The following is a 46,796-nucleotide window of genomic DNA, read 5'->3' on the forward strand; positions in this document are numbered from 1 at the left end:
CCTAGTCGGAAAATTTCAGAGACTTTCCCCAGAATTATTTGCTTAGACAGGATAAAAAAATGGATTTATCTGGAAACTTCCTCCCAACAGATGACTAATATTTAGCCAAACCTTAGAAAATTTTACTTACCCACAGGAATCATATTAAATGAAATACAAATTCTCTCACTATCTCCAGTAAATGGAATAGTAGAGTGCCAAAAATAAGAAGGAAAAATTACTAATAATCCTGCTTGTGGTTGAATTTTATATTTATCTGAATTTTCCATATCTAACTCTGAGATAAAAGAAGTTCCAAAATTTAAGTAACCTGCTCCAGAATTATTTTATTTTATAGTATTTGGAACTTGAATATAATAAACGCCACTGCAATAACTTTCAGGATGAATATGAGAATTTTGAAATCCTTCCGACTCTAAAACAACTGCCCAACCACTTAACTTCCAGTCTGAGGGTAAATTATGGAAAAATTGATAATTAGACTTATCAGTAAAACTACTAAAATAATCATGGAGAGAACTATTAATTTTTTTGCTCAGAGCAGCCATTACAGGATTATTATCTGTAAAAATTTCGTAGGTTTGACTACCTCTATTTATTGGTTTACCTGGTCGATCTTTTAAAAGAGTAGGATGTCGATAAATGTAATTTTTTAAGTCACTATTATAACTTGCCAAATTCTCCCATCCTTCTACATCCGTAAACTGGTATTTAGCTACTAATTCCGAACAATCAAAAATTAATTCAGCTTCAGACTTTTTACCTACATCTTGCAAAGCTAAACCTAAATGAGCATAAGCCTTAATATGTCTATGATTAATATTTATAGCTTTTTCAAATTGAGCGTTCGCGGAGCGTGGCGTTAGCCGTATCGCTTCTTCAGATTTATCTATTTCTCGCAAAGCTATTCCTAATTGTGAATAAGCATCAGCAGAATTAGAATTAAGTTTAATAATTTTCTGATATAGCTTAACTGCTTCTTCCCACTCAGACTTTTTTCCTAGAATTTCTGCTAAACCTGCCATAGCATTAATAGAATTTTTATCCTGCTCCAATGCTGCCTTATAATATTCAATTGCCTCCCCATGTTTTTCCTGTTGATTTAATAGAAAACCCAAATTTATATGAGCATCAGTAGAAGTAGGAATTAAATCAATAACAGCTTGATAACAAGCTTCCGCTACATCAACTCTTCCTTGCTCATAAAAAGTAGCAGCAATATTAGTCAAACATTCTTTGGAATGAGGATTAATTTCTAATGCTTGTTGATAAGCTTTTTGTGATTCTTTGAGGTTGCCACGGCGATAAAATGCCATACCTAAAGATGATAAAGCATCAAAATTATTGGGAACTATAAAAATAGCTTTTATATAAGAAGATATAGCTTTATCCAACTTTCCTTGAGTTTGAAATATATCCCCCAAAGTCATATTAACTCTCGGATGATTTGGATTAATACTTAAAGCTTTTTCTAAGGAAGCGATCGCCTCTTCAATGATTCCTTTTTCTGTCAAAGCAATACCTAAGTTTAGGTGAGAGTCAGTAGAATTTTGATTTAGTTTAATTGCTCGTTGATAAGAGTCAATAGCATTATCTAATTGTTGAGCAGCACGATAAGTATTGCCGAGATTATTCAGGTAGCCAAAATTATTTGGTTCTAGATTAACAGCTTTATTTATTAAACTTATGGCGCTGTTATTATCTCCCATTTGAGCTTTAAGTACGCCCAGATAATTTAAGACTTGAGAATTATTTGGTTCCGACTGAATAATTTTTTCATAGATAACTTTTGCCTCTTGTAGTTGCCCGCCTTTGTGAAAAGACAAAGCATAAGATAAGGCATTTTCTGGAAGATTATTGTTTGGTAGTTTTTGACTGTTATTTTTAGCTGCTTTTCTTCTTTGTTCTCGATTCATATTTTTATGATCTTGCCTTGCCTCAATCAATAACTTAAAACAATTACAGCTAATAACTTGTTTCTGATTATACCAATTTTATCTAAGGCTATAGCACTACGTTAATTAGTTAGGACACTTATAAATGCTTAAACGAGTGTCAGGAATTACTTCTGAATTCTGAATTCTAAATTCGCGTAGCGCTATACACAAAATCACACAATTGATTATAGCGTTTTTCACAAAGGTAGACTACAAACCTTCTTCCTTCTTCCTTCTTACTTCTTCCTTTAAACCCAAATCTCTGTAGTCTATATTAATGAAGACTGCTATAATTTATTTATCTTTAAATGTGCTGTAAATTCTACTTAATATATTATTCTATGTAGTTAAATTTTAATATTATAGCGATTTTCATTAACATAGAATACAACTCTCAAATCTATAACTTATCAAACCTCAAAATACTTATCTTGTTTCTGTAGTCTACTTTATGAAAACTGCTATAAATAAAATAATTAATTTTACTGCTGCCGCACAACTTATTGAAAAAAGGCAGAGCTAATTAATTGTTGCCAGATACTATATTATCACCCTATACTTTTCGTTAACTAACTTTAGCAATATAGATTTTCTGATAATAAAACTTTTATCTAGTGATAAGAAAATCAACCCTTCCCTAAAAAAGTAGAATATCTGTAGTAAATCTTCTAGTAAATATTCCGGTATTAGGAATTACCAATTATTTATCATCCCATAAATATCAAATGCTAGTTATTTCTTTATTTGTTCATTTTTTCCTTAATTACCTCAGCTTGATAAGCACGAGTTTCAAAAGTATCAGCTAACTCCCAAATAGAAGGATAGACTTGACTCATAATAATACCAATCATTTCTTTTTCTGGATCGACAAAATAATTAGTTCCAAATAAACCTCCTCCTCTAAAACTACCTACAGAACTAAGTGCAGTTGAAGTTTCATAATTCTCCTTAACTTCAAACCCATTAGTGTATTTATAACCAACACTTATCGGACGATCTTTGAAACGATCTTGAGGACGAATAGAGAGAAATTTTTCAATGGTTTCTTGATTAGCTATTTTCACAATTTGCTGCCCATCTTTACTCTTTAAATTCCCCCCATTAAGTAGCATTTGCAAAAAACGAGCAAAGTCATTAGGAGTAGAAACTAAACCAGCACCTCCTGAAAAATAAGTATCTCCTGTCAGATAAGGATAAGCTTCATCAATAAATAAACCAGGTTTTAATTCTCTAGTTTTCTCACCTATAGGTTCTAAATTTCCATTGGTATTTGGAGTATAAGTAACTGCCAAACGATTTAACTTATCTTTAGTGACAAAAAAACCCGTATCATCCATTTCTAAAGGAGCAAAAATTCGCTCTGCCAAAAACTGATTGAAAGGTTTTTGGGAAACAACTTCTATTAGATAACCCAAAACATCTGAGTTAAGACCATAAAGATAATTTGTACCTGGTTCAAAAGCTAGAGGAACTTTGCTTAAACGATTTACCATTTCGCCAATAGTTCCTGAAGTGGTGGAAAGACCATCAGAAATATTAGCAGCTTGTAATAAGGGAAATAAAATTGGTTGGTTCTGGAAATTATAGGAGATTCCCGAAGTATGATTTAGTAATTGTTCAATGGTAATCTGATTTTTTGCAGGGATGGTAGTATCATCATTTCCACTTCCCAAATTACCTCGTACTAGAACTTCCATATTAGCGAAAGAGGGAATATATTTAGAAACTGGATCAGTTAATTTAATTAATCCATCTTCAGCTAATAAATAAGTAGCAAAACCAGTGACAATTTTAGTTTGAGAAGCCATCCGAAAAATATTATTTTCTACCATTGGGATTTTATTTTCCAGATTGCTAAACCCAAAAGTTTGACGATAAGCTATCTCGCCATCTTTAACAATTAAACCCACTGCACCAGCAATTTTTCTACTGTCTACAAAGTTTTGAATATCTTCTGTTAAAGCATTAAGTGTGACTGAAGAAAGTCCTACTAATTCTGGGTTATCTACTGTAGTAAAACCCTGATTTTTTACTACCAGCCCCAGATTAACTAAAGCTGATATTATTACGATTAACAGGAATATTTTTAGCTTTTTAATCACTTTTTTTATGTCATATATATGTAACAAATATTTGGGAATTAGCAATTACTAATTATAGATAATCCCATAAATATCCAACGCCAGTTATTTGTTCAATTTTTTCTTAATTACCTCGGAAGTAAAGCTTCATAATTGTGAGATTCAAAAGTATTAATTAACTCTCCGTTAAAAGGAATTAGTCTCCAATGAGAATTAAAACTTATGAAAAAAAGGTCATCAGTTAACCTTACAGGAAAAACTGAATTCTGAATGCTTAATTCAAAATCCTAATAGCTGAATGCTTACCCTGTAAAAACTGAGCTAAAGATTTTCCAGATACTACTACAGTTGATAATTCTATCTTCATCTCAACATTAACCTATAAATATTATCTAAATACCCTATGATTTTGATATTTTAAATAGTATTAAGAATGAAAGTAAAGCAAAATTACTTAATCTATTAAATATTAAAAAAAGACAAAGATATAGGTAAAACTCCTCCAAAAAACTTATCTTAAACAAGACGAATTAAAAACTTTCCTAATCATGGCAAAAATAACTCACAAAGAAGTATTCGACCTCCTAATCAAAGAAGTTCTTGAAGCTTACCCACAGGTGGAAAATAAGTTGGATTTTGTATCTAAAGATATATTAAACCATCTTCTCTCTAATAGCGATCGCGTGAGAGAAAGATTGCGTAAAGGTTCTTTTACAAAAGATGATGGAGAAATTAGTCAAACCGAAGCTTTTTTACTCACTTGGGTCGATGAAGTATGGGATGTAGAAAATGGTAATCAAGAATTATATGAAAAATTTATCTCTGACTTAAATGGAACACCACAGGAGTTTGATTTATATGAAAAAGAAGTACCTCAAATTAATTAATAATTAATAATTAATAATTGATAATGAAAAATATAGTAATCCGCCCTTGTGTTCTCACAATTCAAAAACTATAAATCAACTCCAAAACCCTTAGCGAAAAATTATGGAGAAAAAAGCGGTTGTTTGCCGAGCATTCCGTTAGGATGGGATGGCGAGGTCTCCTCGCCATATCCAATCAACCAAGAGAAGAAAAAAAATCCTCTGAGCCAATCCTCTTCTTTATAAAAAGAGGTAATTAGTAATTATTGAACTATTGTCTATTACCTTAATATCTATTGCCAAATAGTAGTAGGATTTTTGACACGAATAGAATAGGATTGCTATATCTCTAATCATAAATTATTAATTACCCATTGGTAATGAGAGAGTTTAAACCGAATGGATTAATTATCAATTATTAATTATACATTATCCATTATTAATGATCCATTATCAATTATTCAAATGCGCTTAAAATCTCTCGACGTATTTCGTGGAATTACAATTGCTAGTATGATTCTTGTTAATAATCCTGGCAGTTGGAATCATGTTTATCCACCCTTACTTCATGCAAAATGGCATGGTTGTACACCCACAGATTTAATATTTCCTTTTTTCTTATTTATTATGGGTGTGGCAATGACTTTTTCCCTGTCAAAATACACCGATAAAAATCAACCTACTCCACAAATTTACCAAAGAATTTTCAGGCGATCACTCATACTTTTCTTATTAGGTTTACTCCTAAATGGGTTTCCTAATTATGACTTAACTACTATTAGAATAATGGGAGTATTACAACGTATTAGTTTAGCCTATCTTCTCGCAGCAATAGCCATTCTTAACCTTTCCCGAAAACAACTTTATTGGCTTTCCGCTACACTGCTAATTGGATACTCAATAGCCATGCAATTAATACCCGTTCCTGGTTATGGTATTGGCAACCTTTCCGCAGAAGGAAATCTTGGTGCTTATATCGATCGCCTCATTCTTACTCAACAACATTTGTGGGCAAACAAACCATACGATCCAGAAGGATTATTTAGCACATTACCTGCCATAGTAACTGTTTTGATTGGCTACTTTACAGGAGAATGGCTCAAAAATCAATCAATCAAAAGTCGCACCAGTTTAAACTTAGTAATTTCTGGTTTAATCTGTTTAATTGTAGGGTATTTGTGGGGACTATTTTTTCCTATTAATAAAGTTTTATGGACAAGTTCCTATGTAATATTTACCGCTGGATATGCTCTACTTTTATTAGCTGCTTGTTATGAGGTAATTGAAGTTAGAGGTTGGCAAAAATGGGGATATCCATTTGAAGTAATGGGATTAAATGCCATATTTATTTTTGTTGGCTCTGGATTTTTAGCCAGACTAATGATTTATAACAATATTAGTAGGGTCGAAAATGCTCCTAATATCAAAACTTGGATATATGAACAATTTTTCCAATCTTCGGCAGGTTCATTAAATGGTTCTTTGATTTTTGCTATTGTAAATGTGTTATTTTGGTGGGGAGTTTCCGATTTAATGTATCGTGGTAGTTGGTTTCTTAAAGTTTAATCGATCTTGGTAGTCAGACAATAGTAATTCAGGGTAACAAATCAAAATTTTAACGAAGAACAAACTACCTGAGCAACCATGAATTTTTGTTTTAGTTACTATAGCAATCTACGCTTATATTGTAATATTTTATCTAGGAGTTTGGTATCCAAACAAGCGCGAAAATGGGATTTAGAAACCAAACCCCTACAGTTTTTTTTCACAAATCATTTCATACTGCCATATAGCATTTACATATTGAATATGAATAATCAATAATCAACAATATATTAAGGATAAAAATTCAACGGTCAGCTATAAGTTTCATTAACTCTCTAGTTGAAAAATTAGTAGAAGAAGTTAAACCAATGCTTGCTTCATTGGTTAAAAAGTTGAAAGCTAATCGCTAATAGCTAAATGCTTACAATAAATGATATATTTTTATTTGGCGTTGCTGAAACACGGTATGAAATTAAACTTTGGGTAAATTTTAAGCCAAAACATATAATGCAAATTTTACCTATTTCTTCTATGACAAGTCACCGAAAAACTCCTTTCTACCTACTGACTCAGTCCTCCTGACTCCTGAATTCTATAAAATCATACATTTATTCAGCAACGCCTTTTATTTTTAGTTAAATATCAAAATATTTGAAAATGAACATGAACCAAGATAATTTTATAGTCCGTCCAATGACTTTAGCTGACTTACAGAAAAATACCTTCTTTTATTACAAAAAGCTACAAATATCAGTAGTAGAATAAATTTTTCATAAAAGTCTAAGTTGAAAAATGGTTCAGCAATTTTCTTAATACCAGATTATAGTTGTATCTGCCACTATCATAAAACATACTTGCTGTTTTATATTTCAAAAATTAACTATGTTCTGTATAGATAAACCATACGTCTCAGAATTTTTCAAAGCTACTGTTAGAGATAAAGCTATTCCTTTAGTGGGTACAGATATAGATCAAAAAATGAACCTTTATAGTGACACAAACATAATTACTGAAGAACGAGTTATTGAAATAATTAAACAATTAGATAATCCAACTATTTACACTACCTCTGAAAATTATTATCATTGGATATCAAAACATTTACATTTCAGTGATATTCCTGAAAAAATAGAACTGTTTAAGAATAAATAGAGCTATTTAAGAATAAGTATAAATTTAGGAAACTAACAAAATCAATCTTTCCCAACTTCTACTTTAAATAGTTTTTTTAAGTAGAACTAAAAAGTATTAATTTTGACAAAATTTTACCTAAAAATTCAGATATAAAGCCTCTCCTTTCAAGGAGAAAAAAAAATCCTTTTAGCAAATCCTTCTATTACAGAAAAGGTGATTATTAATTATTAATTATTAATTTTTGAACGATCTACCTGAAAAAATAGAGCTATTTAAGAATAAATCTAAATTTAGGAAACTAACAAAATCAATCTTTTCCAACTTTTACTTTAAAGAGTTTTTTTAAGTATAAGTATAAGTAAAAAGTATTAAGTTTGACAAAAAATTACCTAAAAATTCAGATATAAAGCCTCTCCTTTCAAGGAGAAAAAAACAAAAAAATTCCTTTTAACCAATCATTATATTACAGAAGGCGTAATTATTAATTATTAATTGTTGAATACCATTTATTATCAAACCAAAAATTGGTATTGATACCATGAAAGTCTATAAAGTTTCCAGTTATGAAGAATGGTTGAAAACCATCGATTTAATCACATAGGAAATAGCTAAAACTAGAAACTTATATCCTGAATGTGTATTCAATACTAATTCATTTAGTTGTATTTCTAGCATTGATGCAATATTTGAGCTTTGTCATTGTATTATAATATGCTGATTAAATGCTAATAAACTATACCTGAATCCCCAATAAATTTACTAAAATTCAACCAGAATCACTAGAATAGATTAATATAAAAAACTTTCAATTTTTAACTTAAAAATATATATAAATATTGTCATAATAAGAATGAAAAGCAAACAACCGACCCACTATTTTATCTGTGAAATTGTATTATTAAATGTTGCCTAAATAGGAATAAATTCTACCTGGCTTCCCAATAAATTTGCTAAAGTTCAATCAGAATCGCTATGATAGATGAATGTCAAAATTTTTGACATTTAACTTTTGACTTTTGACTTAAAAAATATGATTCCAACCGTTATTGAACAATCTGGCCGTGGCGAAAGGGCCTTCGATATTTACTCTCGGCTGTTGCGCGATCGCATAATTTATTTAGGAGAAGCAATAGACTCTGACTTGGCCAATCTAATCGTAGCCCAATTATTATTTTTAGATTCAGAAGACCCAGAAAAAGATATTTATCTCTATATAAACTCCCCTGGGGGTTCCGTTAGTGCTGGGATGGGTATTTATGACACTATGAGACACGTTCGGCCAGATGTCTGTACTATTTGTATGGGAATAGCCGCTAGTATGGGAGCATTTCTGCTGAGTGGAGGAACAAAAGGCAAAAGAATGAGTCTACCCCACGCCCGCATTATGATTCACCAACCATTAGGCGGTGCCCAAGGTCAGGCCACAGATATTGAAATCCAAGCAAAAGAGATATTATACCTCAAAAAATATCTCAATGAATGTTTAGCAGAACACACAGGTCAACCCATCGAAAAAATTACCGAAGATACAGAAAGAGACTTTTTTATGTCAGCCACAGAAGCAATGGAATACGGAATAATTGACCAAGTTTATAACCGTAATCCCTCTAATTCTCAACCTATATCTCCTGTTAATTAGGGAATAGGGAATAGGTATGGAGGGAATAGGGAATAGTAAAAAAAGTGCAATTTTTTGGTAGATAAAGCTCAAAAAGTTGAAATTTTTAGTAGACAAGAGTGGAAAAATTAACAGACAATTATTTCTCCTACCTCCTATATAATTCCTCTTGCTCCTGACTTTTTAATTAGGGTTTGCTGAATCAATTCATCAACCCATAATATTCAGAGTTTTAAGTGGTGAATTTCCAGGCGGAAAGTGCCATAAAAGAACCAAATCAATATTAAAAACCAGGGATTTTTCCTAGTCTGGCGAGGGGAAAACGCAGAAAAATTAACATTAAAATCATTGCCTACTCCCCATTCCCCATTCCCTTCCCTCACTAAGATACTTTTTCAGTAAACCCTAATTAAAGTTTGCTGAAAAAGTCTTATGGGTAAGGGTAGTCCTCAGTCCTCAGTCCTCAGTCCTCGTAGGGGCGAATGGCCATTCGCCCCTACAGGAGAAATGGGAATTATAGAGGAGATAGGAGGAAGAATTGTCCCTTGATTTTTCTGCCCTTGTCTGCCTAAAATACTAGCTTTTTGCAGCTCTAGTGCAGGATGGCAGAAATAACTGACCAGTTACAAAATCCTAAAAGCCTTACTAACCAATAATGCTGGAATTTTGAATTTTGAATTTTGAATTCCGCGTAGCAGCTCTAGCCACCAAAAAGCTTACACTTTTTTTGAAGTAAAAAGGCTAAAACCTTTATCTGTCAATGCTTTCAGGATTAATTAGCAGAGCAATAATTACTAATTAACTATAAGTGGTCAGGGAAGTTAGGACATTCTAACGCCTATCAAATTTAGTCCGTGTGGCGAATGTACGGGGGATTGGCCATTAGCCCCTGGTTCTAACTTCGCGCCTTCTAACTTCTGACTTCACCTATTGAGGCGCATCTAACCCCTCTAAATGTTGTAAAAAATCTTGCAATTTCTCAAATGAAAGTCTTGTACGACCCTCCTCTCCATAATTTTTCTTGAGAAAAGTTTTTCCTTTTGTAGCATTCCAACCCAAACGTTTAATTTCATTAGTAGTTTTGGCAAATACTTCCAAATACAGCAAAAAACTTTGTAATTCATCTACACTTAATTGTTCCAGAGACTCTTTGTTGTGGTTATATTCAAAATAATCTTTTTGTTGCTTTGCTTTCCAACCTTGACCCTTAATTTCCTTAGTTACTTTCTGTAGCATATCTAAATATTGATGGAAATCCAATAACTCTTCATTTGTTAAAAATTGGCGTGTTTTTTGACTATAATTTTGCTCTAGAAAATCTCGCTCCTTCTCTTTTGTCCATCCTAAACCATCCATTAAGATATCTATATTGACATTATCATCAGATACATCCTGTGATAAATCTGAGGAATAAATTTTATTATTACTATTTATTGAAGTAGCTAAGTCTATTCCATAATTTATTGATTCTGATGTAGTCATTTCACTTTCTATATGATGGCTAGAATCTATTAGTGATTCTGTAGTTTCATCAACTTTTTCTTCCTTTTGTTGCTCACTATAATCTGTATCTAACCAACTATTATCAAACCCACTTGAATCTTGAGGAGAATCAGAAACATCATCATAATTAATACTAGACTCTACTGTTATTAATTCCTCTTTTTCCAGTGGGATAGGAATTTCCGATTCCTCTAACCGAGACGAAACAGTTGGAGTATCAGAAACTTCATTAGAATCTAGATTTAATCCTGCTGTTGGTAATTCCTCTGTTTTTATTTGTAAAGGAGTATTGACATATTTTGTAAATTGTGGTTTATCGTTGGTAGCAGATGGAGATGGAGAAACTTCAACAGAAGTTTGAGGTGGAGAAAAAGATGTATCAAATGTAAGAGTAGCAAGCGATCGCTCTCTAGCTTTGTCTTCTGCCAACTCCACAGTATCAGCAGATCCTAATCCAGTAGCTAAAGTTTCACCATTCACCTGGACTAAAACACGAACTAAATACTTACCATTATGAATAGTAATTAACTCAGAAATTAAACAACCCTTAGGATAAGAAGCTCGAAAACGTTCTAACATAATTATTTACTTGGTGAAACCTGAAGAAATTTCAATATTAGCAAAAATTACTTTTGCCAGAAGTCTAATTTGAAGCTATCATAAAATTTAACCCAAAAAAGGCCAAATCACAATTAAGGCCATTAAAAAAAACAATAGGGGGAAGTTAACACCAAGTAGCCACGGCAAAAGAAATATTTCTCTAAGAAATTTTCCGTTGCCTTAATTTACTTACTTCACCAAGTTGTGATTGAGACTTATAGCAGTTTTCATGTTTTTTAGAGTACAGAGATTTGGGATTAAAGGAAGAAGGCTCATATTATCTAGGAGAGGAGGAAGAAGGAAGAATTTTTGTAGTCAACATCAGTGAAAACCGCTATAAATACTAGGAAAGAATCTAGCTCAGGTACTCAATTAGGCCGTGCCATCCTGTGGACTGGTGAGTGCCGACACTGCCAGAACAAAGCAGGAATAGAAACAAGCGATAAATCAGAATAATTCCATATTTTATTGATTTTCGTAGATTTCTAGTAACGGCAAACCCAATAAGCATTTTATGTGTGAAAAGAAAGCTGGGAGTTTAGGTAGTAGTTGAGCGTGGTGAAAATAACCATTCACTTGCAAAATCCTAAAAGCTTAAACAATCAATACTTTTGACTTTAGTGACAATTTATTATAAGATAAATAAACCAAAAAAAAAGGCTAACTTTAAGATAGCCACATCGTTTCAACGGCTGGGTGAATAACGACACACAGGTTTGACCCTGGCATAATCTGCTAAAATTATAGTTTGGCTGCAAGATGATGAACTGTTATAGTTAAAGGTGAGACTCCTAAATAACCCAAACAACGGTTGTTTCAAATCAACAGTATGACCAGTCAATGGCAATATAGCAGAACATAACAAGGAGTATTACCAACTCGAAAGGTAGGAAGCCCAGGTAACGATAAAATGCTGTAATGGGAATATTCCCAAAGGAAGTTTTGATGGTCTCAATTAGACATCAGAATCCCAGACTGTTTCCCTAGGCGACATGAAAAGCGTAGCTCCTCTGCAAGAGGCAATCAAATGGGTCAGTGTAGGAGCCTCACTAAATGTCTTGCCAAAAGTGGCTCAAGAGCATTCTCTAGGCTAGACCAGAGCTTCATATGAAAGAAGCATTGAGTAGGAAAAACTAGCATGAACACAACTGAGCTGCTAACTTGAGGAAACCTCGGTGAAACACTTAATGGCAGACTAATTTATAGAATAGTATAACCGATAAGAAAAAGGATAAAACGCTGCATGAAATTTTCCATCGCTACACTCCTAGCAAATTTCAGTGACGACAAGTTAGTTGCTCCCAAAGCAGTGGAGAAAAAACTAGATTGTCAAGACGATCAAAGTATCCGCAAATTACAAATTGCCTTGGATGCTCTAGAAAAAATAGGAGTTCTCGCCAAAGACAAAGGTCGCTATCGGCGACTTTTGGAAGAAGCAGTTGTAGAAGCAAAACTGCGCTGTTCCAGTAAAGGATTTTGCTTCGCCATACAAGACTCAGAAGGAACAGAAGATATTTACATTCGGGAAAGTCATCTGAGTAACGCTTGGAATGGCGATCGCGTCTTCGTCAAAATCATCAAAGAAGGAAGTCGTCGCCGGAGTCCGGAAGGAGAAGTCAAATTAATATTAGAACGTGCTAACCCTTCCTTATTAGCAAGAATCAAACAAATCAATGGGCACAATGGAGAACCCTACTATAGAGCAGTTCCCCTAGACGATCGCCTACTATTTGAACTCGACTTAGTACCAGAAGGTCCAGACTTAGCAGATGCTATAGACCACCTTGTCCATGTCGAAGTATTGCGCTATCCCCTAGGAGAAAAACGTCCTATAGGAAAAGTGGTTCAGATTCTTGGTTCAGATGCAGAAGCAGCAGATGACCTAGACATAGTATGTTGCAAACATGATTTACCCCGGTCTTTTCCAGATGTAGTTCTCAAAGAAGCTGAATCTCTAGTTAACCACTCCACCAAAGAAGATCAAAAAAATAGACTAGACTTGCGCGAACTACTCACAATTTCTTTTGGAGAACTAAATAAGAAAGACATTAATCATGCTCTAAGTATAGAAACCACAACCTCTGGTTATTGGCGAGTAGGAGTTCATATTGCTGATGTAGCCTACTTTATTAAAGCAGACTCCCAACTCGATAAACAAGCTCGTAAACGAAGTATCAGTATATATCTGCGAGATCAAGTAGTTCCTATACTACCAGACGGATTATCAAGTGATTACTTTTCCCTACTACCAGAAAAAGATCGACTAGCCATATCTATTTTGATAACTGTCAATAAAAACGGTCAAATAGTTGAGTTTGAGATTGAACCTAGTGTGATCGAGGTAGATGCTCATCTCAGCTATGAGCAGACAAAAAAAATTATTAATGGCAACACAGAAGAATTAGTTAATCTAAACTTAGAGCAACTGGAGAATGCCATCAATAAACTCCAGGATGTTAGTAAAGCAGTCCGAAGTGCCAGATTACGAAGAGGTGCTTTTGACCTAAATTTACCAGATGAAAAAAGCTACTACAACGATGAGAGTCCCTTGGGAGCAATGATAGTTCCTGAGATGTTTCCAGCACGTTCCATGGTTGCAGAATTGATCGTCTTGGCAAACCAAGCAATAGCAAGTCACTTACTAGCACTAGGAGTACCTGCAATTTATCGAGTCCAAAATTCGCCAGAACCAGGAGATATACAAGAATTTATTAAATTAGCTAGTAATCTTGGAGCTGACTTATATCTAGAAGATGAAGAAGATGTACAACCTGCTGACTATCAAGCATTTGTTGAGGAATTTACTACATCAAAATCAGAAAGGGTGCTGACATACTTGCTTGAAGATACTTTGAAGCCAGCAATTTACAGCACCACAGCTCAACCTCATTTTGGATTAGCTTTACAACATGGTTATGTTCATTGTACATCACCAATTTCCAGATATTCCGATTTATTGATTTCACGAGTATTACATACTGTATTTAATGAAGGTCGTGATCGCCGTTCCAGTCGTTCTAAAGAAGGTGTAGAGTTAGGACATTCTTCATGTCATGGCAAAATCTCCTGGAATGTTTTAGCTCCAGAAATACAACAAGATTTAGAAGCACAACTAACGTCAGTAGTGGTGCATTTAACTGAACGAGAAAATGTAGCACAGGATGGCCAAGAAGACTTAGAAGGATTAATTAAAACTGGATTAATGAAGGAACGTACTGGTCAAACTTTCCAAGGTTTGATTACTGGGGTACAGTCTTACGGTTTCTTTGTAGAAATTGAAATATCCTCTGATTCTACAGAAAGTTTCAGAGTAGAGGGTTTAGTTCATGTATCTTCTCTAAAAGATGACTGGTATGAATATCGTTCCCGACAACAAACACTTGTGGGACGCAAAAATCGTAACCAATATCGACTAGGAGATATGGTAGAAGTGCAGGTTAAGAGCGTTGATTATTATCGGCAACAAATTGACTTAGTTGCAGTTAGTGGAGGCAGCACTGCTTTTGACGATGAAGAGTTCTCGCCCCCTTCTAATAATCCCTATCGGTTTTGATTAATGAGTAGGGGAGAAGGGAGATGTGGAGATGTGGAGATGTGGAACAAGCAAAAAATTTTGTGTACTTGCTTAATTCCCATTTCTCCTAACTGCTCCCTACTCCCTTATCCCTAAAAAGATTACAGCGCTTTTGAGTTGAGTAAACCACAAAACTGCTGTAGGAGTCAGGAGTCAGGAGTCGTAGGGGCTTGCTGGCCATTAGCTACGCACAACTTTCCTATCGGAATGCTCCGGAAACGTTTTATATGTCGCTCCACGTTTCTCTTTCCTACGGAATGCTAACGCAAACGCGACATGTTCGCGGAGCATTCCGTCAGGAAAAAACGGAGTTGTGCGATAGCAAAACGCCCGTACAGGAGTCAAAGGCTAGTTTCAAAGTTCTCGCTCCTCAACTTGCGACTGAATACAAATATTCCATCATGCCCCCGGTAATTACGACTGTGGTCTATCAAGCATGAAAACTGCTAATAAATAATTAGGGAGGAGTCAGGAGTCAGGAGTCAGTAGGAAGAATACAAGAAATAAGGAATATATCAGGAGGAGAAGGAGAAAAAGTTTTTTGATCGCTAATTAAGCGGACATGATATAATTCAAATTTATCCTAATTACTCCCTACTCCCTACTCCCTACTCCCTACTCCCTAAAAGAAAAGATTTATTCAAACATGAGTAATTTTGTGTCTACTCCTAAACTACCAATAGTTATCGGTGTTACAGGAGCATCAGGACTAATTTACGCTGTCAGAAGCATTAAATTTTTACTGGCAGCTAATTATACTATTGACTTAGTAGCATCAAAAGCTACTTATTCAGTCTGGCAAGCAGAGCAAAATATTAAAATGCCTGCCGAACCCACCAAACAAGAAAAATTCTGGCGAGAGCAAGCTGGAGAAGAAACTAATGGTAAACTATATTGTCATCCTTGGCAAGATATAGGAGCAAACATTGCCAGTGGTTCCTATCGAACTCAGGGTATGATAATTATCCCTTGTAGTATGGGAACAGTAAGTAAATTGGCTGCTGGGTTTAGCTCAGATTTAGTAGAGCGGGCAGCAGACGTACAATTAAAAGAAGGTGGTAAACTAATCCTAGTACCACGAGAAACACCTTTGAGCTTGATTCATTTACGAAACTTAACTACTCTAGCAGAAGCAGGAGCAAGAATTGTCCCAGCAATCCCAGCTTGGTATCATAATCCCCAAACTATAGAAGATTTGGTAGACTTTGTGGTAGCTCGTGCTTTAGACCAATTTGGTTTAGATTGTGTTCCTATTAAACGGTGGATAGGCCATGAATAGAAATCGGAATTTACTATTGTTAATTGTTTTAATTGTAGTCATTGGTGGGTTGGCCTTATTTGCTTGGCAAAATGGGTCTCCTAGTTTGTCCTTAACTTTTCTGGGGTTAAAATCTATACCTCTACCTCTATCTGTATGGATTTTAGCCGCTCTTATTGCAGGTGTAATTACTTACTTATTGATTTATGGTACTTTTGTACTTTCAAATTACCTGTTAAAAAAAAGTTTACAACCTGCTAGACCTCGCTCTCGACAATCTCAGCATCAAAATCAAACTCAAACTCGTCAAGGTAGGGATAGAGCTTCACATTCTCAAGGAATGTCAGATTCTCAAAGCTCTTTTAACCTAAATAAAGATTCGGAAGCAAGGGAGGAAGATGAAAACCTTGACGACTGGGAACAAGGACCTCCTAAAGTTAGTAATTCTTGGGACGCTAGTAAAAGAGAACAGGATACTGAACAGTCACAAGATTCGGTTAGTCAAAATTCTACAGATAAAAGTTATGAAGTAGAACAAGAACCAAAAACAGAGTCTTGGTCTGGTTCGGTTTATTCTTATGGTTATCGTGACCCTAGTAGTTCTGGGGTTGGTCAAACCGAATCTGTGTATGATGCAGATTATCGGGTGATTACTCCTCCCCCACCTGCAAACCCACCATCTAAACCTACTGAAAATCAAGAGACTCAAGAAGAAGTTCCCGATCAAGCTAATAAATCAGGCAGTGAGTCTTAACGAACTCAGAATTCAGAATTCAGAAGTTAAATTCTTACTTTTGTTATTTTGATAAAACTAGAAAAATATTTAACGGATAACGGATAACTGATAACTAATTAGCTGATTAAAAGGCGGGGTTTTAGACTCAATTATTTGGATAATTATGGATATTAGTAATAGGGAATTGTTGGAAGGAGTAAATCTTTATTTAGTTGGGATGATGGGCGCTGGTAAAACAACTGTGGGACATTTGTTAGCCCAAGAGTTGGGATATCGTTTTCTAGATACAGATAGTTTGATTTCTCAAGCTGCTGGCAAGTCAATTAGCGAAATTTTTGCTACTGAGGGTGAGGCAGCATTTCGGGAGTTAGAAACAAATATATTGTCAGAAGTATCTAGTTACAAAAAATTGACTATTGCGACAGGTGGTGGTATAGTCATCAAACCTTTTAACTGGAGTTATTTACAACATGGGATAGTAGTTTGGTTAGATACGCCAGTAGAAGTTTTATATAGTCGCTTGCAAGGCGATCGGACGAGACCTCTACTTCAGGATAGTAATCCCTTGGGTAAACTACAGGAGCTTTTAGAAGAAAGAAGACCACTTTATGCGAATGCAGATGTTCATGTTAATATTAATAGTAAAGATACTCCTGAAGAAGTCACAATGTTAGTGTTAGCAGAAATTAAAAGGGTGGTAAAGTCAAAGGTAGTAAGTTAGTCAATAATTTGTTTATTTCAATGTTTAAATATTAAAAAAAGATGAATTCATCTTTTTTTGTCAAAAATATGACAGTAATTTCTACCTATAAGATATTGGTAATAATCTGATGATATCTGGAGTAAATTAAAATTGTAGAGTAATTCAAGACAAAAAACCCCCACCATGGATAGGTAGGGGTCAAGAACAGTTAAACGCTTATTTTTTATTATCTCAGAAATTAACTATTATTGGTAGGTTTATTTGTGACAATTTTTTAAACGTCCATAACAATTATTCTTTACATTTCTAAACTTTACATTTCTACAAATACCCTAGGCTAAATTGCTGATGTTGATGCTAGCAATCGCTCTCTCTTTAATTATACCTAATTAGAGATTAATGAATCAATAAAGATTAGCTAAGGCAATTAGTGATTGTGGTTGGGTAATGTTTGGGAAAATGCTAAGTTACAAAGCAGAAAGTAGTTGTCAGATAAAGCATTAATGGCTGATAAATGCTATGACCCATAAAATTTAATTGTCCTATATTGCCTCTACTTAACCTTTCTTTACTGTTGAATCCTTTATTCAAAACAAGTTAATATAGTAGTATTTTTTGTAACCGGGATTACAGTTATTTTTATTTAAAATTTTGCTTTAGTAATTCCCAACTCCCAAGCTTTAGAAAATATAGTTGTCGCTAAATGGGGAGTAGGGGAGTAGGGGAGTGGGGAAGAATTAATAAAGATGAATAATTAACAATAACTGGGGTGCTAATTATCAAAAAGGTCATTCCGCCTCTGTTAATTACTTAATAATTGAAGTTTCACCTAAATATAGAATTCTTTTTTCACGCTTGGTATAATATTCAAACATAAAAAAAATAGAATTACTATGTATAGTTTTTGAGGAATATATAAAGTATAGTTCCCAGACCAAGACCCCCCTCTGAAATAATTAGTAAAATTCCAAAAGATTGCCATTTTTTTAAACCATAAACTTGAGTCTCTAATTTGGCTAATATTCCTGCAGATACTAATACTAAACCATGGATAAAAATGTTTATCCATCTAATGAATACCACAAATAAAAAAGCAGTAACAACTGAAGAAAGAAAAGTATAAAGTTCAGATTGAAACCAGGGATCTATTGCTTTTAAATCAAGTAAACGAAAGGTTAAAATTGCATCTAATAAAAAAATACCAGCTATAACAACTAGATATAAAAACAGAGAAACTTGAGCATTGGCTAGACTCCAGCCCAAAATACTATAACTCATTAAAAGTAGACTGAAAGAAAGTAAAGGTATTGGTTTCACATTATTTTATAAGTTAGTAGAAATTGCTTGAACTGGACAGGTAGGAATACATTGTTCACATACAATGCAACGGGATCTGACAAAATTTAGACGAAAGGTATCAGGTTGTAAACTGAGAGCTTCTGTAGGACATACACCAGTACATAAACCACAGTCTACGCAGCTATTTTCATTGATTAAAATTTCTCTGCTAGTTAGACATACATCTATATTTTGCAGTCTCATCCACTCTAGTGCAGCTTCTAACTCATCAATATCTCCTGATAATTCCAGCACTAATTTACCTACTTGATTTGGTGCTACTTGAGCGCGAATAATATTAGCAGCAACATTAAAATCTTTTGCTAATCTATAGGTAATGGGCATATGAATTGACCGTTGTGGAAATGTTAATGTTACTCGTTTTTTCACAGGTTAATCCTCTATTTATAAATTAGAAAATTTATTTTTTTATTATCTGATTATTTAGTTACAGCAGTTTTTATTATATTAGAACACAGTAGGGACGTTCCATCGAACGTCCCTACAAAAGTTGTATTTTTACTGTGTGGTTGATATACCTGAAATTTGAGCGACTAAAACTCGCTGACAACCATAGATTTTTCTACCTGGAAATTCCTATTAATTATACCATATAACAAGATGACTTTGTTCATCTAGCCTCAAGGGCTACTTGATTTTGATGCCTTCTCTCAAAGAGACTCAATAATTGTAATCATTATTTAATTTTCTGACAATGAATGTAAACCCATCTAACTCTACAAATAGTTCCTCTTTGGCGATGCGCCTGAGAAATTTCATTATTGTTTTAGTAGCGATCGCTTTATCAGTAACAATTTTTATCGGATTACGAACTGAGACGGCCTCCGTTTCCCTAAATGAAATGGCTGAAACTGCAACACCTCTAGATGTAGCTTTCAGTAATGATAAGCCCACTTTAGTTGAATTTTATGCTAATTGGTGTACCGTTTGTCAAGCCATGGCTCCTGAGTTGCATGAAATTAGACAAAAGTATGGTGAAAATACCAACTTTGTGATGTTGAATGTGGACAATAGTAAGTGGTTACCAGAATTGGTTAAATACCGGGTAGATGGTATTCCCCACTTCGTGTTTTTAGATCGAGAGGGAACTGAAGTTGGCCAGAGTATTGGAGAGATACCGAAGTCTCTCATGGCAGCAAATATAGAAGCTTTAGTTGCCGGAAGTTCATTACCATATAATGGTACAGTTGGTCAAGGTTCTGAATTTAATGCCTCAGTCGCACCAATTAAAGCAAGTCAAGCTGACCCTCGGGTTCATGGTAGTCAAGTACAATAGTCAAATGGCCAAGAGACAAGAGGCACAAACGGAGATTGCCCTAAAAGTTGAGGATTCCTTTCAATAATTAACAATTAATAATTAATAATTACCTCTCCTTAAAATGGATAAGATTGACCAAAATGATTTTTTTCTTTTTTCTCCTTTTAAGGAGAGACTTTAGACCTTAATTATTCGGTAAAAGCGGGAAAAGGTGACGATTAGGATGTTTATTCTTTTTCTGCTTTATCCCTTCTGTTTTTCCTCTCGCCCATAGCTATTTGCTGAAGAATGAACCCTACGGAATGAGAATTTTATTCTCTACACAAGTTGAATTTCCTAAGCTCCCTATCATGGGAGTTCTTAAAAAAAATTCTGGGCTTTATTTAATTCTCATTCCTAACCTTAATAGGAAGGCTTTAAATCTAATTTTTCGGTAAAAGAATGAACTCTAAACAATTACAACGGTTATTAATCTTTTATTCTGCGGTAGGAATATTTACTATCAGTATATTGGTAGCAATAATAAGTATATTCCCCCTTTATGAAAAACTCAGAAGGAATGAAGAAAGTAACTTACAGTCAGCTTTACGAACTCGAAGATTAGCAGTGGAAGAATTTCTTTCTAGGGCTAGGGGTATTACTTCACAAATTGCTAGTCGTACCTACGCAAGACGAGAATTAGAAATTTATAACCGCAACAATAATAAATCTGATTTTGATATTTCTATAATAGCAGGCGATCTAGAAGATGCCCTTATCCAGAGTGAAGATGTAGTTGGAATTAGTCGCTTTGGTATAGACAACCAATTAGTGGTTGAACTTGGTTTACCTATCCCTAAAACACTTTGGAAATTGCTAATACAAAAATCTAAAATTAGTAATCCAATTCGCATCAAAAATGAATTTAATCTGGTTATTAGTCAACCAATTATTAATTCAAAAAAACAGCAAGTAGGTACAGATTTGGTTTTGTTTAAAATCCAGGGTTTAGAAAAAATTATCAGAGATAATAGAGGTCTTGGTAAAACTGGAGAAGTCTTTTTAGGAACCTTAGAAGAACAAAAGATAAAATTATTTTTATCATCTAAAAATGAAAATAAAAGTTTATCCGAATCAATTGCTGAAGGGTTGGAAAAAACTTTATTTTCTCAAGATTATGGAGTAATATTTGTCAAACCTAAGTTTTGGAGTTATGGTCAAATAATTGCCTATGAACCTGTATCAGAAGTAAATTGGGGACTGGTGATCGCCATCGAACATCAGGAATTGTATGCTCGGATAAATCGCCAAATTTTTACTATTGCAATTGTCATAATTGTTTTGACTATTTTGGGTGTAGGTGGGATGGTTTTGCTATTACGTCCATTAACAAGTCAGGCTATTATTCAAACTGAACTGGAAAAAGAACTTGAAGAAAAAAACCTAGCTTTAAGCGAGTTAAATTATACTCAAAAACAACTACTTTTGGAAATTAGGGAGCGCAAAAAAACCCAAACTAGACTGCAAAATGACAACAGAATATTAATAGAACTTGCTCAAAATCGAGCTGTAAATCAAGGGGATTTATTAATAGGCATACAAGCAATTACGGAAGCTACATCCAAAATATTAGAGGTTGAGCGAGTAGGAGTTTGGTTGTATGACGACTCGAAAACTTATTTAAAATCTCTAGATTTGTACCAACACAAACTCAATGAACATATTAGAGAAATAAATCTTAACCTCAAGGATTATCCCAATTATTTGCAAGCTATTACCTCACTACAAGATAATATTATTGCAGCTAATGACGCTCGCAACGATCCGAGAACCAAGGAATTTTTAGAGAACTATCTCAAACCTTTAGATATTTTTTCCATGCTTGATGCAGGAATTTGGGTTGGTGGAGAAATTGTGGGTCTTATCTGTATAGAAAAGTGCAGTCCAATAAAATATTGGACTATTGAAGATGAATCTTTTGTCCGTTCAATTGCTAATATGATTTCTTTAGCAATTGAAGCTAGCGATCGCCAACTTGCTGAGAATTCTCTACGAGAATCAGAAGCTCAATTAAAAGCACAAAAACAAGAATTAGAGCAAACCTTAGAAGAACTAAAATGGACTCAAACTCAGATGATTCATAGTGAAAAAATGTCGAGTTTAGGTCAAATGGTTGCTGGAGTTGCCCATGAAATTAATAATCCAGTTAACTTTATTCATGGAAATATTATTTACGCCACAGATTATACTCAAGACTTACTTAATTTACTTCAACTTTATCAAAATTATTATCCCCATCCCCATCGTGAAATTGAGGAAGAAATTGAAGCTATTGAATTAAACTTCCTGCAAGAAGATATGAAAAAAGTGCTTAAATCTATGGAAATTGGAACAGAGCGAATTATAGAAATTGTTAAATCACTACGAAATTTTTCCCGTCTGGATGAAGCCGAAATTCAAGAAGTTGATCTGCATGAAGGAATTGACAGCACTTTAATGATTCTACAAAATCGTTTCAAAGCTAAACCAGGATTTCTTGGTATTGAAGTAATTAAAGAATATGGTCAACTTCCTAGTATCAATTGTTATGCAGGACAACTCAATCAAGTTTTTATGAATATTATTGGTAATGCTATTGATGCGATTGAAGATGCTCAATCTAAGGAACAAAAAAAGTGTGATGTTGGTTGTATTCAGATTAAAACTCAAGTAATAGAAGATAATTGGGTAAAAATTTTAATAGCAGACAATGGGGGAGGAATGAGTGAAAAAGTTAGGTGTAATTTATTTGAACCTTTTTTTACCACAAAACCTATTGGAAAAGGAACTGGATTAGGACTTTCCATTAGTTACCAAATTATTGTGGAAAAACATCAAGGAAAACTAAAATGTAATTCTCAGATTGGAAAAGGTACAGAATTTATAATTACAATTCCGATGAACCTAAATTAGATAATAGGGAATAGGGAATAGGGAATAGGGAATAGGGAATAGGGAATAGTTGGAAAAGCATTTTATAGTCTAAGATTCATAATTAGTAATTCTCCTCACCAATTTTTTCTTAGCCATACTAGAGTTTTGCTAACAACTTTTTGTTGATACTTTTTAGCTCAAATTCAAAGAAGAAAGTAATAACCAAAATGTTAGTAAATTTGGTGTCTGTGTCGGGAGTACAAATTAAATTATCTCTGCATCAAAAAAAATGATTGTAGTTATCAGACTATTTTTAGTCAACAATAAAACAGTCTTTCTCTCAGAAAAAATAAACATTATAAATTGTTACCTCCTGACAACTGATAACTGTTTTGCTAGGGCACAACTTTCCTATCGGAATGCTCCGCTTTCCCTATACGAAAAAACGCAGTTCCTCCGCAGGAGGCTAACTGAAATGATTCCTAAGAACAAGCAAACTTTAGCAAAAATTTATCAAACTGATATAATATTACGGTCTAAGATAAAAGGCTGAGGTGGAGCAATTGAAATTTTCTCAAAATCTGGATGTAAAGGATTAATCAAATAATTATATTCTTGAGGAATAATAGCAGAAGGAACCCTCAAAACTGCTGTACTTTTAGAAGTCAACCATTTATCTCCAATAGAGGCTAAAGCTTCCGGTGGAGAAGTATCACGCCAGTTATGAGGTAATAGAGATTCATCTACTTGTTTAATTGGAAAATTATCAGGAATTCTTACACTAATAGATACAAATATATTACCAAAATTTTCTATTTCCATGCAAACTAAAGTTTCTAATGCAGCTAGAGATAATGTTGCTGAAGTATAAATTAAGGATGTTCCTTTAGAATTCCAACGACCTCTACTACGACTATAAGCTTCACCTGTCAAAGCAATATCAATGTATTTTTTATGAGATATTCGCCATATTGTCAAACTCATAATTTTTCTATTTTTAACTACTATTACTTGGTAAGTATTTCCTGCGGAATGCTGCGCAAACAGCTATTAGCACTCAGCAGTCAGCTCCTAGATTTTTAATGAATGAAGACAGCATTTTTTTTATTCTACTAAATTTTCAACCACAAATCTGAGTTATTAACTCATATAATTTGTGGCAGTAAATTATATATCTATCTCAAAAGCTGTTAGCGCAGCTCCTCCGCAGGAGGCAAGAGGCTAGCTGACTGCTGAGTGCTTACATTACTTTAATAAAAAGGCAGGGTTTATAGTGATTTTTTTGTTGTTAAAAATCACTATTCAATTACCTGTTAGTAATTAAAAACCCACCTATTTATATTGGTTTTTATTAATAACTAATAACTATTAGCCATTAATAATCAATCATCAATAATTAACTATATACTCCATACTCTATTTTATTCAAAAGTTCATCTACTTGTTGTGTGCCTGCATCTGTATCTAATAGTTCTAAAGGAGTTTTTCCAGCCAAGGCACGATTTGATTTTTTCAGCCAATCTCTTGCTGTTTCCACATTTTCAAATACATCTAATGTGTGTGCAAAAATTCTGGCAATACGATAAAGTCTATCTGACTCTGAAAGATCGAGAGGTTTCTGATCTTTCTTACGCCTAGATATAGTCCTTTCGGAAGTTGCTAATAAAGCTGCCATTTGTGACTCAGAAATACCACAATATTCTGCTACTTTAATCACAGAAATTATTGAAAATCCCTGACGAATTATACTGACTATTTGCAGTTCTTGGGGCAATTCCAAAACATTTTTAGGTATTCTGTCAAATCCTAAAATTTGATAGATTCTAGGGATGGGTTCAGTTTCTGAGTTCTGAGAAACTTGATCTGGGAATAACATCTGGACATCCTCTAAAAGTCACCTGTCTAATATTATAAAGTCAGATGTCTTAAAATTGGGAAATTTTATTTTAGAGATGATTAATAAATTAAATATTAAAGGAACTTCTCAAATATAATTGCGAGGGAGAGAACTGAAGGAGGAATCATAAATAGTTGAGCCAATTATTACCCCAATAGCAATCTTTTGTATAAAAGTCAAGTTTGACATTGCATCGGCTAATAACATTTTATTAAAGCTTAACTTGTTGAATCACCGTCTTGCAACGATCGTATCAGACTCTATTTATATCATCTTGATATATTAGCTCTTAGACTAAATGGTTAAGGATTTAATTTTTGTAAATCTAGAGACCAGAGCCAAAAAATAGCAGGATTAGGAAGATAAGAAAAAGTATAAAAATGAGGCCGTCAGAAACCATTTTCCTTGTTAGTAATAATTAGAATAATTGGGATATCTAGAAAATTAAGGAACCCCACAAATTAATATCGCTTCAGAGGCTATTATTCCACAAAGAGTAAGAAAAAACATAGTTTGCTCTTGTTATTGTTTTGTGGATAAATAATTAGAATGATTGTGGCCAATTTTTCTCCATAGTGCAGAATGGCGGAAATAACTGACCAGTTACAAAATCCTAAAAGCCTTACTAATCAATACTTTTGACTTTTTAATTTTGAGTTTTAACTTCCGCGTAGCGGCACTAGGTTTCTATTTGTACAGGAGGATAAAAGGCCACATAGTTTTGAATCTTTTTGGCTTTTTCTTTGGGATTAGGATAATACCAAGCACCATCTTTATTCACTTTACCATCGACTTCAATATTGTAGTAGCTCGCATTACCTTTCCAGAAACAGTTAGTATGGGTATTGCTTTCTTTGAAATATTCACGGTTGACTGTATCTGGTGGGAAATAATAATTACCTTCGACAATTTCACACTTATCGCTCTGTGCTAAAACAACCCCATTCAAAATAGCTGTTGCCATTAGTTTTTCCTAAATTTTAGTAATCCGCCTACTATAATAGCAAATATTGAAGTTTTGGAAATAATAGTGAAGTCCCCAAAAGCAAACGTTGTCCTGCACTATTATTTTTGCGGCCCCTGATTTGAACTATAAACCCTAATATGTGCAAATATTCCCAAGATTACTCTGATCAAGGGTACAAATTTTTTTACTATTTTTCATATCTTGATATCAAATCCGCTAGGGTTAAGTATAAAAAAATGTTCCATTTTCAGCTATTGCCATATTTCTAGATATATCCATCTCCCCACACTTCCCACACTCTATTATCTAATTACACCGATGCTACCAGATTTGATATGATTCAGCAAGCCTACTACAATAAAAAAAATGCAGCTTGAATAAGCTGCAAAGTTAAGGAAAACCGTTGTGTTTCTCTGAGGAAAATTTAATAAAGTAATAAAAAAAATACTGAAAGTATTAGAGTAGACTGGAGTCAAATTTTTAATAGTCTTCGTTAATTGAATTTATATTTTAATATTATGTGGAAAGAGATAAAATGTAAGTGATTTATGCCATAGGTAAATTGTGATTTTCATCAATGATAAGATTGATAATATATGGGATAATATGTGATGACAAACATTAAAACTAGCAATGCAGATAACCGATAAGTTTTGCTACCTGCAATAACAGTATTTTTTCACAATAATTAATTTTTTGAGTTGTTGATAGATGTGTTGCTTCTGGCATCTTCTATTACATCAATTTTAGCCTTAAGTAAGGATAAATCTGTTGTCACAAATCTCTTGTTAGTAACCAGATCGTAAGCTTCCCACTCTTCGGAAAAGTCTACATCTTGCCAAATAAACCAATCTCGGTAAATTTCACCTTCGTCAATATCGCCACATAAACCTAACCAATCATCTCCATCAAAATAATCTACTGTTGATGCTATTAAGTCAAGCCACGCAATAGTGATACAAGAATCTGTATTAGTATCAGCAACAAAGGAGGAAGACTGGAGGTTAACTTGTTCGAGACAGAAGTTAGATGTCATTGTTAAATTCCTTGATTAACTCTATGCTTTAACTGTAGGAACTTTGCTCTCCAAATAGTGATATATATATGCCACTATTCTAATCGCAACATCTTAGACATCAGGCGAATCCCATATTTTACTGTTAATATCGGAAAGCAGGATTATCCTAAAAGTAGACACTTCAAAAATTGGCACTGATATAGCACTACCGGCAAGTTAAAAGTCAAAAGTTAGATATCTCCAAAAATAAAAAATCAAATCAATTATCGATTAGAAACCGTTAATTATTTCTCCCTACTAGACTGACACACCTTAAATGGTGCATTAGATGTAGGTTAGGTTGTTTGCGTTAGCATTGCGAAGCATGGAACGTAGCTTGCTTCTCCGCAGGAATAACCCAACAACAGTCTTTCTCCCGTAGGGACGTTGCATGCAACGTCCCTACCCTACTCCCCTACTCTCTAATGCACAGTTTTAGCTGTGTCGGTCCACTACTCCCTCTTTTCTGGAGATGTCTATTCACTTCAGGAAGATAGCAACTTTTTCAGGAGCTTAAGGGAGTTAGACAAAAGCTATAGAATGAAAAAAAATCCTTACAAGTCTAATCAAATTAGGATTTGAGCAATTTTTTCCTGTTTGAGTAAAAAAAAATTTTTAACTACCTAAAATGCTCTACAGTCTTTAACCCTGAGAGGATATCTTGATAATTAAGAACAATTATTTTTGAGGTGTTAAAAATGCTGAATATTAATAAGATTAAAACAAATATAGTAGCGATCGCCACAGTAGCTATAACTATTTGTAGCAGTCCCCTAGCACTTGCGGAAAACTACACTAGAGAATTTGACGAACAAGGATATCTACGTCAAAATCCTGATGTAGCAGAGTTAGTAAGTCAAGGGAAATATCGGTCTGGTTACGAACATTATGTCAGATATGGGCAATATGAAAATCGTTCTGGTGCTTTTAAAACATTCAATGAACAAGAATATTTGCGACAAAACCCTGATGTAGCAGATGCTGTAAGCCGTGGTGAATTTAAGTCTGGTTACGATCATTATCTCAAACGTGGTCAATATGAAAACCGTTCTGGTGCTTCTAACCCATCACAACCTGAAACTTATGATAATTATAATCAGCCTTCTTTTGACAATAATAACTTGAGTTGTGAAAGTATAAATCGTAATTTCTCTCAGGAAGCATTTTTCCAAACAGAGAATAGAATTATCCACATTTGTCGATATCAAAATAGTAATAGATTAGTTTTATTTGAACGTAGGAATAGAGATAATTCTGGTTGGAGAAATTTTCCTGTAGAAGTTGCCTATAATGGTTTTGTCAATCCTCGTAGGGGCTATTTTATTAATGATAATGAATTTATTCGGAGACGAGGAAATCAAATGCTTTATAGAGAACAAGTTGTGAATAAATGGAGACATAATTGTCGCCAAACATCTCCTTACTCATCAGATAATACTTTTTAATTATATAGCTTTAATCTATCAGATAAAGTTAAAACTATTGTCTGTAAAATATTTCAGTTTTATCAATTTCCTAACACTTTTTTGTAGTTCTTCTGATAAATTAAGATTAGACCTCTGGCAAAAGTTCAAAACTCCTACTTTGATAGTTCCTTACCTGACCAAATTTAAACACCAGGAATGTTATATTTTTTGAGACAATTTTAATTGTCTTATAGCAATGAATTTTTAAATATATTTGCTGTCCTCCTAAAAGCTACCACTCAGAACAAACTCAAGCAAAATTTTCTAAAATTAGAAGTCAGAAGTAAAAATTAAAAGTAAAATTTTCTGAAAAATTTATGAGGGATGACTTCATATTTATGAGTTTCCTAGATCGTGCTGCGCATTCATTTCGCGTAGGGAAACAAGAGCAGCAATAAAAGTTTCTATTAACTATTTTATCAGTAGTAAAAATATTAGTTAAATTATAAGCATTCAGCCGTCAACTAATAGCTTTGAGTTATTAACTTATTATCATAGCAAAGAAGTAATTAGCCTCTAAAGAAAGTTAAAAGTTATGTTTGCGTAGCATTCCGTAGGAAATAAAATTGGTCATCAGCCAACCTTATAATTGCTTGATTCTTTACAAAAGCTGTCTGCTGAATGCTAATAGCTGAATGCTTACGTTAAATTACTTTTGTTTTGCTTGTAATTTTTCTAAAGCTTGATGAGCGCTCCATAAATCTGGTTTAAGTTCAATAGCTTTTTTGAGAGAAGATATTGCTTGTTCATCTAAGCCTAAATTTGCCAAAGCTTCGCCCAAATGATAATGTACAACTTCCGAATTTGGATAAAGTTCAATAGCCTGACGATAAGAAGAAATAGCCTCATTCCATCTTTCTAACTTTGCTAAAGTATACCCTAATTTATGGTGCAAATCAGCAGCAGTAGGATTAAGACTTACCACCCGACGATAAGCAGAAATAGCCTCATCAATAAATCCTTGTTGTTCCATCATTTCTGCTAATTTCAGATGAGACTGAATTACAGTTTTATTCTTTTCCTGTTTTCTCGCCAATGCTTCCTGTAGATGCTGATTAAACTGTTGATTATCTGGATTAATTTCGACAGCTTTCTGATAACAATTTATCGCCTCATCCCACTTTTGCATTTCTGTTAATGCTTCTCCCAACTGCTCATAAACTATTGCCGAATTGGGATTAATTTTGATAACTTCACGATATTCAACCACAGCTTCATCCCACTGTTTTAGTTGGGCTAAAGCATGAGCAAAGTGATGATGAATTATTGCTGAATTTGGATTAAATTCAATTCCATTTTGATAGGCAGCCACTGCTTCTTGCCAACGTTGCAGTTTGGCTAAAGCTGTTCCTAAATGATGATAAATTTCTGCATTTTTGACATTTAGAGAGATAGCTTGCATACAAGCATTAATAGCTTCATCCCACCTTTGTAAGTTAGTTAAAGCAGAGCCAATATAATAGTAAGCCTCTGCTAAATGGGGGTCTAACTCCAGAGCTTGATTGTAATAAATAATTGCTTGTTCTATTTGACCAGCATTTTGTAGAACCTTGCCTAAACCTAAATGATATTCTGATAAATAGGGATTAATTCCAATAGCTTGATTGAAACTTTCTATAGCTTCATCCCACTGTTGTTGACTTGCTAATGCTTTACCTAAATATTGATAAGTTAAAGTTGTATTGGGGTCGATTTCAAGAGCGCGACGATAAGTAACTATCGCCTGATCAAATAATTCTTTTTTGGCTAAAGCTAATCCTAAACTCTGGTAAAAATTGGCAAAATCTGGATTAAGTTCAATAGCTTGACGTAGATAAATAATTGCCTCATCAAACCTCTTAAGTTTAATCATAATTTCTCCTAAGTTATAGTAAGACCAGGGAGAATTTTTCTGTAGTTGAATTGCTTGGTGATAGATATTTGCTGCCTCCTCTAAATTTCCTTGTAAACTGAGAGTTTCTCCTAGGTTTTGATAACCTACTACTGATTTAGGATTAAGTTTAATTACTTGGCGGTAAGCATCAGCAGCTTCGGCAAAGTTACCTTGCCTTAATAATTTATTCCCAAGATGAAGATAGTTAACACTGTTTTCTGTTGCTGTTGTTGACATTGTTGTGTAAAATTTCCTTGATTTAATATTGATAATTCGGGGTTGAGCTATCTTGCTCATTACCTCTTGAGATCCTACAGTATTTGGTATTCCTAAATATGAAAGAATATTGGTTGCTAAATCTCTTGTATTGTTAGAAGGGTAAGAGGAAATGAAATTTATATGACCTAGTTAACATCATAGAGGAAATGTTATCCTAAAAATTAATATAGAAGTTAAAAGTGATTGACAAATGTGCATGAATAATGGTAATAAAATAAAAAAATCATAGAACTCCTAATGTAGATGGACACAAAGGCAATTCTTGCAATTGCTTTCCTTTCTTAGGGAATCCTTTGCAAACATTCCCCTTTGCTTAATTCCCAATGAAATTTTACATTTAATTATACCTACCTACTGAGCTATGGCTAAACTCTAAACTGAAAAAAAATAGTAACTATTATCTCAGAAAATCGCTCAAATATTAGACTAACTTAAGTAAGCTCATCTTGCAGAGAAAAATAGTTATTAGCTAGAGAATTAATTTCTGAGCAAGTTAATAGCAATCTTCTAATTAGTTGTAATATTTTGGTGGTAGGGGCGAATTCGTTCCGAATGCTGTCGCAAACGCGTTTGCGCAGTATTCCGCAGGAATTAGCCCGTACAGGAGTCAGAATTTTTAAGGTTTTCAGCTCAAATTAATTATTATTAAAACTGTCACGACCAATTTAGGATTGCTATACTCAAAATTAATTATTTGAATAATGGGAAAAATCAAATTATATATTCATTAATGGATAATAGATAATGGATAATTAGAGTATATTTAGAGTTAGATAGAAATAGGGATAGATAAAATTAGAGATTTAAAAAAATATTTGATTATCAATTGTTTATTATAAATAATATCATGTTCGCTGGTATGGTCGCGTCGTGTAAAAGTTGGGAAAATATTTACCTTATCTAAGGTTTTTCCTTTACTGAAAAATAAAGGTTTAAACCCTCTAACTCGCCGTGGAGAAACAAGAAAAAATTTTCCTGTTCTTCAATCCTCTCCCTAAAAGGAAGAGGTAATTATCAATTATCAATTATCAATTATTGAATTATTCCTTCTTCCTTACCTTATCACTTGCAATACCCATGCTACCAGACATGATATTATCCATTATTAGGAGACTCTTTAAACCTTTGGGAATTAATTAGAAATCATCAATTTGTAAATACTAATCTTAAGTAAAACATAATCAAAATCTACTATGATGCAAAAAACAGAAAAATCAACTCTAATTATTAGCAGTATGCACCGTTCAGGAAGTTCCTTAACAGCTTCTATCCTCCAAAGCGCAGGTTTGCATATTGGTCGAAAATTAATGGAGGGAACAGACTACAATACTAAAGGATATTTGGAAAATCTAGACTTCTATGAATTTCATAAACAAGTATTACAATCCCAAGGTATAGATGGGGATGGATGGACTTTACAAGAAAAAATATATATAGAAGAAAACTTTCAAGAAAAAGCTAAAGAAATTATCGCCAAAAATTCAATAAGTGGTAGTTGGGGATGGAAAGAACCCCGCACAACTTTGTTCCTAGATTTTTGGGCAGAACTGCTACCAAATGCCAAATTTATATTAATTTATCGTTCTCCTTGGGAAGTAGTTGACTCTCTATATTCTTGGCAAGATGAAATATTTAAAAGTCAACCAGAACTAGCAGTAAAATCATGGTTACACTACAATCAAAAAATTATTGATTTTTATAATTATGCCGCTAATCGTTGCCTGTTAATAAATATTCAAACAATAATTAGTAACCAAGAAGCATTTATTGAAAAAATTAATCAAAAATTTAAGACAAACTTGAATAATCCGGCTGTAAATGTTTACGACCCATCATTATTTAATAATCGAGTATCAACAGAAAGTCATAGACCTACTATTATAGATTATTACTTTCCTGAAGCTATAGAAATGTATCAGGAATTAGAAGCAAGAGCATGGAATCCAGAGGATGAAATACCAGATTTTTCCTGGCAGGAATTAATTAAATCATCTCCCTATAGAATTTGGGCGTTTCAAGACTGGATGAATTTATCTAATTTAGAAAAGCAAAATAAAATTATACTAGCAGAACTAGAAAAATATAAAAATCAATATGAACAAAGTCAGTTAGAACTAACCGAAGCCAAGTCTCAGTTAATAGAAACAGGAGATGAGTTAGAAAAAAATGTTACTCAATTAGATGCCACAGAAACAAAATTATTAGAATCTCAAAAACAACTCCAAAACACAGAAAAAATATTAGAAGAAACACAGGATAAACTTGAAAAACTTCAAGAGATTGAAACACAATTTGAACAAACAGAAAATGAACTTGCTACAGCTAAATCACAGCTAAATCAAACTCAAACTGAACTAAGAGAATATCAGTCAAAACTAGAGCAGACAGAAAGTGAATTAAAAAAATCTCAAGAAACAGAAAAAGGATTTATACAAATCAAATCTCAGCTAAATCAAACTCAAGCAGAATTAGGACAATATCAGTCACAACTACATCAAACTCAAGAAGAATTAGAACAATCTATATATAAACTTCAACAAACAGAATCATTGTATCAAAAATCTCAATCTCAGTTAGAGAAAACAGCAGAATTATTGGAGAAATCCAATTTGGAAAATAAACAAACAAAAGTAGAATTAGGACAAACAAAACAGAATTTATATGAAAGTACAAATAAATTACTAACTTATAAATATCAACTACATCAGACTCAGGAAGAGTGGGAAAAATCACAGTATGAGTTTCAGCAGACAGAAAAATTAATACAAGAATCTCACTCTCAATTACAACAAACAAAAGCCTTATTAACAGAGTTTCAAACTCAGCTACATCAAACTGATGAAGAACGGGAAAATAAGCAAATGCAACTACAAGAAACTCAAGCAGTATTGCAAGAAGTTCAGACTCAATGGCGGAAGACAGAAGTATTATTGCAACAGTCTCAATCTCAACAACAAAACTTGCAGAAAGAATTAGTAAAAACTAAGTCAGAATTAGAAAAATTACAATATCAGCAAGCTATTTTGAGTAATTCAAAATCAGAGGGTCAAACAGAATATAAATTGTTAATATGGGAAGCATGGTATGCTTATCAAAATAATAATTTAGCAGAGATGCAAGAGCGCCTTCAGAAATCTTTGAAATATACAGAAAATTCTCGGACAGAAATAGTAATGGATTGGTTAGATAATTTTGCTAATTTCTCTCAGACAAAAGGTATAGAGTTTGATAGTGAAAAACTGACAAATTCTGAAGAATGGCAGAAGTTGATGAAGCGGACAATGAAAATTAAGCAAAAAGTTTTGGTAGGTAGCGATCAATAAATAGGTATTTGAAAAAATGAAGGATTAGGATAAAGTATAATTAGGAAAATATGATTTTAGTGAGTAATTTGTAATTAAGTTTGTTTTAATAATTAAAAGGAAGTAAATTAATGGCAGCAACAATAGAAAAAAAATTAGAAGAAACTCAACAGGAGTTGGATCAAACTAAGTCTGAGTTGCATGATGTGAGGGAAGAGTTGGAGCGATCGCAATCTCAGTTAGATGAGGTATTAGGAGAGTTGGAGCAAACTCACTTTGACTTACATCAGTTAAAAGAAAAGGGAGAACAACAGCATTCCGAGTCTGACTCAGAAGTTAAGCAGGAGTTGGAGGAAACTAAAAGCAAAATAGAAAAAGAATTAGAAGAAACTCAGGCGAAGTGGCAACACACTCAACGAGAACTGGATCAAACTAAGTCTGAGTTGCATGATGTGAGGGAAGAGTTGGAGCGATCGCAATCTCAGTTAGATGAGGTATTAGGAGAGTTGGAGCAAACCCACTTTGACTTACATCAGTTAAAAGAAAAGGGAGAGCAACAGCATTCCGAGTCTAACTCAGAAGTTAAGCAGAAGTTGGAGGAAACTAAGTCTAAGTTCCAGGAGACTGAGCATCTGTTAGAGCAGTCGCAGTCACAGTTAGATGAGACGATGGGAGTATTAGAGGAGTATCAGTTTCAGATGGAAAAGACGATGGCGACTTTGGAAGAGTCGCAAGGGAAATTGCAGCAGAAACAAGAGGAGTTGGAGCAAGTTAAGGGAGAGTTAGCACAGAAGGAGTCGGGGTCAGAATCAAATTTAAAGAAAGAGTTGGAGGAAACTAAGTCTAAGTTGCGCGAGACTGAGCAGTTGTTGAAGCAGTATCAGTCGCAACTTGTTAATAGTGAAGGTGTTGTAGAAAAATATTTACAAACTCCTGCTACAATTCAAGATAAGTCAACTTTTAAAATTTCTAAGAATATGCCAACTAGAAGTCGAAGCGATCGCCTCAACAAACTTGCTACTATAAATCAATCATCTAGATATCTAGAAATAGGAGTCTCAAAAGGTACAACTTTTAACGCGATCAAGATCGAGAATAAAGTAGCTGTCGATCCAAAGTTCTTATTTAATCAGGATAAATATGCCAACGACAAAGTGGTTTTCCGGGAAGTTTCTAGTGATGAATTTTTCAGAAGTTATGCCAAAGACTTTGAGTCATTTGATTTAATTTACTTAGATGGTCTCCATACTTTTGTACAAACTTTTCGAGACTTTTGTGCTTCTCTTGCTTGCGGACATTCAAAAACTATTTGGTTGATTGATGATACTTTTCCAGGAAGCTATGCTCAAGCACAATCATCATTAAAGCGTTGCCGACAGATTCAGAAATTTTCTGGAGAAAATGATGGTAGTTGGATGGGTGATGTCTTTAAGATAGTTGCTGCGATTAATGATTTTTTTCCCCAGTATAGTTTCGCAACTTTCCCCGATCATGGACAAACTGTTGTATGGAAGAAGTGGAGAGCAGATTTTGAGCCTATATGGAATAACTTAGAAACCATCACTAGGCTGGAATATTCTGATTTTGTCGAACTACAAAGTACATTGTTCAAAAGAGAGCCATACGACAATATCTTTGAAAGAATTAGGCATGACTTTAGTGAATCATAGAGTTAATAATTAATAATGAAGAGGCAACAATAATTTTCCAAATATTATCAATTTTTTCTGCCACTGTAAATCAAATATAAATTATTGAATTAAAGACAATATCTAAAAATATAGAGAGGTTTAATAATATCCATATGACTTTACCTAGTTTTATCATCATAGGCGCTCAAAAGTGTGGTACAACTTCATTATATAACTATATGATTGAGCATCCACAAATTTTACCCGCATCAATGAAAGAATTGCATTTTTTTAACTGGCGTTCTAAACAGGAAGACACAAAAACAGTAGATTGGTATTTATCTCAGTTCCCCACAATTCCTCATGGAAAAAATCTCATAACTGGAGAAGCTACACCAGATTATTTAATAGATCCACATACTCCCCAGAGAATGTTTAATTTACTACCAGATGTTAAATTAATTGTGCTGCTCAGAAATCCTATAGATAGAGCAGTATCTCATTATCATCATAATCGAGGAATTAGTAAAAAACGAGAACCTTTACCTTTCAGAAAAGCCATTGAAAAAGAACCAGAAAGATTAAATATAGAAAAAGAAAAACTCATCTCTGATGAAAATTATAGAAGTTTATTTCATCGAAACTATAGCTATTTAGAAAGAGGTATTTACATTGAACAATTAGAAAACTGGATGAGTATTTTTCCGAGAGAACAGTTCTTAATTATCAAAAGTGAAGATTTTTACGCTAATCCAAATATCACACTAAAAGAAGTATTTGAATTTTTGGGATTGCCTAATCATCAAGTAAAAAATAATAGGAAATACAATGAACGATCTTATCAGCCAATAGATGAAAAAATGCGCTCTACTCTTGCCGAGTATTTTCAACCTTATAATCAAAGACTAGAAGAGTATTTAGGGGTGAAATTTAATTGGGCAATGAGTCCATATCCAGAGCCAAATCCAGCACATAATTTACAACAAAAGCAACATATATCTCTATCTAATTTAGCTTGTAAATTAGATAACTATCAGTCTCAATTAGAAAAAATAAAGTCAAGCAATGAAAGTTCAAAGACAAAGAGTAATAATAGTATAGTTTTCAATCGTCGGAGCGATCGCCTCAATCAACTTGCTACCATTAATCAATCATCCAAATATCTAGAAATAGGGGTATCTGGGGGGATAACTTTCAACGCAATTAATATCAAAAATAAAGTAGCGGTCGATCCTAAATTCAGATTTAACACCAAAGAATATGCCACTGAAAATGTAGTTTTCCTAGAAGTTACTAGCGATGAATTTTTCAGAAATCATGCTCACTATTTCCAGCGGTTCGATTTGATTTACTTAGATGGTCTGCACACGTTTGAGCAAACTTTTCGTGATTTTTGTGCCTCTGTATCTTTATCTCATCCAAAGACGATTTGGTTAATTGATGACACTTGTCCAGGAAGTTATGCTCAAGCTCAGTCATCACTTAAGTATTGTAACAAGTTAAAGCGAATTTATCAAGAAAAAGGTGGTGCTTGGATGGGTGATGTGTTTAAAGTTGTTGCTGCGATGCATGACTTTTTTCCTCAGTTCAGTTTTGCCACTTTCCCCGAACATGGACAAACTGTGGTCTGGAATGAGTGGAGAAAAGATTTTCAGCCGTTATGGAATTCTTTGGAAGCTATCAGTCGATTAAAGTATTTGGATTTTTTAGAACTACAAGAAACTTTATTTAAAAGAGAGCCATACAAGAAGATTTTTGACAAAGTTAAATATGCCTTGAATTCATCCTCATAAAATTAGGTATGGAGTTAAAATTTTAAGAAAATACTGAATTAGTTCAAGTTTTTAGCATCAATGTGGTAGCCATTTAATTTCAATGAATAGCATAGAAAAAAATCGATTGTTTACAATACAAAATGCAATTGTTAAACGAATTCAGAGAAAAAATAAAAAGTGGGTTGGAGGTGTTGTCTTTCCGGAGAATATGCCTGAAATATTCCGTCATCGACGAGGCGGTAGCTCGGCTCAACTAGAATATATGGACTTGCAAGTACAAGTTAATCAACAAATTGATAATTTAAAATTCTATCCAGGTACATATATTTATGCAGGTCCTTTTCATCAACACTTTGGACACGCTTTAACTGAAAGTATTCATCGCCTGTGGCCATTCAAAAGCAATATCTCTGATCGTATTGTTTTTGCTGTATCACTAGAATTCAATGCCAAGCTGATTAACTATACTCCTCCTCAATGGTTTATTCAAATCTTGGAGATACTAGAAATACCTATAGATAAGTGTATTTGGGTAAGAAAAGATTGTATTTTTGAAGAGCTAATTATTCCAGAACCTGGTAGTGAGTTAGCATTAGGACCTAAAAATTGGTATCGTTCCTATTTAGAGAAGCTACAGCAAAGGATTTTTGATGCTACCCATCACTTGAGAAAAGAGCTAGGAGAATTAAAGCTTTTTTTGGGCAGAGATCATATTTCTTTAGGTGAATATACCGCTGGTGAAAAGTATTTGAAAAATTTATTGGTTAATGAAGGTTATATCTCCTTCCAGCCAGAAAATTATCATGTACTTGAACAAATTGCTTATTTGATCGGTGCAAAAAAAATCATATTTAGTGAAGGTAGCGCTATATATTCCCTGGAACTTATCAACTATTTAGACGCTGATATTGCTTGTATTCCTAGAAGAGCAAAAAACCGACTTTACTATCCACATATCTACAGTAAATGTCGGAATTATATTGTAGCTGGGAATGGTTATGATCTCTTAACATTGGGAATAGGTAGAAGAGATAACATCAAAAAAATACCTATCAATAAAAACCCATACCAACTAATTGAATCACTGAGAAATTATAATTTTGCCTCCCTGAAAGACTGGGATGAAGAAGAGTTTTTAGCTCAAGAAAGGTGTGATATTATGACATATATTTATCAGGTACACACCAGATTTAAAAAAATTGAAACAGTCCATTATTTAGAACTTTTAGAAAGGTATTTACAATTGCGGATAAACCGAAATAAAATTGCAAATTACGAGAATCATAATTCTAATCCTATAATTATGAAAAGTAGTAGAGATCGCCTCAACCAACTTGCCATAATTAATCAATCATCTAACTATTTAGAAATAGGAGTATGTCAAGGAGCAACTTTCAATGCAATTAATATCAAAAATAAAGTAGCTGTCGATCCGAAATTTAAGTTTAATATCAATAAATATGCCAATAACAATATAGTTTTCCTAGAAGTTAATAGGGAGAATTTCTTCAGGAATTATGCCAAAAGGTTTGAGCCATTCCAGCTAATTTACTTAGATGATGTGCATACCTTTGAGCTAACTTTTCGTGACTTTTGTGCCTCTCTTTCTTTTGCTAATACAAACACTATTTGGTTAATCAATAATACTTGTCCAGGAAGTTATGCTCAAGCTCAACCATCATACCAAAATTGTGCAAGATTAAAGAATTTTTCTCAAGAGAAAGGCGGAGCTTGGATGGGTGATGTGTTTAAGGTTGTTGCTGCTATCCATGATTTTTTTCCTCAGTTTAGTTTTGCGACTTTCCCCGATCATGGACAAACTGTTGTCTGGAATAAATGGAGAAAAGATTTTCAACCAAAATGGAATTCCTTGGAAACTATCAGTCGGCTAGAGTATTTGGATTTTGTAGAAGTACAAGAAACTTTATTTAAAAGAGAGCCATACGATCAGATTTTTGAAGGTATTAAATCCTCACTAACTTAATTCTCTTAAATTTTATTTCTGTGTTGGATCCAGAATTTAATTGATAGTTTAGGTGACAAAAATATATGATATATCTATTTTTGTACGTTACTCTGAATCAAGAATAAAATGGAAAATAATCGGATTTTTCAAATACAAAATGCTATTGTAAAACCAGTATCAAGTTTTAAACCTAGCGAGTGGTTTGGAGGTGTTGTCTTTCCCAAAGATATGCCAGGAAAATTCCGTCATCGACGTCCCAAAATCGAAAAAGAGATGAAATACCAAGACGTAGTAATGGAAGTTGATGCTGGTATTAACAATTCCAAATTCTATCCTGGTACATATATTTATGGAGGTTGTTTAAGTCCACACTTTGGACACGCTTTAACTGAAGGTATTCATCGTTTGTGGGCATTCAATACCAATATTCATGATGGTATTGTTTTTGGTGTTTTGCCAGCAAAAAATACCAATTATACTCCTACTCAATGGTTTGTTCAAGCTTTGGAGATTCTAGAAATACCTCTGAGTAAGTGTATTTGGGTGACAAGTGATTGTACTTTTGAAAATCTGATCGTTCCGGAACCAGGTAGTGAGTTAACATTAGGACCTAAAGATTGGTATCGTTCGTATTTAGAGAAGCTACAGCAAAGGATTTTAGATGCTACCTATCACTTGAGAAAAGAGCTAGGAGAGCTAAAGGTTTTTTTAGGTAGAAATCATATACCTTTTGGAGTCTATATTTCTGGTGAGAAGTATTTAGAAAGTCTGTTAGTTGATGAGGGTTATATCTCCTTGCAGCCAGAAAATCACTCTATGTTAGAACAGATTACTTATTTAATGAATGCAAAAAAAATCATATTTAGTGAAGGAAGTGCTATCTATTCCTTAGAATTTATTAACTATTTAGATGCTGAGATTGCTTGTATTCCCAGGAGACCAAACAACCAGCTTTACTATCCACATATATCTAGTAAATGTCGCAATTATATTGTTGCTGGAAATACTGACAATATCTTAACATTTGGAACTTATAAAAAAGATGGCACTAGGCAAATACTTATAAACAAACATCGATACCAAGTAATTGAATCTCTAAGAAAGCATAATTTTGCCTATCTCAAAGACTGGAATGAAGAAAAGTTCTTGGCTCAAGAAAGGTGTGATATTATGACATACATATATCAATTACACAAATCGTCAAAATCAGATTCCGCTCGTTATTTAGACATAATAGAAGGATATTTAAAAGTACGTACAAATACAAATGAAAGTTTAAATTCCCACAGCGATCATAAAAATATGGTTCTGAAAAGTCGGAGCGATCGCCTCAATGAACTTGCCACAATTAATCAATCATCTAACTATCTAGAAATAGGGGTGTCTAAGGGTGTCACTTTCAACGCAATTAAGCTGAAAAATAAAGTAGCCGTTGATCCAAAATTCCAATTAAACACCAAGAAATATGCCACTGAGAATATAGTTTTCCTAGAAATTACTAGCGATGAATTCTTCAGAAATTATGCCAAAAATTGGTCGCAATTCGACTTGATTTACTTAGATGGTCTGCATACCTTTGAGCAAACTTTTCGTGACTTTTGTGCCTCTCTTTCTTTAGCTCATGGAAAGACTATTTGGTTAATTGATGATACTTGTCCAGGAAGTTATGCTCAAGCTCAACCATCACTTCAGAATTGTGTCAAGCTCAGGGAAAATTCTCAAGAGAAATCAAGAAATTGGATGGGTGATGTATTTAAAATTGTTGCTGCTATCCATGATTTTTTTCCCCAGTTTAGTTTTGCGACTTTCCCGGATCATGGACAAACTGTAATCTGGAATCAATGGAGAAAAGATTTTCAACCAAAATGGAATTCCTTAGAAACTATCAGTCGGCTAGAGTATTTGGATTTTGTAGAACTACAAGAAACTTTATTTAAAAGAGAGCCATACGAGAAGATTTTTGAAAGTATTAAATCGGCAATTAATCCTAGTCAACTTAAATAAATATTTTAATAATTTTTATGACGCAAAATAGAGAAAAGTGCAAGTTAAGTATATGTGCAATCATGAAAAATGAAGGAGCATATCTATTAGAATGGTTAGAATTTCATCAATTAGTTGGCGTACAAAGGTTTTATTTATACAACAATAACAGTACGGATAATAGTCTGGATCTTGTTACTCCCTATGTAGATAAAAAAATAGTCGTATTCCATGAATGGCCTTTAAAAACAGGTCAGCAAATCCAAGCATATATTCACTGTTTAGAAAACTATAAAACAGAAAGTGAATGGATAGCATTTATAGATTTAGATGAATTTTTGTTCTCTACAAAAAAATCTAATTTACAAGAAATATTAGAAAAATTTGTTGAGTATCCAGCAGTAGGAGTAAATTGGTTAAATTTTGGTCCTTCAGGACATGAAAAACAACCGGAAGGGTTACAAATAGAAAATTATATTAGACGCTCAGAAGTCAGTTACGAAGCAAATAAACATATTAAGTCTATTGTTAGACCAGAGAAAGTAATTGCTCCTTTAAACCCTCACGAATTTTCTTACACAGATGGGTTATTAGCAGTTACAGAAAATTTTCAAGAGATCAATGGATTCATGTCTGAGACACATTCTGTAGAAAAACTGCGGATTAATCATTATACAACTCGTTCTAAAGAAGAGAGTAGAAAAAAAATGATGCGTGGTAGACCAACTACTCAGAAAAAGAGAGCTTGGTCTCATTTTAAAACAAGACATGAAGTATTTGACAGAGTAGAAGATTTGACGATTCAAAGATTTCTACCTCAGCTAAAAAAAAATATAGAAGCTAATTTAATAAATTTTAAAGCCACAACAAAAATGGAAAACAATACTCTAGTAAAAATCCTCAATATTAAAAATTTGGAACCAGTTTCAGAATATTTGTTTGGATGTCAAATAGTTAAACCAATAATAGAGGCAAAAATTAATACATACAGTATAGAAATTGCTGGTTGGGTTTTAGGAAAAAATGCTCCGGTAGAGACTGTAAGATTGATTAATCAAGGTAAAGTTATCCGTAAAGTTACTGTTAATAGAAATTCACCAGAAGCAACAAAAATATATCCCAAGAATTTGCTGGTTAAACAGTGTGGTTTTTCTACAATAGTAGGGTTGGCTGGATTACCACTAAAATCAGAAATAATAGTAGAAGCTATATTGCCAAATAATACTCAAGTTGCCATAGCAATTATAGAATTTGAGCGTTTAACTCCCCTCACTTCTAGTTATAAACCAATTTTACAACCATTAGCATTAACTTGTTTAGGACGTTCGGGAACAACCTGGTTAATGCGACTACTATCAGAACATCCAAATATTATTGTCAGTGGAGGTTATCCTTATGAAATACTATCTGCTCAATATTGGATACATTTATTTAAAGTTATTTCAGAGCCAGCTAATCTATTAGAATCTACTCCTAGATTACACGGTTTTGCTCATAAATTAAATTGGATTGGTCATCATCCTTGTTACGATTTTTCAAATGGTTATGAGAGCTTTTCATGGTTTGGAACTGACTATACAAAACAAGCAGCAAGTTTCTGCCAAGAAAGTATAGATAGATACTATCAAAATATCGCTAAAACTCAAGAAAAAACGGTCTCTTTAGAATCAGAAAAAATTACTTATTTTGCTGAGAAGTATCATGCAAATTTTCCACATATTTTCCAAAATTTATCGGAATTATATTCTAATTTTCGAGAAGTAATTCTAGTTAGAGACTTCCGAGATGTAGTTTGTTCAATGCTAGCTTTTAATGCTAAAAGAAGGAAAGATGGTTTTGGTTTAAAAAGACACAATAAACTAGAAGATTTTGTATATGAATTTGGTAAAAATTCTGTCATGCCTCTTTTAGAAAGATGGCGTAATAATTCTGAACAAGTACACTTAGTACGCTATGAAGATTTAATTCAGTTTCCAGTAGAAACATTGAGTGCTACGTTTGAGTATTTGGGATTAGAAAATTCACCAGAGATAATTAATAAAATTCTCGAAAAAGTCTCTCAAGATACAACTCAACTAGAAAGACATCAAACCAGTTCTAATCCTGAATCTTCTATAGGGCGTTGGGAACAGGAGTTGAGTCCTGAATTAAAAGCTGTATGTAATAATGTATTTGCAGAAGTATTGGTAGAGTTTGGCTACAGTAAAAATAGCGATATTCAGGGAACTGTAATTCCAGTTACTCAACCAAAAATACCCCATAAAAAGACTGAATCTATTAGGAAATTAATTGTGCCGATAGAAACAGGTGAAAATACAAAATATCTGGCAACATTAGGCAAGATAGATAAAGTTTTGATTGAAAGTCAAGTCTTGCAAATAGTTGGTTGGGTGTTTTTCCTAAATTCGATGCCAATTACAGGTTTTAAAGTTTCAGTAGACAATACTCAAATAGATAATATTAATATTGAACAAATATTTGGCTTGCCTACTCCTGGAGTCAAGAAACATCACCCACGGGTAAAAGGTGCAGCAAAGGCTAGATTTAAGTTGACAATATCTCTAAATGAAGACCAGATTGAACAATACAAAAACAGCTTAGTCGTTTTAACTCCAGAAAGTAATGGATTTGAAGGAAGTGTTTTGATTGGGGTGTTAAATTCTAATTTAAAAATTTTTCCAGGTGATGACATCAACACATTTGAAAAAATGATTCATCAACTTACCCATAATGCCTTGAAATGGTTAGGATATTTAATTCAAAGAGTGGGTATTAAACCAACTGATAGTATTCTTGATATTGGCTCTGGAGAAGGTAATATTTACTATGGTTTAGCTTATTACTTAACACCTAAAGGGCGTTATGAAGGTATTGATTTTTCAGAAAAAGTAATTGATTGGGCACAGCAAGAAATTACTTCCAGAAAGTCTAACTTTAACTTTCAATACTATGATATTTATCATCCTATTTATAATACTAAGGGAAATGTGCCTATGACAGAATTTATATTGCCCTATCCAGAAGCAAGTTTTGATGCGATTTGTATTAGTAATCTTTTTACTCATTTGTCTAGTATCGATCTGCGTCATTATCTTCATCAAATTCAGCGAGTTTTAAAAGTTGGAGGAAAGTGTTTATTTGCCTGTTTTTTAATTAATTCTGAATCTGAAAAATTAATTACTGATGGCAAGAGTTCTCAGCATTTAGTATATGAAGTAGAAGGTGGTTTTTGTTTAGATCCAGAACTGCCAGAAAAGACTTTAGGTTTTCAAGAATCTGTACTAATTGATTGGATAAAAGAAAGTGGCTTAACTATTGTCGGCAAATATTATGGTTCATGGTGTGGGCGCAAATCTTTTACTCATCAAGATTTACTAATCGTAGAAAAAAAAACTGAACTTAAATCAAAGTCATCTAACTACCAGGTAGTCTTGGAAAAATACAAGTCTAAACTAGAAAAAATCAAGGTTAAAATTGATGCCTCAAAATCTAAAATAAACCAGATTTAAGCACAATATTATTCTTCAATATTTAACCGAAAAATGAGTCAGATAAATCAACCTCACCTGCCAGAAGAAGTAAAAACAGAACTAATTTCGATTCATGTACCAAGAACTGCAGGCACTGCATTTAAGGAAGTTATTAGGCTGGTATATAGTTCAGAGGAAATTTTCTTTGACTATCCTCATAAAGGTCCGATTCGGAATCGGATGTTAAGCAAACCAAAACCAGAAGTGAAAATAATTCATGGTCATTTTCCTGCTCCAAAATATAATCAAAGATTTCCAGGAGCTAAAAAAATTATTTGGTTTAGGAATCCGATCAAGCGGTTGATTTCTTTTTACTTTTTTTGGAAAAGCTGGCAAATATTAGCAGCAAACGATCAGCAATATTTTGAAAATTTTCAAGAAGCTAATTTGAGTTTTATCGAATTTGCTGAAAAACCAGAAATGCAGAATCTAATCAAATTAAACTTTCTGCAAAATGATCAGCTAAAAAATTTTTATTTTATAGGGATTCAAGAATTTTTTGCGGAGGATTTACATGAACTCAAAATAATGCTAAATTGGCCAGATTATGAATTAGAAACTCAAAACACTAATCCCTATCCAGAATATAAGTTATTACTAAAAGAAGTATTATCTAATCAAGAAATAGTTGATAAAATATCAGCTCTAAATCACGAAGATATAGAAATTTATCAAGAAGCATTAAATTTGCGGGAGCAGCGGAAAAAAACATCAGAAATACAATACTATACTCAAAACAACTCTGGAAAAAAACACATTATCCATAAAAAACAAAAAGCTAACCCTTTACTTACTTGGGGTTATATTGATCAGATAATAATTAAAAATCAAGTTTTACGTTTATCTGGTTGGGTTGCTTCTCTGGATGCTGGTATTTTAGAAGGATTTAAAGTTTCTATTGGGAATCAAGAGTTTAGTTTCTTTGAAAAGACTCTGAATATACCTAGTCCAGATGTAGAGAAAGTTCACCCTAGTTTATCCGGTTCTGGTGATGCTAGATTCCGCATAAAAGTTCTTTTAAATCAACAACTAATTAATCAATTAAAGCATTCATTAATTGCTTTGAATCCTCAGTTTCAAGGCGGCGAAGGTATTGTGATATTGAAAGTATTAGAACCTCTTTTACCACTCCCTGAAGAGAAATATATAAAAACAACTGATATTAATGAAAGTGGTCAATTTATTCGTACTTCTTTCAAATTATTAGGAGGTTTAATTCAGAGATTAGGTTTACAACCGACAGACAATATTCTTGATGTTGGTTGTAATATTGGTACAGTTGCTTATGGCTTAGTTCATTACTTAAAACCTTCTGGTCGTTATGAAGGTTTTGATGTGGTAGAAAATTTTATTTCTTGGAGTCAAAAGGAAATTACGACTCGCAAACCTAATTTTAATTTTAACTGGCATAATATTTATCATTCTCTCTACAACCCTACTGGAAAAATATCTGCAAATAATTTTATTTTTCCTTATCCTGACCAAAGTTTTAATTGTGTTTGTATTTCCTACTTATTTACTCATTTACAAAGTTCTGAAGTTTGTCATTATCTTGATGAAGTATATCGGGTTTTACAAGCGGGAGGGAGATGTTTATTAATTTGCTTTTTAGTTAATTCTGAATCAGAAGAGTTGATTGCTAAAGGTAAAAGTTCTCAACAGCTTATTTATGAAATAGAGGATGGTTTTACTATAGATATTAATTTGCCAGAGAAAGGGATTGGGTTTAGGGAAAATATACTATTCAAATGGATAGAAGAACGAGGTTTTAATGTTCTAGAAAAATCTTATGGTTCTTGGTGTGGTCGGACTTCATCTATTAAGGAAGATTTGTTAGTTTTGGAAAAAGGTATTTAAGCTTTCAGCTATTAGCTGTCTATTACCTATAGAGCAATAATAAAATCATTTTCTTAAGCTTATGGGAGATGGAGGTGGATATGGGAATTTCTCTTCTATTACCTATAGAGCAATAATAAAATCATTTTCTTAAGCTTATGGGAGATGGA

The 46,796-nt window shown here is 33.4% G+C and carries 27 protein-coding genes and 1 pseudogene; 18 read left to right on the forward strand and 10 right to left on the reverse strand.

The genetic code is table 11. The annotated features are described in order from the left end of the window. Window positions 1-122: 122 nt before the first annotated feature. Both ACP6PK_RS07545 and ACP6PK_RS07550 read right to left on the reverse strand, forming a co-directional pair. Window positions 123-1,916 (reverse strand): annotated as a pseudogene (locus ACP6PK_RS07545) (tetratricopeptide repeat protein). Between the two features lie 761 nt (window positions 1,917-2,677). Next, window positions 2,678-4,039, reverse strand: coding sequence for a serine hydrolase domain-containing protein (locus ACP6PK_RS07550; RefSeq protein ID WP_426559090.1), 1,362 nt, complete (start codon window positions 4,037-4,039; stop codon window positions 2,678-2,680). Window positions 4,040-4,566: 527 nt separating this feature from the next. On the opposite strand from ACP6PK_RS07550, the gene ACP6PK_RS07555 reads away from it, so the two are divergent. From ACP6PK_RS07555 to clpP, 4 genes are all read left to right on the forward strand, one after another. Then, complete coding sequence (locus tag ACP6PK_RS07555) at window positions 4,567-4,905, forward strand: hypothetical protein (protein WP_426559091.1); 339 nt, start codon at window positions 4,567-4,569, stop codon at window positions 4,903-4,905. A 444-nt stretch (window positions 4,906-5,349) separates the two neighbouring features. Then, window positions 5,350-6,450 carry an acyltransferase family protein gene (locus ACP6PK_RS07560; RefSeq protein ID WP_426559092.1) on the forward strand — a complete coding sequence of 367 codons (1,101 nt, stop codon included), beginning with the start codon at window positions 5,350-5,352 and terminating at the stop codon, window positions 6,448-6,450. A gap of 861 nt (window positions 6,451-7,311) precedes the next feature. Next, window positions 7,312-7,581 carry a hypothetical protein gene (locus ACP6PK_RS07565; protein WP_426559093.1) on the forward strand — a complete coding sequence of 90 codons (270 nt, stop codon included), beginning with the start codon at window positions 7,312-7,314 and terminating at the stop codon, window positions 7,579-7,581. 1,012 nt (window positions 7,582-8,593) lie between these two features. After that, window positions 8,594-9,202 carry an ATP-dependent Clp endopeptidase proteolytic subunit ClpP gene (gene clpP / locus ACP6PK_RS07570; protein WP_426559094.1) on the forward strand — a complete coding sequence of 203 codons (609 nt, stop codon included), beginning with the start codon at window positions 8,594-8,596 and terminating at the stop codon, window positions 9,200-9,202. A 906-nt stretch (window positions 9,203-10,108) separates the two neighbouring features. On the opposite strand, the gene ACP6PK_RS07575 is transcribed toward clpP, so the two are convergent. Beyond that, on the reverse strand, window positions 10,109-11,263 hold the full coding sequence (locus ACP6PK_RS07575) for a hypothetical protein (protein ID WP_426559095.1): 1,155 nt from the start codon (window positions 11,261-11,263) through the stop codon (window positions 10,109-10,111). A gap of 1,264 nt (window positions 11,264-12,527) precedes the next feature. On the opposite strand from ACP6PK_RS07575, the gene ACP6PK_RS07580 reads away from it, so the two are divergent. The 4 genes from ACP6PK_RS07580 to ACP6PK_RS07595 all read left to right on the forward strand — a co-directional run bounded on the left by ACP6PK_RS07580 (window position 12,528) and on the right by ACP6PK_RS07595 (window position 17,573). Then, window positions 12,528-14,837 carry a ribonuclease R family protein gene (locus ACP6PK_RS07580; protein ID WP_426559096.1) on the forward strand — a complete coding sequence of 770 codons (2,310 nt, stop codon included), beginning with the start codon at window positions 12,528-12,530 and terminating at the stop codon, window positions 14,835-14,837. 667 nt (window positions 14,838-15,504) lie between these two features. After that, entirely contained in the window at window positions 15,505-16,137 is a 633-nt protein-coding gene (locus ACP6PK_RS07585) for a flavin prenyltransferase UbiX (RefSeq protein ID WP_426559097.1), read from the forward strand. Next, window positions 16,130-16,870: a LapA family protein gene (locus tag ACP6PK_RS07590; RefSeq protein WP_426559098.1), complete on the forward strand. Its 741-nt coding sequence runs from the start codon at window positions 16,130-16,132 to the stop codon at window positions 16,868-16,870. Before ACP6PK_RS07585 ends, ACP6PK_RS07590 begins: the two co-directional genes overlap by 8 nt. Window positions 16,871-17,015: 145 nt before the next feature. Next, window positions 17,016-17,573 carry a shikimate kinase gene (locus tag ACP6PK_RS07595; protein WP_426559099.1) on the forward strand — a complete coding sequence of 186 codons (558 nt, stop codon included), beginning with the start codon at window positions 17,016-17,018 and terminating at the stop codon, window positions 17,571-17,573. Between the two features lie 873 nt (window positions 17,574-18,446). Here ACP6PK_RS07595 and ACP6PK_RS07600 read toward each other — a convergent pair. Next, window positions 18,447-18,872 (reverse strand): hypothetical protein, encoded by a 426-nt coding sequence (locus ACP6PK_RS07600; RefSeq protein ID WP_143437482.1) that lies wholly within the window; start codon window positions 18,870-18,872, stop codon window positions 18,447-18,449. A 6-nt stretch (window positions 18,873-18,878) separates the two neighbouring features. Beyond that, entirely contained in the window at window positions 18,879-19,283 is a 405-nt protein-coding gene (locus ACP6PK_RS07605; RefSeq protein ID WP_426559100.1) for an NIL domain-containing protein, read from the reverse strand. Window positions 19,284-19,608: 325 nt separating this feature from the next. Between ACP6PK_RS07605 and ACP6PK_RS07610 the strand changes: the two genes are divergently transcribed. Then, window positions 19,609-20,190 carry a thioredoxin family protein gene (locus ACP6PK_RS07610; protein ID WP_426559101.1) on the forward strand — a complete coding sequence of 194 codons (582 nt, stop codon included), beginning with the start codon at window positions 19,609-19,611 and terminating at the stop codon, window positions 20,188-20,190. Window positions 20,191-20,613: 423 nt separating this feature from the next. Then, entirely contained in the window at window positions 20,614-23,103 is a 2,490-nt protein-coding gene (locus ACP6PK_RS07615; RefSeq protein ID WP_426559102.1) for a sensor histidine kinase, read from the forward strand. Between the two features lie 474 nt (window positions 23,104-23,577). Here the strand turns inward: ACP6PK_RS07615 and ACP6PK_RS07620 are convergent, their stop codons facing one another. From ACP6PK_RS07620 to ACP6PK_RS07635, 4 genes are all read right to left on the reverse strand, one after another. Next, window positions 23,578-24,048, reverse strand: a complete 471-nt coding sequence (locus ACP6PK_RS07620) for an RES family NAD+ phosphorylase (RefSeq protein WP_094673025.1) — start codon at window positions 24,046-24,048, stop codon at window positions 23,578-23,580. Window positions 24,049-24,460: 412 nt separating this feature from the next. Continuing rightward, the gene (parS, locus tag ACP6PK_RS07625) at window positions 24,461-24,940 is read right to left on the reverse strand and encodes a type II RES/Xre toxin-antitoxin system antitoxin (protein WP_094673024.1); all 480 of its coding nucleotides are present in this window, start codon (window positions 24,938-24,940) and stop codon (window positions 24,461-24,463) included. Window positions 24,941-25,640: 700 nt separating this feature from the next. Continuing rightward, the gene (locus ACP6PK_RS07630) at window positions 25,641-25,925 is read right to left on the reverse strand and encodes a DUF427 domain-containing protein (protein ID WP_094673022.1); all 285 of its coding nucleotides are present in this window, start codon (window positions 25,923-25,925) and stop codon (window positions 25,641-25,643) included. A gap of 691 nt (window positions 25,926-26,616) precedes the next feature. Continuing rightward, complete coding sequence (locus tag ACP6PK_RS07635; protein WP_426559103.1) at window positions 26,617-26,964, reverse strand: hypothetical protein; 348 nt, start codon at window positions 26,962-26,964, stop codon at window positions 26,617-26,619. A gap of 719 nt (window positions 26,965-27,683) precedes the next feature. On the opposite strand from ACP6PK_RS07635, the gene ACP6PK_RS07640 reads away from it, so the two are divergent. After that, a complete protein-coding gene (locus tag ACP6PK_RS07640; protein WP_426559104.1) occupies window positions 27,684-28,430 on the forward strand; it encodes a hypothetical protein in 747 nt (248 codons plus the stop codon). A 670-nt stretch (window positions 28,431-29,100) separates the two neighbouring features. On the opposite strand, the gene ACP6PK_RS07645 is transcribed toward ACP6PK_RS07640, so the two are convergent. Further along, a complete protein-coding gene (locus ACP6PK_RS07645) occupies window positions 29,101-30,561 on the reverse strand; it encodes a tetratricopeptide repeat protein (RefSeq protein WP_426559105.1) in 1,461 nt (486 codons plus the stop codon). Window positions 30,562-31,796: 1,235 nt separating this feature from the next. Here ACP6PK_RS07645 and ACP6PK_RS07650 point away from each other — a divergent pair. The 7 genes from ACP6PK_RS07650 (at window position 31,797) to ACP6PK_RS07680 (ending at window position 46,647) form a co-directional block, all read left to right on the forward strand. Further along, complete coding sequence (locus ACP6PK_RS07650; protein WP_426559106.1) at window positions 31,797-33,926, forward strand: sulfotransferase family protein; 2,130 nt, start codon at window positions 31,797-31,799, stop codon at window positions 33,924-33,926. A gap of 110 nt (window positions 33,927-34,036) precedes the next feature. Beyond that, on the forward strand, window positions 34,037-35,575 hold the full coding sequence (locus ACP6PK_RS07655; RefSeq protein WP_426559107.1) for a class I SAM-dependent methyltransferase: 1,539 nt from the start codon (window positions 34,037-34,039) through the stop codon (window positions 35,573-35,575). 134 nt (window positions 35,576-35,709) lie between these two features. Beyond that, window positions 35,710-37,329 carry a sulfotransferase domain-containing protein gene (locus tag ACP6PK_RS07660; RefSeq protein ID WP_426559108.1) on the forward strand — a complete coding sequence of 540 codons (1,620 nt, stop codon included), beginning with the start codon at window positions 35,710-35,712 and terminating at the stop codon, window positions 37,327-37,329. A 106-nt stretch (window positions 37,330-37,435) separates the two neighbouring features. Further along, on the forward strand, window positions 37,436-39,295 hold the full coding sequence (locus ACP6PK_RS07665; RefSeq protein WP_426559109.1) for a hypothetical protein: 1,860 nt from the start codon (window positions 37,436-37,438) through the stop codon (window positions 39,293-39,295). Between the two features lie 108 nt (window positions 39,296-39,403). Beyond that, window positions 39,404-41,281, forward strand: a complete 1,878-nt coding sequence (locus tag ACP6PK_RS07670; protein WP_426559110.1) for a glycosyltransferase 61 family protein — start codon at window positions 39,404-39,406, stop codon at window positions 41,279-41,281. Between the two features lie 62 nt (window positions 41,282-41,343). Further along, entirely contained in the window at window positions 41,344-44,769 is a 3,426-nt protein-coding gene (locus ACP6PK_RS07675; RefSeq protein WP_426559111.1) for a glycosyltransferase family 92 protein, read from the forward strand. A gap of 33 nt (window positions 44,770-44,802) precedes the next feature. Further along, the gene (locus tag ACP6PK_RS07680) at window positions 44,803-46,647 is read left to right on the forward strand and encodes a methyltransferase domain-containing protein (protein ID WP_426559112.1); all 1,845 of its coding nucleotides are present in this window, start codon (window positions 44,803-44,805) and stop codon (window positions 46,645-46,647) included. Window positions 46,648-46,796: the final 149 nt, after the last annotated feature.

Origin of the sequence: Dapis hubbardiae BLCC-M172, assembly GCF_050016015.1 — a bacterium.
GTDB lineage: Bacteria > Cyanobacteriota > Cyanobacteriia > Cyanobacteriales > Microcoleaceae > Trichodesmium.

Bases quoted from the DNA above. Each gene is read 5' to 3' on its own strand.
- ACP6PK_RS07650 (WP_426559106.1), top strand. From the start codon at position 31,797: ATGATGCAAAAAACAGAAAAATCAACTCTAATTATTAGCAGTATGCAC.
- ACP6PK_RS07585 (WP_426559097.1), top strand. From the start codon at position 15,505: ATGAGTAATTTTGTGTCTACTCCTAAACTACCAATAGTTATCGGTGTT.
- ACP6PK_RS07555 (WP_426559091.1), top strand. From the start codon at position 4,567: ATGGCAAAAATAACTCACAAAGAAGTATTCGACCTCCTAATCAAAGAA.
- ACP6PK_RS07655 (WP_426559107.1), top strand. From the start codon at position 34,037: ATGGCAGCAACAATAGAAAAAAAATTAGAAGAAACTCAACAGGAGTTG.
- ACP6PK_RS07670 (WP_426559110.1), top strand. From the start codon at position 39,404: ATGGAAAATAATCGGATTTTTCAAATACAAAATGCTATTGTAAAACCA.
- ACP6PK_RS07680 (WP_426559112.1), top strand. From the start codon at position 44,803: ATGAGTCAGATAAATCAACCTCACCTGCCAGAAGAAGTAAAAACAGAA.
- ACP6PK_RS07610 (WP_426559101.1), top strand. From the start codon at position 19,609: ATGAATGTAAACCCATCTAACTCTACAAATAGTTCCTCTTTGGCGATG.
- parS (WP_094673024.1), bottom strand. From the start codon at position 24,940: ATGTTATTCCCAGATCAAGTTTCTCAGAACTCAGAAACTGAACCCATC.
- ACP6PK_RS07590 (WP_426559098.1), top strand. From the start codon at position 16,130: ATGAATAGAAATCGGAATTTACTATTGTTAATTGTTTTAATTGTAGTC.
- ACP6PK_RS07560 (WP_426559092.1), top strand. From the start codon at position 5,350: ATGCGCTTAAAATCTCTCGACGTATTTCGTGGAATTACAATTGCTAGT.
- ACP6PK_RS07575 (WP_426559095.1), bottom strand. From the start codon at position 11,263: ATGTTAGAACGTTTTCGAGCTTCTTATCCTAAGGGTTGTTTAATTTCT.
- ACP6PK_RS07620 (WP_094673025.1), bottom strand. From the start codon at position 24,048: ATGAGTTTGACAATATGGCGAATATCTCATAAAAAATACATTGATATT.
- ACP6PK_RS07580 (WP_426559096.1), top strand. From the start codon at position 12,528: ATGAAATTTTCCATCGCTACACTCCTAGCAAATTTCAGTGACGACAAG.
- clpP (WP_426559094.1), top strand. From the start codon at position 8,594: ATGATTCCAACCGTTATTGAACAATCTGGCCGTGGCGAAAGGGCCTTC.
- ACP6PK_RS07640 (WP_426559104.1), top strand. From the start codon at position 27,684: ATGCTGAATATTAATAAGATTAAAACAAATATAGTAGCGATCGCCACA.
- ACP6PK_RS07565 (WP_426559093.1), top strand. From the start codon at position 7,312: ATGTTCTGTATAGATAAACCATACGTCTCAGAATTTTTCAAAGCTACT.
- ACP6PK_RS07645 (WP_426559105.1), bottom strand. From the start codon at position 30,561: ATGTCAACAACAGCAACAGAAAACAGTGTTAACTATCTTCATCTTGGG.
- ACP6PK_RS07630 (WP_094673022.1), bottom strand. From the start codon at position 25,925: ATGGCAACAGCTATTTTGAATGGGGTTGTTTTAGCACAGAGCGATAAG.
- ACP6PK_RS07675 (WP_426559111.1), top strand. From the start codon at position 41,344: ATGAAAAATGAAGGAGCATATCTATTAGAATGGTTAGAATTTCATCAA.
- ACP6PK_RS07595 (WP_426559099.1), top strand. From the start codon at position 17,016: ATGGATATTAGTAATAGGGAATTGTTGGAAGGAGTAAATCTTTATTTA.
- ACP6PK_RS07660 (WP_426559108.1), top strand. From the start codon at position 35,710: ATGACTTTACCTAGTTTTATCATCATAGGCGCTCAAAAGTGTGGTACA.
- ACP6PK_RS07635 (WP_426559103.1), bottom strand. From the start codon at position 26,964: ATGACATCTAACTTCTGTCTCGAACAAGTTAACCTCCAGTCTTCCTCC.
- ACP6PK_RS07615 (WP_426559102.1), top strand. From the start codon at position 20,614: ATGAACTCTAAACAATTACAACGGTTATTAATCTTTTATTCTGCGGTA.